This is a genomic window from Mastigocoleus testarum BC008 (genome assembly GCF_001456025.1).
GTDB lineage: Bacteria > Cyanobacteriota > Cyanobacteriia > Cyanobacteriales > Nostocaceae > Mastigocoleus > Mastigocoleus testarum.
Genome location: NZ_LMTZ01000126.1, coordinates 1 through 57671, shown reverse-complemented (window position 1 = coordinate 57671; position 57671 = coordinate 1). Strand labels below are relative to the sequence as shown.

36 protein-coding genes and 1 pseudogene (1 of these 37 running past the window's edge) are annotated in these 57671 nt (G+C 37.6%); 18 read left to right on the top strand and 19 right to left on the bottom strand.

The features are described from left to right. Window positions 1–47 carry the final stretch of a 16S rRNA (cytosine(967)-C(5))-methyltransferase gene (locus BC008_RS32815; RefSeq protein ID WP_027843266.1) on the top strand. It extends 1294 nt beyond the left edge of the window, so the window shows 47 of its 1341 coding nt (coding positions 1295–1341); its start codon lies beyond the left edge, outside the window; the stop codon is at window positions 45–47. 155 nt (window positions 48–202) lie between these two features. Continuing rightward, window positions 203–628: a tellurite resistance TerB family protein gene (locus BC008_RS32810; RefSeq protein WP_027843267.1), complete on the top strand. Its 426-nt coding sequence runs from the start codon at window positions 203–205 to the stop codon at window positions 626–628. Between the two features lie 346 nt (window positions 629–974). On the opposite strand, the gene psb35 is transcribed toward BC008_RS32810, so the two are convergent. Further along, window positions 975–1193 (bottom strand): photosystem II assembly protein Psb35, encoded by a 219-nt coding sequence (psb35, locus tag BC008_RS32805; protein WP_027843268.1) that lies wholly within the window; start codon window positions 1191–1193, stop codon window positions 975–977. A gap of 84 nt (window positions 1194–1277) precedes the next feature. Then, window positions 1278–2732: a BamA/TamA family outer membrane protein gene (locus BC008_RS32800; protein ID WP_058184237.1), complete on the bottom strand. Its 1455-nt coding sequence runs from the start codon at window positions 2730–2732 to the stop codon at window positions 1278–1280. Between the two features lie 176 nt (window positions 2733–2908). Here BC008_RS32800 and BC008_RS32795 point away from each other — a divergent pair, with 176 nt between their 5' ends. Continuing rightward, entirely contained in the window at window positions 2909–3562 is a 654-nt protein-coding gene (locus BC008_RS32795; RefSeq protein WP_027843269.1) for an HD domain-containing protein, read from the top strand. A 775-nt stretch (window positions 3563–4337) separates the two neighbouring features. After that, window positions 4338–7127, top strand: coding sequence for an expansin EXLX1 family cellulose-binding protein (locus tag BC008_RS52260; RefSeq protein ID WP_082650688.1), 2790 nt, complete (start codon window positions 4338–4340; stop codon window positions 7125–7127). 126 nt (window positions 7128–7253) lie between these two features. Here BC008_RS52260 and BC008_RS32785 read toward each other — a convergent pair whose 3' ends face one another. Further along, window positions 7254–8117, bottom strand: coding sequence for a DUF72 domain-containing protein (locus tag BC008_RS32785; RefSeq protein WP_027846965.1), 864 nt, complete (start codon window positions 8115–8117; stop codon window positions 7254–7256). A 305-nt stretch (window positions 8118–8422) separates the two neighbouring features. On the opposite strand from BC008_RS32785, the gene BC008_RS32780 reads away from it, so the two are divergent. Beyond that, complete coding sequence (locus BC008_RS32780) at window positions 8423–9187, top strand: M50 family metallopeptidase (RefSeq protein ID WP_058184234.1); 765 nt, start codon at window positions 8423–8425, stop codon at window positions 9185–9187. 114 nt (window positions 9188–9301) lie between these two features. Here BC008_RS32780 and msrA read toward each other — a convergent pair whose 3' ends face one another. Further along, window positions 9302–9775 (bottom strand): peptide-methionine (S)-S-oxide reductase MsrA, encoded by a 474-nt coding sequence (gene msrA, locus BC008_RS32775; protein ID WP_027844270.1) that lies wholly within the window; start codon window positions 9773–9775, stop codon window positions 9302–9304. A gap of 972 nt (window positions 9776–10747) precedes the next feature. On the opposite strand from msrA, the gene BC008_RS32770 reads away from it, so the two are divergent. After that, window positions 10748–12412, top strand: coding sequence for a response regulator (locus BC008_RS32770; protein WP_027844269.1), 1665 nt, complete (start codon window positions 10748–10750; stop codon window positions 12410–12412). A 501-nt stretch (window positions 12413–12913) separates the two neighbouring features. Next, a complete protein-coding gene (locus tag BC008_RS49860) occupies window positions 12914–13081 on the top strand; it encodes a hypothetical protein (RefSeq protein WP_161938194.1) in 168 nt (55 codons plus the stop codon). 103 nt (window positions 13082–13184) lie between these two features. Here BC008_RS49860 and BC008_RS32765 read toward each other — a convergent pair whose 3' ends face one another. Further along, window positions 13185–13754, bottom strand: a complete 570-nt coding sequence (locus BC008_RS32765) for a superoxide dismutase family protein (RefSeq protein ID WP_027844268.1) — start codon at window positions 13752–13754, stop codon at window positions 13185–13187. Between the two features lie 295 nt (window positions 13755–14049). Then, window positions 14050–15360, bottom strand: coding sequence for an aminopeptidase P N-terminal domain-containing protein (locus BC008_RS32760; RefSeq protein WP_027844267.1), 1311 nt, complete (start codon window positions 15358–15360; stop codon window positions 14050–14052). Window positions 15361–15986: 626 nt separating this feature from the next. On the opposite strand from BC008_RS32760, the gene BC008_RS32755 reads away from it, so the two are divergent. After that, window positions 15987–17174: an FG-GAP repeat domain-containing protein gene (locus tag BC008_RS32755; protein ID WP_036266185.1), complete on the top strand. Its 1188-nt coding sequence runs from the start codon at window positions 15987–15989 to the stop codon at window positions 17172–17174. Between the two features lie 504 nt (window positions 17175–17678). Next, entirely contained in the window at window positions 17679–18875 is a 1197-nt protein-coding gene (locus BC008_RS32750; RefSeq protein WP_027844265.1) for an FG-GAP repeat domain-containing protein, read from the top strand. A 312-nt stretch (window positions 18876–19187) separates the two neighbouring features. Here the strand turns inward: BC008_RS32750 and BC008_RS32745 are convergent, their stop codons facing one another. Together BC008_RS32745 and BC008_RS32740 are read right to left on the bottom strand one after the other, a co-directional pair. Then, entirely contained in the window at window positions 19188–20999 is a 1812-nt protein-coding gene (locus BC008_RS32745; RefSeq protein ID WP_058184231.1) for a TIR domain-containing protein, read from the bottom strand. A 616-nt stretch (window positions 21000–21615) separates the two neighbouring features. Next, a complete protein-coding gene (locus BC008_RS32740) occupies window positions 21616–26109 on the bottom strand; it encodes a WD40 domain-containing protein (RefSeq protein WP_058184229.1) in 4494 nt (1497 codons plus the stop codon). Window positions 26110–27537: 1428 nt separating this feature from the next. On the opposite strand from BC008_RS32740, the gene BC008_RS49855 reads away from it, so the two are divergent. From BC008_RS49855 to BC008_RS32730, 3 genes are all read left to right on the top strand, one after another. Then, window positions 27538–27705: a hypothetical protein gene (locus BC008_RS49855; RefSeq protein ID WP_161938193.1), complete on the top strand. Its 168-nt coding sequence runs from the start codon at window positions 27538–27540 to the stop codon at window positions 27703–27705. Window positions 27706–27831: 126 nt separating this feature from the next. Further along, window positions 27832–28467 (top strand): hypothetical protein, encoded by a 636-nt coding sequence (locus BC008_RS32735; protein WP_027845201.1) that lies wholly within the window; start codon window positions 27832–27834, stop codon window positions 28465–28467. 125 nt (window positions 28468–28592) lie between these two features. Then, entirely contained in the window at window positions 28593–29432 is an 840-nt protein-coding gene (locus BC008_RS32730; RefSeq protein ID WP_027845200.1) for a nucleotidyl transferase AbiEii/AbiGii toxin family protein, read from the top strand. A 64-nt stretch (window positions 29433–29496) separates the two neighbouring features. On the opposite strand, the gene BC008_RS32725 is transcribed toward BC008_RS32730, so the two are convergent. Then, on the bottom strand, window positions 29497–30075 hold the full coding sequence (locus BC008_RS32725) for a TetR/AcrR family transcriptional regulator (RefSeq protein ID WP_027845199.1): 579 nt from the start codon (window positions 30073–30075) through the stop codon (window positions 29497–29499). Between the two features lie 185 nt (window positions 30076–30260). Between BC008_RS32725 and BC008_RS32720 the strand changes: the two genes are divergently transcribed. Beyond that, complete coding sequence (locus BC008_RS32720; RefSeq protein WP_027845198.1) at window positions 30261–30731, top strand: GNAT family N-acetyltransferase; 471 nt, start codon at window positions 30261–30263, stop codon at window positions 30729–30731. Between the two features lie 142 nt (window positions 30732–30873). Beyond that, window positions 30874–31770 (top strand): alpha/beta fold hydrolase, encoded by an 897-nt coding sequence (locus tag BC008_RS32715; RefSeq protein ID WP_027845197.1) that lies wholly within the window; start codon window positions 30874–30876, stop codon window positions 31768–31770. On the opposite strand, the gene BC008_RS32710 is transcribed toward BC008_RS32715, so the two are convergent. From BC008_RS32710 to BC008_RS32700, 3 genes are all read right to left on the bottom strand, one after another. Then, on the bottom strand, window positions 31751–33991 hold the full coding sequence (locus BC008_RS32710) for a caspase family protein (RefSeq protein ID WP_027845196.1): 2241 nt from the start codon (window positions 33989–33991) through the stop codon (window positions 31751–31753). The two genes, BC008_RS32715 and BC008_RS32710, sit on opposite strands and share 20 nt — an antisense overlap. A gap of 359 nt (window positions 33992–34350) precedes the next feature. Beyond that, a complete protein-coding gene (locus tag BC008_RS32705) occupies window positions 34351–36585 on the bottom strand; it encodes a S8 family peptidase (protein WP_027845195.1) in 2235 nt (744 codons plus the stop codon). A 409-nt stretch (window positions 36586–36994) separates the two neighbouring features. Continuing rightward, on the bottom strand, window positions 36995–39886 hold the full coding sequence (locus BC008_RS32700) for a CHAT domain-containing tetratricopeptide repeat protein (RefSeq protein ID WP_058184227.1): 2892 nt from the start codon (window positions 39884–39886) through the stop codon (window positions 36995–36997). 298 nt (window positions 39887–40184) lie between these two features. Between BC008_RS32700 and BC008_RS32695 the strand changes: the two genes are divergently transcribed. The 4 genes and pseudogenes from BC008_RS32695 to BC008_RS32680 all read left to right on the top strand — a co-directional run bounded on the left by BC008_RS32695 (window position 40185) and on the right by BC008_RS32680 (window position 46838). Next, window positions 40185–42398, top strand: coding sequence for a caspase family protein (locus BC008_RS32695; RefSeq protein ID WP_235595973.1), 2214 nt, complete (start codon window positions 40185–40187; stop codon window positions 42396–42398). Window positions 42399–42518: 120 nt separating this feature from the next. Further along, complete coding sequence (locus tag BC008_RS32690; RefSeq protein WP_058184225.1) at window positions 42519–46262, top strand: CHAT domain-containing protein; 3744 nt, start codon at window positions 42519–42521, stop codon at window positions 46260–46262. Window positions 46263–46298: 36 nt separating this feature from the next. Beyond that, window positions 46299–46478 (top strand): annotated as a pseudogene (locus BC008_RS32685) (type II toxin-antitoxin system RelE/ParE family toxin); the annotation flags it as partial. A 9-nt stretch (window positions 46479–46487) separates the two neighbouring features. Continuing rightward, window positions 46488–46838: a helix-turn-helix domain-containing protein gene (locus BC008_RS32680; protein ID WP_027846998.1), complete on the top strand. Its 351-nt coding sequence runs from the start codon at window positions 46488–46490 to the stop codon at window positions 46836–46838. A 123-nt stretch (window positions 46839–46961) separates the two neighbouring features. Here the strand turns inward: BC008_RS32680 and BC008_RS32675 are convergent, their stop codons facing one another. From BC008_RS32675 to BC008_RS32650, 7 genes are all read right to left on the bottom strand, one after another. Next, complete coding sequence (locus tag BC008_RS32675) at window positions 46962–49895, bottom strand: CHAT domain-containing protein (protein WP_235595972.1); 2934 nt, start codon at window positions 49893–49895, stop codon at window positions 46962–46964. After that, entirely contained in the window at window positions 49862–51379 is a 1518-nt protein-coding gene (locus tag BC008_RS32670) for a CHAT domain-containing protein (RefSeq protein WP_082650685.1), read from the bottom strand. The genes BC008_RS32675 and BC008_RS32670 overlap by 34 nt, the downstream gene beginning before the upstream one ends. Window positions 51380–51509: 130 nt before the next feature. Then, window positions 51510–51659, bottom strand: a complete 150-nt coding sequence (locus BC008_RS49850) for a hypothetical protein (RefSeq protein ID WP_161938192.1) — start codon at window positions 51657–51659, stop codon at window positions 51510–51512. Window positions 51660–51716: 57 nt separating this feature from the next. After that, window positions 51717–52046, bottom strand: coding sequence for a tetratricopeptide repeat protein (locus BC008_RS32665; protein WP_027845841.1), 330 nt, complete (start codon window positions 52044–52046; stop codon window positions 51717–51719). Window positions 52047–52311: 265 nt separating this feature from the next. Next, window positions 52312–53157 (bottom strand): hypothetical protein, encoded by an 846-nt coding sequence (locus BC008_RS32660; protein WP_027845840.1) that lies wholly within the window; start codon window positions 53155–53157, stop codon window positions 52312–52314. Continuing rightward, window positions 53154–55682, bottom strand: a complete 2529-nt coding sequence (locus tag BC008_RS32655) for a CHASE2 domain-containing protein (RefSeq protein WP_027845839.1) — start codon at window positions 55680–55682, stop codon at window positions 53154–53156. The genes BC008_RS32660 and BC008_RS32655 overlap by 4 nt, the downstream gene beginning before the upstream one ends. Window positions 55683–55692: 10 nt before the next feature. After that, on the bottom strand, window positions 55693–57671 hold a 1979-nt coding region (locus BC008_RS32650), incomplete at its 5' end, for a CHAT domain-containing protein (RefSeq protein WP_058184223.1).

Sequence of the window (57671 nt, the reverse complement as noted above, 5' to 3'; positions counted from 1 at the left end):
ATATGGATGGGTTTTTTATGACACGCCTAAGAAAAAGTAATAGTTAGGTAATTGGTAATGGCTAATTGGTAATGGGTAATGAGTATTTTTTCTTGATTTCCAATTTCCAATCCCTAGTCGCCAATTTCTAATCCCTATAATCCCTAATCCCCATTGTGCCGTTCAATCTCAAATGGACACATTACTACCATAGGAGGTAGTTATGGCTGCTAATTCCACCAACGTCAAACAATTAGTTAAAATTCTGATGGGAGCTGCCTGGATTGATGGCATAATTCAGCCACAAGAGAGGCAATATATTCGCAAAATAGCTCAAGAACAAGGAATAGAATCTGACCCAGAAATCAAACCTTGGCTGTATGAATTAGTGACGGTCAAGCCAGCGGAATGTTACCAGTGGATCAAAGAGTATTTAGGTGACTCCCCCACTGCTGAAGATTATCAAAATCTACTTCAAGCGATCAGTGGTTTAATTTATAGTGACGGAGAAGTTGCGACCGAGGAAGCAAAGTTTTTGGCTAAACTGCAACAATTATCTGATACTAGTAGTTCAAGTGAAGCTGGTTTTAATGCGATTCTCAAACAAATTCAGAAACTATACCGTAGTTGGGTAGAAGTTAATCGCTGAATCTGATTTTTTTTATTTGGGGCTTAGTAAATCGTATTTACTTTGCCCCTACTGACCTATTTACAACATCTCCGATACCTTTTCCTTTTCTAAATCTGCATGCGATGTTGTATTTACAACAAAGCAGCAACAAGAACTTGGCAAATAAAGGAATCATTGGATGTTTTGAGATGAGTTTTGTTCTAATAAGCACAATCTTATAGCGACAAACTTATAGTGACAAAACACAAAATTTGTTCCCAATCAAAACTTTTTCTCAAAATTTGGTTTTAAAACTTGGTCTTAAAACTTGGTCTTAAAGTTCAGATCTTAAAGCTTAGGATCTCAAAACTTCATATCTTAGAATTTAAGATTTTGGTTCGCTGACGCTGCTTTTATCATCTGTTTCAACTTTAGGTACAAAGTCTGGACGGTCTTTACTTTCCCAACCTGCAGGACGTTTGGAATTGTACCAAGCAATTGACCCAATACCTACAGCAGCAATAAAACCAACTACATATACAGCAGTAAAAGCAAGGGGGAAGTTATGTCCAGTATTTGTTGCGACTTCCATTAGTAAATGCATTTGAGATTTTCTCCTCGAAAAACTTAACAGTACTTAATAATGCTATAAAAATAGCCTACCATTTACTGAGAGCACCTCCTAAAATCAAAACCTTTGACCTGTAGTCACCTCAAATCTCATATCCCCTTCATCATTGATCCCTAAATCTCCCCTCAGCAGTCCAAAAGGAGATAGTACGCGCAAACCAACACCATAACCAAAACCACTTCCAGGTTTACCCCGTTTAACTCCCGGTTCCCCTAAAACACTTCCACTGGAACCAAAATCGGTAGCAAAGTCTGTAAATACAACTCCTCCAACAGATCTGAAAATTGGAAAACGATATTCAACTGAAGCTAGACCATAACTGCGAGCACTTGCAACTTTTCCATTGTCATAACCCCTGACAGAGTTAAGACCACCAAGATTAAAGGAATCAGCAGGGGAAAACGTACCGATAATGGTACCAGTCTGCAAGTTTACTGCTAACATTTCAGTGTTTTTACTAGAACCACGACTGCCAATAAATTTTATCGGTAAATAACGGATATAATTCGCCCGCAAACGGTTACTTTTGATTTTACCCAAGCCAATGGGAATTGCTTGTTCGGTACTCAAAGATAATATAGACCCTTGGGTGGGATAATCCCGGCGATCGCGTTTATCTTGTGTTACTTGCAAAGATAAAGTAACTAAATCATCAATTCCCGTACCGCTCACAGATAGGGGACTATTGGTACTATCAACCCGCGCAACCTGATAATCACTATTACGCAAGCTGATTCTGCTGTAGTTCAAACCTAAAGCCCCATCCCAATCATTGAAAGAACGTAATAAAGCTACTGAAGCGCCAAATCTTCCTTCCCGTGCTGTACTACCATCCTGCAGTCTAATATCATCGCTAAAAGTCTCGGAAAAGTTTCGCTGACGAAAAGCTGCTATTCTGTAACCCAAATGGTTTGGTTTTCCTAAACTGTAACGCTTGGTAAATTCGCCGTTAAATTGAATATCTTTTCCACTGACTTGTAACTCGGTTTTCAGTTTATCATTAAGACCATTGATATTTACATCTCGATAACCAATTTGACCGTAAATTCCAATATCTCCACTATTTCCACCCCCAAACATCCAAGAAGGAGTACTGCTTTCTTTAAGAAAGAAAGTAATCTTTACTCCTGTCTCGTCTTCTTGAAGGGAAACTTTAACTTGATCGAACGACTCGAACTTACGCAGACGCCTTAAATCTGTTTTTAATAGCTTTTCACTGAAGCGATCGCCAGTCTTTAATATTAGATTATCAATAATAAAATCTTTTTGAGTACGCCCTGTTATTGGTTGACCTTTTTTATCCTTTGTTAAACCATCTGTATTTACAAATTTAATTTGAATATTTTTAATTATTTTGGAATCTTCTTCAAGTCTTTCAAAGTATTCTTGAGGTATATTTACTTCATTACCTTTTGCTTTGTTCGTTATGGATTCACATAACAAAAAACCAAAAATAAAAACGAGAATAATTTTAAATCGCATTTGTAAACTGTTATCTATATAATTTTTCATTTTTTATTTGTAAATTATTGTTTTCTTATTTTTCTATTATCACTTATCATCACTAGTTTGTCGTTAGTATAGAATTTATAACTATAAAATATAGTGATTTTAACTTCATTTTTATTTATTTCAGTATCCAAAGAAAGATTTGTAAAATATATCCGAAAACAGAAAAATTATAGATTATGCCAGCCTTAGAAGATTTATTTAGTAAATGGTGTAGTTTACTTTTACAACTTGAAATTAAATCCACAAAAATAACTGAAAATACTTTTGCTTTAATAGCCAAAGAATATTCTCAAACAGGGCGTTACTATCATGATTTGCAGCATATTTTTCACGTTCTAGAAACAATTAAAATTTTGGAAAATTTAACTAATCAATTAACCTCTGTCGAGCTTGCAGCGTGGTTTCATGATGTTGTTTACGATTCTAAAGCTCAAGATAATGAAGAAAAAAGTGCAATGTATGCTACTAATTTAATGAAGTCATTAGAAATTGATTCAAATACCATTGCTAATGTAAATAGCCTCATCTTAAGCACAAAACTTCACCAAGCCGATATAAATGATATTGACAGTCAAATTTTGTTAGATGCAGATTTAGCTATTTTAGGTTCTCCGGTTCAACAATACCTTACATACGCGAAAAATGTTCGTCAGGAATATGCTTGGGTTTCAGATCGGGATTATCAGAACGGTAGACGAAGATTTTTGGAACAATTTTTGCAACGGAAACGTATTTACTATACGGATGCAATGTTTGAAAAGCTAGAACAATCTGCGCGTAGTAATTTAACTGCAGAATTGAGGACTGACACGATAAATTTTTCTATTTAGGAAATTTCTAGTCACATGAGCACATTGGTTTGTGCTGTTACTTATTTTACTCATCAATTCAAATACAAATATTAAGTAGTTAATGATACTTAATTCTTTGATTGGTGAGTTTTATGTATAACTCTTTCACCGAAGCAATCTCAGGATAATAAAAATATTGAAATGATATCTTATTCAAGAAAATAACTGGTATTATTATTCAGTCATAAGAATTACTTTTTACAAATAAGTCTTACAGCCAAATGTAATATTCGATTACCCACTTCAAATTAATTGTCACCTTTTTATCACTTTTGGCACCCATTTTTGTCACTTTTCATCCGTACCATTGACGTAATTCTTATTTGTCTAGGGTTTATGCAAGCTCTTGTTTTATTTGGGATTAGAGTTCGCTGACACTAATCCCTTTTCTTAAGGTTTGAGAAAAATCTAGCATCTCATACCTATTACTTATCTAGAAGATCTAATGATTTTCACTTACTACTAACCAGTTGTTAAGGGTAGGTTTAGCTACATATAAACTTTTCCACTATCATTCTTGCTCCATTGTAGAGACGTTAATTTGAAATGTCTCTGTAGAACTTCTTTATTCATGCTTTTGTGTGACTGAAACCCTACGTTCCCAGTCAATGTCGCTGTTTTTAGTGTTTATGTACAACGATACGCTTCATCACGACTTTCAGAGTACCAAACTCAGTTATAGCCACTAAATTACAAGCTCCGAGCAATTTTGTTTGAAACTTTGAGAATTGAAAACCAGATAATTGGAAACTAAATGATGAATAAAACTCAGACCAAACCTAAATTCAACTATGGCGAAGCTCTACAAAAGTCTAATTTATTCTATGTAGCCCAGCGTTCCGGCGATCTACCTAATGATAATCCTATTCCTTGGCGTGATGATTCTGCTCTCAAAGACGGAGCAGATGTGGGTCGCGATCTAACGGGGGGATATTACGATGCGGGAGATCATGTGAAATTTGGGTTTCCCATGGCTGCTTCAATGACCATGCTCAGTTGGGGTGTCAATGAGTATCGTGATGGTTACAAAAAAGTTGGTCAACTCGATGAAACCCTCGATAACATCAAATGGGGAACAGATTATCTTCTCAAAGCCTACGACGATAAAGGAACTGCAACCACAAAAGATGATGTTTTTTGGGGTCAAGTAGGTAGTGGTCAAGCCGATCATGGTTACTGGGGAGCACCCGAGGACATGACAATGGCTCGTCCAGCATTTAAAGTGGATGCGCAAAATCCCGGTTCAGATTTAACAGGAGAAAGTGCTGCAGCGTTAGCTTCTGCATCTATAGCTTTTCGTGGTACTGATGATGCTTATGCTGACAAACTCTTAGATAAAGCTAAGCAGCTTTATGAGTTTGCTGATAAATATCAAGGTGCTTACACTAATTCAATCCAAGATGCTAGTGCTTTCTATAATTCTTGGAGCGGTTACAAAGATGAACTTGCTTGGGGAGCAGCTTGGTTACACAAAGCTGTTAAAGCTGCTGGTGATAGTGACAGTAAATACTTAGATAAAGCAGAAAGTTATTATAACGGTATAAATAGCGGTTGGACGCAAAACTGGGATGACAAAGCTTATGGTACCGGTATTCTGCTAGCCCAAGAAACGGGTAAAACTAAATATAAACAAGATGTAGAAGCCTGGTTAGACAATTGGTCAGATTCTAACGGTGGGATCAAAAAAACTGAAGGTGGTTTAGCCTGGTTAGACCAATGGGGTTCCCTACGCTATGCAGCAAATACAGCCTTTTTGGCAGGTGTATATGGGGACACAGTAAACGATAAAAGTGGAAAATATACCGACTTTGCTGAAAGTCAAGTTAATTATATTTTAGGAGATAATCCTAGAGATTCCAGCTACATGGTGGGTTTTGGTAAGAATTCTCCCCAGAATCCCCATCATCGAGCAGCATCTGGTACAACTAATATTGGTAATCCCGATCCCAACAAATACACCTTATACGGAGCACTAGTTGGTGGTCCTTCTTCAGCAGATGATAATGCTTACAAAGATGAGCGTACTGACTATGTAGCTAATGAAGTCGCCTTAGACTACAATGCAGGTTTGACTGGTGCTCTTGCAAGGATGACTAAGGAGTTTGGTGGAGAAGCATTAACCAAAATTCCTGGTGTCAACCTTGATGGAACTAGTAATCCAACCGATCCAGTCGGTGGTGGTGGAAATCCCGATGGGGGTGGAAATCCCGATGGGGGTGGAAATCCCGATGGGGGTGGGAACCCCGATGGTGGTGGAAATCCTGATGGTGGTGGGAACCCCGATGGTGGTGGGAACCCAACCGATCCAATAGGTGGAGATGTCAAATTTTCTGTAGCCAACGAATGGAATGATGGCTTCACAGGAAATATTAAGCTTACAAACAACAGCGATAAACCTATGAATGGTTGGGAGTTAGAATTTAAAGCTCCCTTCGAAATCAAAAATCTTTGGAATGGTAATATTGAAAGCCACGAAGGAAACAAATACGTAATAAAAAATGCCGACTGGAATGGCATGATCGCACCAGGTCAATCAATTGAGTTTGGTTTCAATGGCAGCAATTCTGATAATATGCAGTTGGAATTGGGTAATGTGGAACTCAATGGAGTAGCAACTGGCGGTAACCCAACTGACCCAGTAGGTGGTGGAACTGACAACCCAACTGACCCAGTAGGTGGTGGAACTGACAACCCAACTGACCCAGTAGGTGGTGGAACTGACAACCCAACTGACCCAGTAGGTGGCGGTACTGACAACCCAACTGACCCAGTAGGTGGCGGTACTGACAACCCAACAGACCCAGTAGGTGGTGGTACTGATAATCCAACTGACCCAGTAGGTGGCGGTACTGGTGGTGGAGTTGACCCAATTACGGGTGTTACAGATTCAAAAATCCAAGCCGGTACCGAATATGAAGGTGATGGAACTTTTTATGGTGCAACTGGAGGAGGACATTGTAGCTTTGATCCTGTAAAACCAGGGGAACCATTAATGGTTGCTGCAATGAACCATGAACAATACGATAATTCGGAAGCTTGTGGTGCTTATGTAGAGGTATCTGGACCTAAGCAAGCTGAAGGAGCCGACCCAATCGTTGTCAAAATTGTGGATGAATGTCCTGAATGTAAGCCTGGTGACCTGGATCTAAGTCCTGAAGCGTTTGAGTTGATTGGTAACCCAATTGATGGTCGTATTCCCATAAGTTGGCATTTGGTAAATCCTCAAAGTACAGACCCAATTACATACCATTCTAAGGAAGGAAGTACAAACGAGTATTGGACTGCAATACAAATTCGTGATTCTAATGCTCCGATTTCTAAAGTAGAAATGCAAGAAGCTAACGGTAACTGGTCTGAGCTTGAGCGCAAACCTTATAACTTTTTTGTTGATAGCGATGGTGTTGGTGTGGGAGAACATACCTTCCGAATAACTAACACATTAGGACAAAGCATCATGGACACATTTGAGCCTGCTGTCGGTGGACAGGATGTTGTTGGTCAGGTCCAGTTCCCTACAGACCCATTCCCAACACCCATGGTCTAGTTAGTTTTAACTCTTGGGTTGACCTTTGAAGCTTTCAAACATAAGTCATTAGTCATTTAAATATTGGTGGTGGATAGATGTAGAAAAATGTCTATCTTCCACCTTTTACTTTTGGTGCAGTCAATTTCACCACAAACTTAATTGTTTCGGAGATGTGTCTTGATCGTTCCAACTTGGTAAGGGCGGTATTTGAATTCCGGTCTTTCCTAAAATTTCGTGAAAATGACGGGCATTTCTGGGAGAATATTCTTCTTGAGGACAATGAATAAATAAATATATGCGTTTTTCTTCCTCTAACCATTTTTTAATATAGATTGCCCATTCCTCCATATAAGATTGATTTTCTGGTAAATTAGGGTGGGAAATAAATCGAATCAGGCTGAAAGGTGCGGTCACGCTGAAGTCGACCGGAAGTTGGGGTTTTTTACGTTCGGAATGCAACTGTGGATTATCTTCGCAATTATAAATTGGGCGGGTATCCAATAAAACTCTACCCACGCCAAATTTTTCTAGTAAGGTTGTTAATTCTGTAGTGTGGGGCTCTACAAACCAGTTTTGATTGCGAACTTCTATTGCTAACTCAACTCCAGTTTGCTGCCAAGCTTCGATAAAAGTTCTCAAATCGTCGATCGCAGTTGGTGGATAACTTGGTGGTAACTGAGCAAACACTGGTCCGAGACGCTTTCCATCTGCTAATGGTTTTACTCTATTAACAAAGTTAAGTGCATCGGGAATTTTAGGCGAAAGTAAATTATTGTGGGTGATATCTCTGGGTAATTTGAGACAAAATTCAAACTCTGGGGGAGTTTGTTGCACCCAACGAGTTACGGTATCCTGTTTGGGAACGGCATAAAAGGTAGTATTACCTTCAACGCTGCTAAAGCGACGACTGTAAATCTTGAGAAAATCAGCAGCACGAGTACCTTGGGGATAGAGTGTACCAACCCAATCTTTGTAAGCCCACACAGCACAGCCAATAAAAAAATCCACAATCCGATGCCCCTGTCAATAATTCTTTATTTATCGTAGCTTTCCATGGACAGATATGTGCGTTAACTAGGATTTAATCGGGGTAGTTTATGGAAAAGCTAACTCTTCATCAATTACCAATTACCATATGACGCTTACGCGTCACGCCTTGCTAACACTGCGTTAGCAGTGCGGGCGTATACCAATTACCAATTACCAACTCGTTACTCCAAATTTAGCCCCAAGTTATCAAACATTTCTCTTGACATGGGTTCATTTGCACGCTAAATCACATCTAATATAAAGCATAATATCTAAGCAACACGATGATTATAGGAAAATCATTTGTAGATTATTCATGGAATGATATTGTTCAATGGTTAAAAATTGATACCCTCAGTTCTGCCGATCGCCAAGAACTTTTATTGTTATCTATGATTGCTGTCGTAAGCCTAGCATTATGGCAGTTTAGATTAGGAAGAAGTATTGTTAGACCTTATTTTATTTTAGGTGTTTTCTTCCATGAAGTAGGACATGCCATCGCAATACTAATGTTAGGCGGAAGACCTGTAAAAATACAACTATTTCTTAACGGTGGTGGTGTTACACGGAGTTACTATCAATCTTTCGGTAGATTTCGTAGAGCAATAGTTTCAAGTGCAGGTTTTCTGGGAAGTGCTTTAGCTGGTGGTCTATTGATATTAGCTTCTCGCAATCCTAATATAACTAATAATATTTTGATTATTCTGGGAATATTTTCATTAGTCATAACCATTGTTTGGGTTCGGGAATGGCTTGGATATGGATTTATGACGATGATTTTTTGGGGAATAATCATACTTGTGATCGCATTTAGAACACCTCCAGAAGTTCAGAAGTTAATGATTCAATTTTTAGGTATTCAACTTAGTATGATTAATTTTCTTAATATTTGGTATTTATTTGATATGCGACCATCTTCTGATGTGGGAAAAATTGAAAGATATCTATGGTTACCCTATTGGTTTTGGGGAATAATGATAACTCTTTTGTGTGTAGAAATCCTAGTTCAAAGTATTCGTATTGCTTATTTCTCTAATTATTTTCAGTAGCTATTAAGGTCACTTGATATAAGTTAGTTCGATTTTTTGAGTGTGTTATGTGTGGAATTCATAACACACAAATCTTCAAAATTATGATGTTCCATATTTGATTTCACATATTTACTACTTTTGATTTGCTTCTAAATTAGCTTTCTTTTCCAAGTACTGTTGATGCTCTTCTGATGCTAACCAATAAGCTCCTTTGGGTTTAATTTCGGTGACAATTGGTCGCTCATATTTCCCAGATAATTGCATTTTCTGTTTTGACTGTCTTGCGATTGTTGCTTGCTTGGGAATGTGATAGAAAATTACTGACCTGTATTGTTCTCCTCGATCTGGACCTTGCCGATTTAAACTTGTAGGGTCATGAATATTCCAAAATATTTTTAACAATTCATCATAAGTAACTATATTGGGGTCGTACTCTAGTTGTGCAACTTCTGCATGTCCTGTAATCCTGGAAACCACATCTAGATAAGAAGGGTTTTCAAAATGTCCGCCCATATATCCCACAGAGGTGGAAATAACACCTTTTATTTTCTGAAAAGCTGCTTCTACTCCCCAAAAACATCCTGCTCCAAAAGTTGCTTTTTCCATGGTTGTATTATTTAGGACTCAATAAATATCATATCTTGGAGCTTGAACCATTCGTAGTTGCTAATTGCTAATTGCTGACTGGTAATTGCTAACTGATAAGTCAGTAAAGGTAGGAGATTTATCAAATCCTAATTTCTGAATATCTTCTATAAGCCACTTCCAGTGTTTTTGTTCTTCATATGTATGTATGTTTATTAATTAATTAATTCCTGGATTATGTTATTGGTTGGTTCTTACCGAAAACATATTTACATACTTCTGCAAAACCCATAATTAAAGGAGATAGACAGAGAGCAAAAGCCAATTTTTACTTTGTATCTATACTTTTAGGTTGGAGATATTCAAATAGTGGTAACTGGGCAAATTCTTGCCTTATCTTTTCAATTAATATGAATACTTATTTAATTTGAAAATTTCTTTATTATTTTTTCACCAGTACCAACTTTATAGAGTGAGTTGGGTACCAGTAAAATCAGTATCAAGAACGTATCCTAGTCGAGTTTTATTTTGCATCGGAACATCCAATGATTTTTATTTCGTCCGATAATGAAACATTGATTAAAATTAATATTTAATTACTTAAATATATTGAGTTCTATATAGTAAAGTTTAATATTAACCAAAATATATAAAACTTCTTGCTAAAAATTTGTTAATTTTGCAAGATTTTGAAATAATTCATGAAACTGTGTCAGGTAAGTTGATACACAAAACTTTTAAGTTTTGCTTATTTTTTCTTAATAGTGAATAATTAATATGATCTTTATTTGTCAATAAGTTAAAATACTCAATTAATTGCAATTCAAAGTAACAATTATGTAGGATAAATTTTCTATTTGCTCATCTGTTCTACGTTAGGTGAGACAATCTGTAAATAGAGTTTTGGTATAGCGTTTCTGTGTTGTCGTTGTTCCTATTTAAGGAGATGCTGCACAAAGATAATGAATCGCGATCGCAAAAGGTATATTAATCATGGCGAAGCCAGTCATTTTAACAGTTGATGATGACCCAGTAGTTTTACAAGCTATCGCGCGAGACTTGCGCCAAAAATATGGCGATCGCTTTCGAATTGTCCGTGCTGACTCGGGTGCAAATGCTTTAGATGCACTTTCCAAAGTCAAACTGCGTAATGAAACTGTGGCATTATTATTAGCCGATCAAAGAATGCCACAAATGTCAGGAGTAGAGTTTTTAGAAAATGCGGTAGAAATGTATCCCGACGCGAAACGGGCTTTACTTACTGCTTATGCTGATACTGACGCTGCAATCCGTGCGATTAACAAAACCCGCATTGATTACTATTTAATGAAACCTTGGGATCCTCCTGAGGAAAGATTATATCCAGTACTTAATGATCTACTGGATGATTGGTTAGCAGGATTTATCCCTCCATTTGAAGGTGTTCGGGTTATTGGTAATCGTTGGTCTCCTGATTCTCACAAGGCGAAGGATTTTTTAGCACGAAATCAAGTACCCTACGAATGGTTGAATATTGAAGTCTCCGAAGAAGCCCAAAAGTTAGTGAAGTATGCTGAATGTGAAGAACTCAAACTACCTTTGGTACTTTTCCCTGATGGTTCTTCTTTACAACAACCAAGAAATATTCAAATTGCGGAAAAAATTGGCTTACAAACCCAAGCTGAAAAACCATTTTATGATTTGATTATTATTGGTGGAGGTCCTGCTGGTTTAGCTGCTGCAGTATATGGAGCATCCGAAGGTCTACGAACGGTAATGATTGAGAGGGAAGCACCAGGAGGACAAGCAGGAACTAGTTCCCGAATTGAAAATTACCTTGGGTTCCCTGTAGGTTTGAGTGGTGCTGATTTAGCAAGACGCGCTTTAACTCAAGCACGACGTTTTGGCGTAGAGGTTCTTACACCCCAAGAAGCAAAAGGTATTTCTATTCAAGACCAATATCGCATTATTAAATTAGCTGATGGTAGTGAGATAAGCTCCCATGCTGTGATTCTAGCTTTGGGTGTAGCATGGCGACGTTTGAATGTTCCAGGAATTGACCGTTTAACTGGGGCTGGTATTTATTACGGTGCTGCTCAGACTGAAGCTTTATCTTGTAAAGGTGAGGATGTTTATGTTGTTGGTGGAGCAAATTCAGCCGGACAAGCAGCGATGTATTTTTCCAAATATGCTCGTAAAGTAATTATGTTAGTACGGGGCGAGTCTTTAACTAAAAGTATGTCGCAATATTTGATCGATCAAATTGAAAGTACCCCTAATATTGAAGTTCAAGTAAAAAGTAGCGTTGTAGAGGTCAAAGGTGAAAATAGTTTAGAAGCGATTACTATTCTGAATAGTTTGACTCAAGAACAGCAAACAGTTAATGCGAATTCTTTATTTATATTCATTGGCGCTCAACCCAGCACTGAATGGCTTCAGGATGTAGTTAAAAGAGATGAACGCGGGTTTATTTTAACTGGTCCCGATCTAATGCCTAACGGACGTTGTCCCAAAAATTGGAAACTCGAACGCGATCCGTACTTACTGGAAACTAATATTCCCGGAGTATTTGCTGTGGGGGATGTGCGTCATGGTTCCATCAAGCGAGTTGCTTCTGGTGTGGGTGAAGGCTCAATTTGCGTTCAGTTTATCCATCGACATTTAAGTAACTTTTTGTAAAGATACCTTCATCTTTTCTTAAGGAAATGTAGTAAATTCGAAATAAGAATGTAGAGACATTCCAGAGCTTGCGGTATTGGCTTAGATTCTGGTCGTCTCTACAGGGATTTCCGTTTGTATATGGATAAGATGCAGGAGTAATTCGAAATGGATTTTCGATTTTTGGCATTTTGGCAACTATTTTAGTCACCAACTAAATATCCTATATATATCCATGCGTTCTTGTGCAAGTAATGAATTCTCTTTTCCCCGGCAATTTTGTCGGGGGTTTTTATTATAAACTATTTTCAATATTTTGAGTGCGATTCTAGATGATTTTTGTTAAGGATTTCTTATAGGAGATTGGCGGCTGGGGATTGGCGTTAGCGCAAGCGCGTAAGCGTACCGGGTTGGACGCGGTTTGCGCCGTAAAAGCTCTAGGTATTGCGTGACGCGACAGCGCCATATGGGAATACTTCTATTCCGGAGAAGGTGATTGAGTGATAAGGGAGTGTGGGAAGTGTGGGAAGAGTGGGGAGTGTGGGGAGTGTGGGGAGTGTGGGAAGTGTGAGGAGTGTGGGAAGTGTGGGAAGAGTGGGGAGTGTGGGAAGTGTGGGAAGTGTGGGAAGAGTGGGAAGTGTGGGAAGTGTGAGGAGTGTGGCAAGAGTGGGGAGTGTGGAAAGATCTTAAATACCCAATTACCAATTACCAATTACCAATTACCGATCACCCAGCAATATCTACTGAATAACCCGTAATCGGCATTAATCGGCATATTTTAAAATATCAAATCTCAAGTCTGTATCTCAATTACACCGCAAGCAAGACGTTTACCTGCTTTACCCGTAGGCTGGGATTTGAAATCATCTTCCTGTTGATGAACTATAACTGCTTTACCAACAATTGAGTTCTCACCACTGAGTTTTACTACTTTGTCAACGCGGTTATATTTAGCATTTCCTGAGTTATCAGCGGTTATATTACCCAAATCGCCAACATGTCGTTTATCTGCTGGATTATCTGGCGCACCGTGGGGATTACCGTTTGGTGCGAAATGACCACCTGCAGATTTACCATCGGGTGCACTACAATCACCTTTTTCGTGAATGTGGAAGCCATGTTTACCTGGAGATAAACCTGCTACTTGAGCGGCGATCAGCACGCCGTTACTATCAGGTTTGAAATTAACATAACCGCTAACCTTACTGTCTTCGGTTGGTTCAAGGTTTGCAAATACAATCTTATTAGATGTCTTAGTTGTTTCTACTTTTTCAGGATTTTTTGTTTCTGTTCCAGTCTCACAACCAGCTGCAAAAGAAATACAAAATAAGCAAATAATTAATTTAGTCCAAGAAGTCTTCATTTCTGACAACTTAAAATCATTTTTTAAGGTAGGTAATATATATAGCAGGATTTGGGAGCAATAAGATAGGATATGACCTACCGTCACGCTATGCTAATAGCAGTAGATAATGCCTTAAAGCTGATTTCTAGCTGCTCCAACCTCACTGACCCGAAATTTCCTGTACCTAGCTTTTATGCATTCACTGATAAAATAAACTTTTCAATCTCTTCTCCGCAAATCGGAATTTAGGTTTTTCTGTGGAATATTTTACTTGCATTATGCAAAAAATTAGGAATACTACCCACTTTGATGCTTATTTTTCCATGTCTGCAATTTCTTTGGGAACACCAGCAGTCAAAACTTCATGTCCGTTTGGTGTTACCAATACATCATCTTCAATGCGAATCCCGATTCCAACCCAACGGGGATCGATTTCTGGTTGCTCTTCATCTGGTTCGGTGTCTGGTACGATGTAAAGTCCGGGTTCTACTGTGAGTACTTGACCTGGTTGTAAAATTTGCGGGTTGTCCTCACCATATTTATAAACTCCCACATCATGGACGTCTAAGCCCAACCAATGACCGGTGCTATGCATATAAAATGATTTGTACTTTTGTTCCTCAATTAATTGCTCAACTTCACCCACAAGTAAACCTAATTCCACTAAGCCTTCTGTTAACACCTGTACGGCTGTATCGTGAATTAAATTATATGGATTTCCAGGTTTGACTTGAGCGATCGCTTGTTTTTGTGCTTCTAAAACTAGTTCATATAATGCTTTTTGTTCTGCTGTGAATTTACCACCCACGGGAAATGTCCGAGTAATATCAGAATTGTAGTAGCCGTAGGAACAACCAGCATCAATTAATAATAATTCTCCATCCTGCATTTGCCGATTATTTTCAATATAGTGCAGTATACAGGCATTATCAGCAGAGGCGACAATGGAAGGATAAGCCGGTCCCATCCCACCCCGCAGACGAAATATATGTTCCATTTCTGCTTGAACTTCATATTCATATCGTCCGGGTTGAGTAAATTCCATTGCACGATTATGTGCTTCCACTGAAATATCTGCAGCTTTGCGCATTAATTCCAATTCAGCTTCACTTTTGATTAGTCTCATCCCGTGGAGAATTGGACCAGTATCTTCAATTGCAATTGGTCCGGTACCATGTTTCGGGTATATTCGCATTAAGCGTTGCCAATGGTTAAGGATTTTATCATTGAAATTGCGATCGCGTCCCAAATGACAGTAGATGCGATCAGCTTTTTTCAAATATTCGGGTAATTTTTCATCTAATTCTTCAATGGAATATGCTTCATCTGCACCGTAAATTTCCTTTGCTGTATCCACCCCACAGCGATAACCGGTCCAAATTTCAATCTTTTTATCTTTAGGTTGGACGAATAAAACGTATTTATGTTCTGGATGATGGGGTGCTAAGACTGCAACTGCTGCTGGTTCGTTAAATCCTGTGAGATAAAAGAAATCGCTATCTTGACGAAATACATATTCAACATCATTATGCATCACCGCCATCGGTGCGCTACAAAAAATAGCTGTACCATTACCAATTTTTGACATTAATTGCTGGCGACGTTGCTGATATTCTGTATAGATACTCACGTTAATAACTCAAATTATGATGATACTTATTTTGATATTTTAACTTTGTATTATGAACTTTGTATTGACTGTAAATCTACAAGTCATAACTTGTTTCTTTTCTCTAGCAAGGAGCATCTTATTGAAGGCTCTGTCTAGGCTGTTGACTTTGTTATAATTTCCATATTTTATTCATATAACTTTTCTCTTATCTTTTATCTCGTTCCCAGGCTCAGCCTGGGAACCCATAGGAAGAGGCTCCGTTTCTTATCCAGACTGGAGGCTCCGCCTCCAATGAGGTATTCCTTGCCAGAGACAAGGAACAAATTATATCAAAATTCAATAATCTAGGCTTTACCTCATAATTAATATCACCGAGTTAATATGTCAGCTTGAACTAACTTATCTAGGTATTTTGCTTCATTATTTGTATCTATATATATCAAATTTATTCACTATTTTTGATGATAAATTATGCTGAATTTAAGATGATTTTCAGCAATTAAAACTACAGAATAATATGTAAAATATCAACAGTTATTGGGTTAACTTTAAAGTATTTTTTAGATGTTCCGGTATAACAAAAAAAAATCCAAAATGATTATTAATAGATTTATAGCCAATACTTGTGAAAAAAAATTATGCTGGCATTTGGAAACAACTCTGCGAAAACAAACCAAAAATTGTCAACTTCGATATCAACAAATGGTTTTAATTCTCAGAAAAACGATTTAGTAGACACTACTTTAAATCTAAACGGTTCTTCTCAAGCACTTGTAGGAGGAGAAAATGCAAACTCTTTGCAAAATCCTAATCCTGTTTTAAATAATCCTACTGTTAATCCTGATTTTGATGGTGATGGTAATACTGACCTCGTTGGTCGCAATTCACAGACTGGTGAGGTTGCAATTATATTAGCCGATACAACAACTACAACCGTTGGTACTCTCGGTTCCGAATGGGAATATGAGTTTGCAGATTTTAACGGTGATAGTAAAACTGACCTTTTTTGGTATAACAGTCAAACTGGAGAAAGTACTATTTGGGTCATGGATGGTGCAAATATTACTGAACAGCAAGCTTTGGAGCCTGTGAGTGCAGGTTCTAGAGGTAGAATTGGTGATTTTAATGGCGATGGAATATCTGATATTTTGTGGAATAATCAGCAAGATGGTCAGAATTCTGCTTGGATCATGAATGGAACTACGGTAGTCGAGGCTGCTGCTTTACCGGAAACTGGTGCTTCTTGGACTCCCACTGTGGTTGTTTCTGACTTGAACACTAGTACTGATATTTTTTGGCACAACGAATCTACTGGTGAGAATCAGGTTTGGTTGATGAACGGTACCCAAGCAACTCCTGAGGCTTTACCAACCTATGGTGCTGGATGGACTTATGAAGTAGGGGATTTTAACGGCGATTTGCTTACCGATATCCACTGGCATAATGAAGCTACGGGAGAAAATACTCTTTGGATATTGAATGGTACTAATGTCAGCGAAACACCTTTAACAGCATTGGGTTCGGAATGGGAATCAAGTGTTGCTGACTTTGATGGTGATGGTAAAACTGATATCCTCTGGCATAATACCCAAACAGGTGAAAATACTGTTTGGTTATTCAATGGTTCGGAATTTTCTGAATCTCCTCTAAAAACCCTGGGTACAGGTTGGGAATCAAGTGTTGGTGATTACAACGGTGATGGTAGTTTCGATATTTTGTGGCGTAATAGCGAAACAGGTGAAGATGTCGCTTGGTTGATGAGTGGTGGTCAAATTGCTCAAGAGGTTCCATTACAAACTGCTCCTCCAGAATGGTCTCTTAGCTAGTACCGCTGCGCGGAAGTAAAGTTAATTTGGTCGATTTGTTTTGTTCCAAGGCTCAGCCTTGGAACCCATAGTAAGAGGCTCTCTCTGCCTTGTAATTATACGCGAGGTGGGCGATATATCCCATTAATTTGTTTCCCAGAGAATTCTGGAGAGATGTAACATGTTACGTCTCTACAAGTAATCGCAGATTTATTTATCAACCAATATTCAGTCGCGATATCGCAAAACCTAGAATATAAATTCTGCAAACATTTTGATACTTTCAGGACTTACGCAATTGTCACAATATACTGGTGGTGCGTGACACTAAGAACCTTATTAATACGTTCAAGTTTACTCTAAGTGTCACACACCCTACAAAAAAATGTGCTGGTTGCGTAAATCCTAACTTTTTCTAAGTGACCGAGATAAACATTTTTGTCAAATGGATATATGTTATCAATTTACAGAAATATAAATTCAAAACCTTTAAAAATTTATAACTATCGTCCCTAAAAATACCTGATGTCTTCTCTTATTAAATCCCCTTCTACAAATACTGTTTTATCAACGTCAACAAATTTAAATGATGTTGTTTCCAATAAATCTGCTTTAAATACGGATCTGCATTTGACCGGTGCTTCTCAATCTGGACTGCAGGAAAACAATGTTTCTGCAACTGCAAATCAAAACCCCAATCCAACTTTTAGCGACGTTAGCAACTTTATAGATTTTAATGGTGATGGGAAAAATGATAAGTTTTGGCGCAATACCCAAACCGGTGAAAATACTATTTGGTTAGTTGATAATACTAATATTGATGCTGGTTCCATTTCCGCAATTGGCTTGGAATGGGATTTACAGTTTGCTGATTTTAACGCCGATAATAAAACAGATATTCTCTGGCGTAATACTCAAACTGGTGAGAATTTAATTTGGTTGATTGATGGTAAAAGTATTACTTCAGAAATTGCTTTAGATCGTATCGATCCTACTTGGTCTGCTAGCATTGTTGATTTTAATGGCGATAATAGCAGCGATATATTTTGGCGCAATAATCAAACAGGTGAAAATGCTGTTTGGATTATCGAAAATAGTAATGTAACAACAGCGGCTTTTTTGGAAACAACTGATATTTCCTGGTCTTTTAGCATTGTCGATTTTAACGGTGACGGTAAATCAGATATTTTTTGGCGCAACCAAACTGCTGGTGAGAATGAAATTTGGTTTGTTGATGGTACTGATACTTCGGAATTTTCATTGTCTGATGTAGATTCGCAATGGAATTATACTTTGGGAGACTTCAATGGTGATTCCCGTACTGACCTTTTATGGCGTAATGAAACTACTGGGGAAAATACTATTTGGTTGATGAACGGAATTTTATTCTTGAGTGGTTCTCTAGATAATCTTGATGCTTCTTGGAAACCCAGTGTGGGCGATTTCAATGGCGATGGTCAGACTGATATTTTCTGGCGTAATGAAGTAACCGGGGAAAATACAGCTTGGTTGATGAATGGTACGGAAAAAACTACCTCTGCTTTCTTCCCCAGTAACGATCCTGGGTGGAGTCCTTCCCTTGGGGATTACAACGGTGATGGGAAAACAGATGTTTTTTGGCGTAATTCCCAAACACAACAGAACGATATTTGGTTTGTCGATGGTACAACGATTACGGAAGCACAGATTTCTGAAGTTTCGACTGAGTGGGTGGTTTATTAATAGGACTTAGAAATTAGTGAAGATAAGCAATAAGCATTTAGATGTATGCACTCTGCGCTTATTATTACTGCAAATATTCTGAACTTTTAAAATCGGGACTTAGACATTTTTTTGGAGTAATACAACCTCAAAGCTTAACATGTGAAGATTGTACTTAAATCAATCATATATTTTCCTGGTATATCCAGGTTATGACTAACACCACGCTTTGCTAAGAGCTATTTTTTAGGGTTTGAAGCTAATATCTTGTCATGAGTGGATTTGAGGCTTTTACCTCCTTGTTTTTGTCTGAGTCCGACTAAAAGACACACTTTAATTACTGAGTTGTTGTAAATCTCTACCAATGGTATATTTAGCTTTTTCGGAATTTTCTTCGTTTTGTTCAAAGTCAGTATTAACAATTTTTTGGAGGGGTTCTTTATCAGGTTCTGGCATATTTAATTGGAGGGGTTCTTTATCAGGTTCTGGCATATTTAAGCAGATACAGCGATTTAAAAAAGTTAGAGGTAAATCGCACTCATCGTTACTCGTCAAAATTACAATAGGAAATTCTTCACAAATAATTTCTCCTCCTTCGATATCTACTTCTTCATTCTCATAAGTAAACACTTTTACCTTTGGTTGCTGCTTTTTTATCTGGGCTAACTCAGGAATATAAAATTGTCCTTCTGCAAAAATCTTCAAAAGATTGTTCTGTAAATCAATACTACTATTATCAATTTCATCTATTAGCAAAACTCTGGGTTTATTCCTTTTACTTTGGAAAAAAGCTGTTCCTAATGTCCCTAATCGTACATATTTACCAATATCATCAAACTGTTCATTTTCTTGTTGGTTACATTCTAAATTTTGAAAATACCAACCTATTTCTAATTGCCGCCTTACTGCATCATAACTGTAGAGACCTTCTGTTAAAGTAGAATGAGTTGTAATATTCCATCGCAAGACTTTTCCTAAATTCAAATTATGTGCAATCGCGTAAGCAAAATAACTTTTGCCTACTCCTGGTCTTCCTTTTACTATTAAAGGACGGCGCAGGTAAATGGCTGTATTGATAGAGTCTAATTGCTCATCCTGGAGCCGAAAAGTTTCTCCTCCTTTTTCCTCTTGTGTAGCTTTTGTTTGTTGGTCTTTAATTGTGTTAAAAAAATCAATTTTAAATTGTTTGCTATGACTTGATTCTTCGATATCAGTTGTCAATAAATGCCTACGAGCCTCTTGGTATTCTTTTTGATATTTTTGGATTTCTTCTTCACAATTATAATAAGGATTTTGAGTGATTTCAAATATTTCTTTTATTTCTTCTAATATCTGCTTTGTTTTTATATTTTTTGTTTTTCCTAACTCGAATAAACATCTTAAATAAGCATATAAGCGAAAAATAAATTTATTGACTACAACGTTCTTATCAGGCCAAAGATAAGATAGTTTCATCGTCATACAGAAAGCCTTGAAAAAGTTGTAATCAAAAGCTTTTTTATCAGAGCTATTATGATCTAGAATTTTCCTAGTCTCTATATCCTCCTTTACATCCTTTAAAAAATATTTATATGCATAGTCGGCACATTGCCAAAACAAGGGAGCATCTAATTTAGCTAATATTTTTATTAGTTTTTCAGCAAATTCACCACAATTTGTTGTTTTTGCTTTAGTAAAATGAATACTATTATTTGATGAATCATAGATTTCTGAGATATATTTATCGAGTTTAGTAATACTATCATCCCGCTTATAAATATATTTCACCCAGTCAATAGAAGAAATAGCAGGGTGGAATTCGTTAGGTTTATATTCTTCATCGCCAATATCAAATGGAATAATATTATATATTTTGCTTAAACCACACATCAAATGCCATGCATCAATTTCAGCCCGTACCCATTTGGAATTGTTAGATTTTCCTGAAATTGCAAGGAAAAAGTAATCAGATTTTTGCAGTCCCTTAACAAGTTTGACTACCCATTCTGTATTAATTCTCCCCTCCTCTTTTGATAACCACGGTTTAAAGCCTTTTTTTTTAAACCAACTACACAATTTTTTACGATAGATTCTTTCAAATGCATAATCTTCATTTGAGTGGCTAATAAATAATTGTGGTCTGTGATTTTGACGATAGTTGCCCATAATTTGAAGATTCACGACGATATAAATGTTTAATTGACATTCGTGAGAACTTAAGATACGATGATTACTCGTAAAAGCGAGGTGCATGGCGGCTTAGTCCAGTAGGGCTAAGACAAAGTTGGGATAACTATTTTTTGTTTTCCCTTAAGCACGCATAAGCAATGCTATTAAATCTGACGTGACAGAAAACTGAAAAATCGTGTTTTTCACCTCTATCTCGTCCAAACTTTTAAGCATTATTGCTTATTGACAAATACTTTGTCATCTTAACTTGTCACCACTGAGATCAATCTGATTTGAAGCGTAATCATAGCACGATTCTAAACGAAACGCCCCCCCCGCTAACCCTACTTATCTGTTATGTTTATTTCGTGCTTTTTTGTATCTATTTTTCAACACTGTTTGTGCTGCACGCATTTAAAGTTTCGCCGCTGTCTTCGGTCAAAATTATAATTTTTTTAGAGTCCGCAATCATCAAAAATTATGATTTTGGTCATCTAATACAATAAAAACTTATATTCAAATACTCCTCAAATAATTAACCAATCCTTATCTTCTTTTTCATTACTTTTTCAGCAGACCCTAAGTATCAAATCGGAATTACTGGAATACGAGTTTAATCACCCACTATCGCGCCCAATGCTTTGAGTGTAACAATCTCTGCAGTCGTTAAACCTTTCACACCACTAATATTCATGCCTTCATAGGGTTTCTCACCTTTGAGAATTTTTACACATTTACCTGTGTTCGCATCCCAAAATCTCACTGTACCATCTTCACTACCACTAGCGACAATAGAGCTATTTGGGCCAAAGTCTACGGAGCGCACCCAGTTAGTGTGCCCTTCCAAGGTGTAAAGACATTTGCCAGTGCTAATTTTCCACAGCCGCACTGTTTTATCTTCACTACCACTAGCAAGGATATCACCTTGGGAACTCCATGCCAAAGAACGTACTTTGTTTGTGTGTCCTTCCAAGGTGGAAAGACATTTGCCAGTGCTAATTTCCCACAGTTTTACTGTTTGGTCATCACTACAACTGGCAAGAATTTTTGCGTCTGGGCTAAAATTGACGGAACGTACTATACTGGCATGTCCCTTTAAAATCTGGATGGATTCACCACTATTGAGTTCCCACAGTTGAACTGTTTGGTCATCACTACCACTAGCAAGAATATCACCTCGAGGGCTCCATGCTACAGAACGTATCTTATCAGTGTGTCCTTGCAAAGTGTGGATAGATTCACCACTATTGAGTTTCCAGAGGCGAATAGTTAGATCGTCACTACCACTGGCAAAAGTATCACCTTGAGGACTCCATGCTACAGAACGTACCTTATTGGTGTGTCCCCTCAATATCTGGAGGCATTCACCACTGCTGAGTTCCCATAACCTTACAGTTCGGTCTATGCTACCAACAGCGAGGATATCACCATAAGGACTCCATGCTAGGCAGTATATGGAACTGTTATGCCCCTGCAAGGCTTGGAGACATCTATCACTTTTGAGATCCCACAATTGCACTGTTTGGTTTCCACTGCTACTGGCAAGGGTATCACCTTGAGGACTCCATGCTACAGAATATATCGAACTGGTGTGTCCCTGCAAGGTGTAGAAGCATTTGTAGTTGCTTGGTTCCCACAACCGAATAGTTTGATCCCCACTACTACTGGTAAGGGTATCACCTTGAGGACTCCATGCCACAGAATATATCCAATCAGTATGTCCCTCCAAGGTGTAGAGACATTCCCTACTACTGAGATCCCATAGTCGCAACGTTTCATCCTCACTACCGCTGGCAAGGATACCGCCTTGAGGATTCCATGCTACGGAATATATGGAATTTGCGTGTCCTTTTAATATATGAAGACATTCGCCGTTACTGGGATTCCATAACCGCACCGTTTGATCCCCACTGCCACTGGCGAGGGTATCACCTTGAGGACTCCATCCCACAGAATATATTGAATTGGTGTGCCCCTGTAAGATGTGAAGGCATTCGCCACTGCTGAGATCCCATAATCGTATCGTCCGGTCTCTACTACCACTGGCAAAGGTATTACCTTGAGGACTCCATGCCACAGAGTATACCCAATTGGTGTGCCCTTTCAAGGTGTGAAGGCATTCCCTGCTGCTGAGATTCCACAGTCGCACTGTTTGGTCTCTACTACTACTAGCAAGAATTTTCCCGTCTGGACTAAAAGCGACAGAATATACCCAATCGGTATGTCCCTCAAAGGTGTGGAGGCATTCGCCACTGCTAAGATCCCACAGTCGCACCGTTTGGTCTCTACTTCCACTAGCAAGAATCATCCCGTCCGGACTAAAAGCAATGGAAAATACTGAACTGCTGTGCCCAAAACAGGTGAAAATTTCTCTGCCACTAGTAGCTTCCCATAAACTAATCAGACCATTAATATCAGCAGTCGCAAAAACTGTGCCTATTCCCTGTGGAGACTTTGTGTTAACAGGGCTAAATGCTACAGACAAAACAATACCGAAGATTTTAGTAAAAATACAATCTTTTAGACTTGTCTTGACAAAATTAACATTTCTCAAACTTGCGCCACTAAAATCTGCCCCTTTAATCACTAAGCCGCTTAAGTCTCTGCCCTCCAAGGCTCTCTTATCAACCTTGAGCGCCAATGTCGTCGCATTTCCTCCAACATAACCCACCTCATCTTCACTTTTCTCTCTCTTTCCTTCAAGGACCTTAACCAAGGCTTGATAATCCCCTACCATCGGTACCAACAAATCCATCACTGCTTTTGTCAATGGTCTTCTCCCAACTGTCTCGAGCAATTTTTCCAAGGACTCCCTGACAAATGCTTGTAATGGCGCTATCGAGACAATATTCTCCTTTGCATCAACATGACGGCGAAAATAGGACGACCAAGTATAATAAGTCGGTGGGTTATTGTTTAAATATCTTTGTGCCTGAGCCAATTCAGTAAAATCATCAGCCAAAACTCCGAATTCGGCTGCAAATTTATACGCTACAAAAAACTCTAACAAAGATCGATGTGCCGGAGTATAATCACCATCAGCATTACGAATTAGCATGGTTTGCCCCATCATATCGTAATGCCAATGGTCTAAATCCTTCTGTTCCTGAACGGTCGCACCAAATAACCGGCGAATACGATCAGGAAATTGGCGGTAGTTTAGGCTCATTTGGTCAGTAGAGAGCATTTCCCAGGATAATTCACACAGAAAATACAGTTTATCTGCAAGGGAAGTAAAGGTACGTTCGACTTTGATATCCCTCTGCATTTTTTGCTTTACTGCATATAAATACACCCGGGACATATCTACAGGTTTACCAGCTTCGATATCTGGTAATGCTTCCAAAATTAATTCGGTCATTACCGGACGACGAGCTAAATCTAATAATTCCGAGTTTCCCATCACCTTCTCTACCGTTACATCTTGCGCTTGATGGGATAATAGTTGACGAATTTGCTCCTTGTTGAATTTCTCCAGTTCTAATACTTCAAATTGCGGTGTTTCTCCGCTTAAATGTGCAACAGAAGCTTGTAATTCTGCATTTAACAAAGCCCGTCCTTCCCGTGCTTCTGGGAAATGCTCCGTGCGACAAGTTAGAATCACCTTCGCTCCGGGAACCACAACTTTCGCTAATTCCCAAAAATTATTAATCATCTCCTGACGGTCGATCCGCGAAGCCATTTCGTCAAAACCATCGAAGATCAGCAACAGTTTCCCCATTTGATTGAGTTGCTCAAAAGCTGAATATCCGGGTATAGGTATTTCATGCTGACGAAAGAAAAACCTAGAAAATAAAGATTCCACATCTACCGCTTTTGCGTAATCTCTTAAAGAAATCACTAAAGGTAAGCGGGGAAGTTGAACACCTCTGTGTTTTGCATCTCGATATCGTTGTAATGCGACCCAAGCGTAATGTAAGACAAACCAGGTTTTACCAGTGCCAAACTCACCTAATATTGAAATATGCTCCTTGGCTGGATCATCTAACCAACGATCAATATAACCATCAATCCAACCATCTTCTTCTGTATAATAACTAACTCCAAGGCGAGCCTTAGTAACTGGATCTAATTCTTCTTTCCTACAAGCCAAAGGTACATAGCATTTATCGATTCCCCTTTTTTTGACTTCTGCTTCTAACCAATTGAGATAACAACTAAAATCTGCATCTATTGCTACAAGTTCATCAAAGGTAAAACACTCTAAATTGTGATTTTTTTCTTTTCTAATTTCAGAATGCGCCGCTTTACTAATACGTCTGTCGGTTACCAACCAACCTTCATCAGTACGTTTTTCTTTAACTTTTGAGCTTAAAACCCTTACATCTTTAAGACCTAATTCCCCCGTAATTCCACTTATAAAAACACGGTCATATCGGTTACGTCTGACCGGAATATTAATAATCCACTCAAAATAACTATCTTGCCAAACTTCATGTTTCTCAAAATGATAACCCAAGGTGTCAAACCAACCCCTCATCTGTTGAGCTAAGGTGTTTAAGTTAGAACATAGAATAATCTCCCCGGACATTTTCCCAGAATTGCGAGGTGAAAGTGGAGAATTTTGTTCAGTCCTTGTATTAATTAAATTGCGATCAAGTAAGTAACTTTGTGATGGGGGAATTTCTAGTTTTTTTCTTACCTTTTCCAAATTTTCTTCTAGGGTTCCATTATCCTTGAGATTAATCAACTTAAATGTCCAGTAGGGTGTACCTGCTACTTTACCTTCACGATTTCTTGGACGTTGGTCTTTTAATAATTTTAATTCTTCTAAATATCTAATAGAATTTCGTATGTGTTCAATAATATATCTTTCAATATCTTTCTCACTTTTAGCTTTAATTTTAGCTCTAGTACTAGTTATTAATTGCGGATTATTATTTTGAATTAGGTCTTGTAAAACTTTTAATGTCGTACCTTCACATTTCTTACCTTTTTTATCTATGCTTACTCCAGTCACAAGCAATTGGTTCTTACCAATCCATTCAACTTTAATTTCCTGCATTACAGAATACGATTGGTTTTGCTTTGACGCAAATTGTAGTAAAGCTTCAACGAGATTCTCGGCATATTTTTTAGCTAATAATCCTTTACTAACATTAGTCATATTCTTAATTTTTACCCCCAATAATGTTATTTCGCTGTGCGCAAGTCAAAATTCATTAGCGCAGCGCGTCCGTAGGACATAAGTCAAAATTCAAAAATTTGTTAATCATCGGTGTAAAAGTCTTAAAGTCACAGTACGAGTCGGTGGATGCAAAGTTTTGTTCACCCCCAAAATTTCGGGCTAAGTGTGCTTGCTGTTAACTCTGTGGGTTTTTGGTAGCACCTTCGGTAAAAGGAGATTAAATTTCATACAAAATCTGTGACACAACTTGTTCCTTGTCTCTGCCAAGGAATACAGTATTGGAGGCTCCGCCTCCTATATGATAAAGAGGCAGAGCCTCTTGCTATGGGTCCCCAGGCTGAGCCTTGGAACCAGGTAATACACAAAAATTGTATGAAATAAAAACAAAGATTAACGCGCAGCGTATCGTATCAGTTAGGGGTAGACAATAGCAAAGATTGTAGCTATCTTAAATAATCTCACATAGCTCTTTTTATTCTTACTAACCTACTTAGAATTTAATTTAAGTTTGTATAAGAAAAATTTATATTTTGTCATAGATTAAGTTTTGGAAGTTTTTCCTAAGGGCCCAAAACCTTATTGTAAATCATTTTAGGTAATTGCTTTGCAAATCCTCGGCGTTTTTCCTAGGCAAATTATTCTGTACTCAGCATATCAATCAACTTTCTTTCAAGCTTATATCATCAGGTTTTTGTAAGTTTCTTTAGGGAATAGGTGATGACCCTATTTAAAGATTTGCTTATGAATTTCCGAAGCATGATATTGGAAAACAAAGAGCAAAGATTATAGTCTGATGAGTTCAAGTAATTGCAATCATAAGTGTAATCAAGGTTATTGTCCGTTTACTAGCGATCCTTTAGATCCTTACAGACACGTCTGTGTAAAGTGCGGAAAGGATTATTCCTTTCGCAGACATCGATTTAGTAGTTTTTTAATTTTATGTGCGTTGATTGGTTGCATCTTTCTATTAACTAACAATAATTTCCAAGAAACTGAGTTGCAACCAAACACTCAACCCATTTCCCAAGACTCAAAATCGAAGTCTTGAATTGAGAAATCTTGAACTGAGAAATCCCGGACTTGGAAGTTTTGAATTAAAAGTCCCAGTTTCAACTTGTGCTACTAGACACATTTATTGCAAATAGGGACTGAAAACTCAGAATCAATCAAAATTCATTTACCAACATAGCCCCATGAAAACCACAACTAACGAACACAGTTTATTTTTCAGATGGAGTTATAAATCTCTTAAATACTTCTTTCTAGCAAGCATTGCTTTTATCTTTACTTGCATCATTTCCACAAGTTTTAGTATATCGATCATTTCGATTCCAGTATTCTGGTTTACAATCAATCTGCTATGGCGATTGGGAATCGTAGTCCTATTGATGCTGGGGGTCGCAATTTTTGTTGAGTCTTGGTCTTGGCGGTAAAATGTACGTTTTATCTTCCCTTGAAGCAGCGATCGCTGTACTAAATAGCAGAAGTCAGGAGTCAGAAGTCAGAAGTGTAATCCTTTTGGTAAAAGACTTTCAGCTTTTCAACTTTACCTCACTTACTCACAATCCGTTATAAAAAGCATAATTGGAGATGCTTGCAATTCCATTCTCTACGTAGTATTGTTGTAGTACAAAGATTTTCAGGTAAGTAAAAATGTCATTACCAAACTACAAACTTTGGATACTACCCTTTTACTAGCTAATGCAGCCCAGTTATGCAGGTACATTTGAAGCACATATTACTACCAAAGCAGATGATTTAGCCTCACTGGAAAAATTCAATTCGCTGTGCGAAGCTCTCAAAGTTAAGTGCGTCTCGATTGAGTTACCTCAAGGTGTAACTTGTTCTCAGCCCATGACTGCATCCTATCATCATGGCAGTTTAAAAAACGTACTACAAGAAGTTAATGCGATCGCACAAAAATTAGCAAATAGGAATTTTGAAGTTAATCGCATTAAAATTGAGGCGATGGTGAATAACCGAGATGTTCCAGTTTCGGATATTGAAGCGCAGAGATTACCTAAAAGTAATTATTTTGAGTTTCACGTCAAAGTGATTTTGTCCGCAGATAAGAATTTAGAAGTTCTTAGAAGGTATTGTTTGCAGCACGATGCTCATTTATCTAGAAATACTTTTAAGCGATTGGTTGACGGACAACAAGAACGATTTATTACCATGCGAATATATGGTGTGGGATACAGATCTGCTCAAAAACACTTTGATAATTTACTTAGATTACTCAAATCAAAAGGATTCCAACTTTCTCAACAACAAAGAGAATATACTGTGTATGACAGCAACTTAAGTTTAGATGCTGGTTGGATGCAAGTATCTTAAATCAGCAAAATTCCTGTAGGGGTAAATATCTGCAGTTAATTTTTTCAATTAAATTCAAATAGATACTGGTAATACCCAGCCTTACAGGATTCTAAGAAGTTGAACTGAGTCAAGCAGTATGAACGATGAAAGAAATTAAAGACAAATTATTAAAAATTGCTGATATTACAAGTCGTCCCTCCAGTGAGGTGTTGAATTACCACCTACTTGAAAGTATTTTGCGCCGAGTTTCTGATTCAATTTATGTTGATGAATTAGTTTTACGTGGTGGAATGCTTACCCGACTTTGGGTTGAACCAGGACGACGAATTGCTGAAGATGTTGATTTTCTTGCTTTGTACCCTTTCAGTATTGAAGTTACAGGGGAAAAATTCCGACATGTTTTCCAAAATAACAATTTTGGAGATGGAGTAACATTGGATATTTCTTCCTTGGAGGTTACAGGAATTTGGTTAGAAACTGAATTTCCAGGGGTACGAATTAATATCAACGCAGCGTTCGAAGAATATCAGAAAAACATCCAAATAGATGTTGGTTTTGGAGATCCATTAGTACCAGCAGCACAATGGATCGAGTATCCAATGTTGACTACTGAAAAGGTCAAACTACAGACTGCAAGTCCAGAGATAATGTTTGGCTGGAAACTACATGGTCTGGTGGAACAAGGAATCAAGCGGTGGAGACCTAAAGACTTATACGATCTAATGCTATTTACTAAAAAGATCGAGCTAGATGAAACCATAGTTAAATCAGCAATTGCTACAGCTTTCAGCAGTCGTAATACTACTTTAGAAGAAGTTTATTATCTTTTATCTACGCCGCAGTGGTGGGACAAAAGCAAAAATCGCAGTAAATGGAAATGGTATACTCGTCGCCAGAAAGAACAAATAATGCCAGAAGATTTTCTGTCAATTGTGGCTGTAGTGACGCAAAAATGGGAAAGTATTGTGAAATCAATGATTTAGGGCTGACAAATACCTTATTTGTTAGTCTTAAAAGCCTTTCGAAATTTACTGCCAGCACTCAAATTTATTTCAGTAAAGTATTGATATGTCGCCGTACTAGGTACTCTTGTTGCTCTGCAGAAAACTGCTCGGGGTTGATAACGACTCCGGTACCAATTCCATCCACTAAGGCGATGAGTGCATTGGCTTCCAGGGTTAGATCGAGATCGGCTCGAATAAGTTTGGCTGTTTGTAAGTCGGCTAACTCTTTACAAAGAATTTCCTGTAAAAATTGATAACGTTTTTGGTGTTCCTTAATTAGGCGTTCGCGCCCGGTTGAATAGCCCAAAAATGCGGTCCAAACCTTCCAGTCATCTCTATCATTAGCTTTCAAAGGTAGAGCCGAAAAAATAATTTGCTCTAGCCTTTCAACTCCTTTCCGCCCCTCACCACAAACTTTAATATCCTCTAGAACGCTTGCAAATACTAGTTCTAGGGCAAACAAGGTAAGTTCTTCCTTATCTCGAAAGTAGTGGGTGACAACTCCAGTGGAGGAGCCAAGTTCTTGAGCGATCGCCCGCATGCTGGCGCGATCTAACCCTTCGCGGACAATCACCCGCCATGCGGCTTTAGCAACCTCAATACGGCGATCATCATAACTCATAGTTCTCCTTGGTTTGCAACAATATCAAATAATCATGTTGACGTATTATAGCAACAGTTGTTATGTTTTTATGGCTACATAACAACTGTTGTAATTTTTATTTTTACCTAATTCCTGCTGAAGTTTTTTGCTGACAAGACTTGGATATTCTTTGTTATTAATTTTACACTTATGGGGATTTTGTTATGATTCGACCGACCGTACCCAATGACACGAATGCACTACTCGCTTTAGCTAATGCGGCGATCGGTTTTGAGCCGAACGAACTTGAGGAATTGAGCAAAATGCTAACTGATTACTTCAATAGCGAAAATGAGAGCGGTGATTTCTGGTTGACTGATGATGATAATGGAGTAGTTGCAGCCGCCTACTGTGCGCCGGAAAAGATGACAAATGGAACTTGGAACCTACTCTTTCTCGCTGTCCGACCTGATCGCCAAGGACAAGGATGTGGTACGGCGATGATACGGTATGTCGAGCAAATCTTAAGGGAGCGTGGAGGGCGTTTGCTCTTGATAGAAACATTGGCGAGTTTTGAACGCACACGAGAATTCTATTGTAAGTGCGGTTATGAGGAGGAAGCGCGGATTCGCGACTTTTATGAAGCGGGTTATGACAAGATTGTTTATCGCAAGGTTTTGGGCGACGGGGGGTAATTAGATAGCTTTTTTTAATTACCTTTTACACAAAAAATTATCAAGCAAACTGTAGGGGATCCAAAACATTCCAATATTTTGGAGTGGCATTAATTATACAGCTTAGCTAAATTAGGTAAGTTGTTCAACGCATTTTAAATTAATGCATTTTCAATCCAAGCTTATCCTGTTTTCTCAACATGGGATGACGGATAACAACGAACTTATGGAAGCCTTGGCTTATAGAGTAGCTTCACCTCAATCTCTTATTATTGCTCCAAATCTGGGATATATTAAAACTCTTTTTGAGATTGAACCTCTTATTCGTAAAGTTGAAAAAATTACAGAACAAGCACTTAAGGAATATCCTGATAGGGTTGCTCGAATGGTTGCTACATCACTCGGAGGTGTGATTTGGGTAGAAGTATTATCTAGACATCCAGATTGGTGGAATCGATTTGAGTCTCTAATCTTATTGGGTGTTCCTATAGGTGGTGCAGATTTAGCTCGAATTATTAACCCCTTGGGTTGGGATATTGGTATGGCTAAACACCTTGGAAAAAATCGTCGAATTCTAGCAGAGCAAATTACAGCTGTAATTCCTACATTAGTAGTAGCTAGAAATATAACAGGTGGTGGAGATGGTCTTATTCCTATTGAGTCTACCAAGCTTAAACACGCTTATTTTGTGTGTTTGGATGGTATAAATCACTCTGCACTTAAGACACATTCTGCTGTTGTTAAAGAAATTGAAGAATTTTGGTCCCAACCCAGGGAAGCATTACCCGCGTCAGATAATCTCATTTCAGAACTGGTAGAGTATTTCCGTTCGGTACCAGGTATTACTGATGCTAGCGAGCGTGATTTTCCTAAAGCAAAGACTATATTTTCTTTCGCTGATGGAAGTAGTATCAGGATTTGGAACAATCTAGTTGGGGTTAAACATATATTCATTGCTAACAAAGATGGTAAGTGCAAATACGCAGCTTTTGTTGGTTGGATACATTCTGCAGCCCTCGTAGAGGCGATAGATGTAGCAATCAAGTCATTTTTTGTTTAACAACATCAAATGCAATCGCCATCGCTGCAAGTCTATCGGTATCAACACCACGCACYCCTGCTGGTAACTGTATTCCTTCCACATTTAACCCACCACGGGTAGCAGCATCTAAATCTGTAAGTAATTTATCTGTTATATCTAAAACCTCATCATCATTTGGAGCAACTGGTCCACGTGTTGTACCTCCTCTTTTAGCAATATCCTTAAGCACTTTGAGGGAGTTTCGCAATGGGTCAGTACTAGCAATAATTAATGCTTCTGTCATCCCAAATGGTTTCCCAACAGTTAACTTAAAGCCATCATTTTGGGTCGGGATTATCCGCTTTTCACCAGCTGCTAATAACGCTGCACCTTCGGAAACACTCCAATCATTGGGAAATATTACCGCCATTTCACCTGCTGCATCAATAACTAGAATACTAATGTAAAGGGGCGTAGATTCTTTATTTTCCAGTTCAAATGCTACTTGCGTACCAATAGGTAGTTTAGGAATACCGTTCTCTGTAGTTACTGATAATTTTACAGGTATGCTTTGATTCTTATCTTTGCTTACACCCCTGACTGGAAAAGTTTCGCTGATTACTTTTTGGGTATCTGCAATGTTCATTGAAGCGGTAACTTTTATTTTTGAAGTATTGGTATTACCCAACATTTGTTTAACAATTCGCGCAGCTAAAAGCGATTTAAATTTAGGTGTTAAGCGTTCTATTGCTTTTGTAACTGTTTCTCCTGTGTTTCCGAAAGATTTGGGGACAATTTCATCTAATGTTGCTAAAAATAACCCAAAACTACCGATGGGTGGAAGATTTGGTATGGGACGTTTTTCTAATTCCTGATATCTAGCTTGAGTCATCACACCAAAAATATATTGCACCTCTTGTTGTCGCAGGGGTGAAGCTAGTACGCGGTTAATTCTTTGAAAGGCTTGTTTTGCTTGAGCAAGGGTATAACTGTCAAAAGCATCATCAAGTCCGATATTTAACTTTATATTGGCTGGAATACCCCGTATTTTTTCCTGCAATAAGGTTCCTGTTTGTAATTGTGAGGTGTCAATTAAGGTACCTTTCCCAACCAAACCTTGGCGGGATTCTAATTTTACCAATCCTCTTCCTGTACCGTCCGCAACTGTGAAGATTGCATCTTTCTCAAATGCTGTCAGAGATTGGGAATCTACTCCACCTAGCCATAATTCTACTTGGTTGCCATTGACTTTAGTAACTACAGCTTCGGCATAGTTAGTTTTAAAAGAAGTAAAGTAAAGTGATGGGTTGGGTTGTTTTACATTTAATTCCAACTCTGGAATTTGACTATAACCTTTACGATCGGAATATATATTAGTACTACGACTAACATCAACCAATATTCTTTTAACGGATTGATTTTCTGGTTGTTGCCACAGATACTGAGTAAATAGATAAGTAAATGCACCTGCGGAAAAGTCATCGAAGGAAGCATCAAGCGCCAATTGTTCCCGTTTTGCGGAAGCTATAACAACCCCTTTCGCGATATTTTGACGACGTAATTTAATAAATTCTTGGGGAGAAAGATTCAAGCGTTTTAACCATTGACGCTGATATTCCAATTCGTTGGAACTAACTTGTAATTGTTTCCCACCATCACGGGAGCGAACAGCAAAATTACCACGTTTTGCACCTCCAGAATGGCAGCTATCCAACACAAAAGTAACATTTTCTGTTTTCAATGCATACATGAGTAAAAACAGCGTATGTCCCATTATGTCTTGCACCTTACCACCTTGAGAAGGATATCCTGCAGGGAATCCAGCATCAATAGGAACTAAAGTACTGTTAAGTCCATCGGGAGTATCTTTATCTGGATCTGCAACTTGCGAACCATGTCCGGAAAAGTGAAATACTACTATATCCCCAGGTTTTGCTTGTTTAATTAGATGTTCTTCAAATGCAGTCAGGATACCTTGACGTGTAGCTTGTGTGTCAGTGAGGGTAAGTATATCTTTGGGATTAAATCCAAAACGGTAGGTTAATAATTGTTCCTGTAATCTTACATCATTGACACAACCCTCAAGTGGACTTAATCCATTGTTGTATTGATTAATTCCTACAAGTAGAGCTAATTTGCGTCTGAAATTTTTTGCTAGGGTTTTTGCATATTTATCCCCCTGTTGCATAATATCCAACTGACTGATACCAACTGTGGCTAATGCAGAACTAGCAAATTGGATAAAATTACGGCGTTTCATAGGATTTAGATTATAGATTTTCGATTATTTGATTATTTATATTTCTGGGGATTGTGGGGGATATGCAGTTTTGTAAAGGTAAATGTGATAAATTGCTTAAGTTATATCTTGCACCTGTATAATTTGGCGTAATAATTACTACCATCCAACGCGACTAGCATTCACACCCGCCAGAGAATAAATTCCCTGTCAAATAGCATAAGTCCATTAAAATTGACTAAAGATTTAACACTACCAAACAGTATTTTAGAAACTTTCAAAGAAAAAATATACCACTTGTAAGGGCGCACGGTGCGCCCCTACACTAGGGTGTTAACTCTGTGGGTTTTTGGAAGATGAAATTTCATTCAAAATCTTAATTATTTCTTCACAGCCCTAACTGCTGCATCAGCGTTAACAAGTCCGCTACCAAAGAAAAATTGTTTCTCTGTGACCGAAGAAGGTATCAAACCTTTGTTAACCACAGTACGATATGATTTCTTGTCTGGTTCGGAAATCTTCAAATTATCGTAACTTGCAGTAGATTTCAAAATATTAACTAATTGCTCGCGGTTCAATTTTCCATCGGTGTCTTCACCCTTCATTAAAGCTACAACCCCCGCAACTGCTGGAGAAGAGAAAGAAGTACCTTGCATCCACCAATATTTTCCTTTGAAATCAATTGTAGGAGACCAACGCGAGTTAGGAAAAGCTAAACCGTTCCAGAATTTATCCATCCAAGTTCCTCCGGTGGTGGGTATTCCCCCCAACCATCCAGCTGATGTACTCAAATCTCCACCTGGTGCAACTACATCTAATCCTTTACCATAATTACTGTAATAGGCGCGATCGCCAAATAAATTACTCGCACCAACTGATAAAATTCCACTGTATCCGGAAGGATAAGCAACTTGGGTATAGTTTGAATTACCGGATGATGCAACTATGACTAATTTGGGATTTTGCTGTAGTACTTGTGATAATGCAAATTCTTCCACATCGGTTGGTAGGGTTTTACCTAAACTCAAATTAATTACATCAGCACCACGATTCGCTGCATAACCCACAGCTTCAATATATGAAGAAGGAGAAATACTTCCATTTAATCCAAATACTCGCACGGGTAAAATTTTGGCGTTGGGTGCTACTCCCCATATACCTTGGGAATCTTGACCTTGAGAATTATCAGGTTTTGCAGCAATAACTCCACTAACTAAAGTACCGTGAAATTCACCACCGACTTCAGAACGAATTTTCCGACGCAAATACTCTGCTAACTGTTTCTCAGAGGGTCGAAATCTTATTTGCTGTCGTATTTTTGGTGTTAAATATCGTCTGATTAATTTACGGTCAGATAGCTTGAAAGTATCATGTAATTTCCTTTTTAAAGCATTAAGTTCTAAAGGACTGACACTGGTATCAGAATCACCAATTTCACAAGGCTTCTTACTGCTGCTTGGTTGGGAAAAATCCCATCCATAAACTTCTCCAGGACATTTATCTGCAGCCTCTACTTTATATAAACTATTTCGTAAGTCGGGGTGATCCCATTGGATCAGACTATCAATGACTGCAACGACTACACCTTTTCCACCATTACTATTTTTCCAAGCTTCTGTGACATGTAAATCAGTACGAGATGATTTTGATTTTGAACTTGATTTTGAGCTTGAATTTTCTGTAGTTCGTTGTTTCAGACAGTTTTGCAGAGCATTAAAGCCATTAATTTTTTGCGGTAAACATTCTTTGAGGGGAGTACTATTTAAATGCCACTGTAAGCCTAAATAATCTATTTCAGCCTTCCCAGAATTTGTAACATTGGTAGTTGTTTTGTTAATTGACTGGGTACTCAAATCATCATTGAAACCCTCGGAGTTTTGTTCTTCGATATTTTCGATATTAATGAAGCTAGAAACAGACTGGAGAAAATTAGGTACAGCAGAGGTAATACCTTTTACTCCATCAAGTTTACTAGAAACATTTAATATATCTGTACCGGAAGCAACTGTTGATTTAACAATATAAATATTGGGGAAAAAACGTAGAGGACGAATAATTTCTAGATTCTTTTGTTTAAGAATGGATTCTTTATCGCGATCGGAAATGTTTGCTTCAAAGTTAACGATGATTTCGTTAGGTAAAACAATAGTATCTTGACTGTCAGCACGACTTAATATTGGTAAAGAAGCCTTGACGTAATTTTGATTTTGAATTTTCTTCTTAATATCAAAATTTTGACTACTAGTTAAAGTAACAAGGGCGTAATTTTTACCTAAAGGTTTAACTTGTATCTGGGGATTACCTCCACCGCGAGTACGAGTACCTGTTTGTAAATCTTTTTCCAATTGGAGGTAAAGAGGATCGGGACTGCTACCGCGAGTACGAGTTTTCGGTAAAGGTTTAAATTCAACAGCAATCGCATCTTTTTGTTGAGTTAAAGGAATGCGCTGTCCTTTATAAATGTAAAATAATTGGTTATTGTTTGATTCTACAATTTGAGCAGAGGCAGTTTTATTAGAACCTATATAATAGTTGATTGCAAATGGAAATATATTTGTTGAAGCCAAAATACTAATGGCTAAGAAAATTCTAGATACAGTACCTTTGGGATTCATAAGCGATCGGTTTGTGTTGAATAAGAAATATGAGATATTGATTTACACTTTATTGAACGGAAGAACAAAAGGTTTTAAGGTTTTTGCTCTTCTCAAAAAGTAGAGCTTGAGTAAGTCCTGGGTATATTGGTAGCGAGTGAGTGAATGTTCTTTCCCCGCTGATTTATCTATACTTCTCAGTGATGAAGGGGGTATGCAGTTTTTTGGTGCGAGAAATAAACTTGATACCTCTAAAATTTCTCATATGATTGGTGATTGGTTTGAATCTATATAGACGTACCGTAACGCCATATATGCAGCAGATAACAATCGCCAAAATTCACGATAGACTCATAAAATATTCAGTATATAATTCAACCTAACGCATCACTATCAATAAATTACAAAGTAGCAAATGCTAATTAAAAAATCACTCCGCTTCCCCAATCAAAGTAAAAGCAGCCCATTTCCTGGGAGCTTTGGGATATTGTTCCTTCATCTTCAACATCGCTTGACGTAAAGCCTGTGCTTTATCCAGATTCTTTTGATACAAATTTTGGTAAAATTCCGTCATTAATTCTGCGGTGGGTGCGTCGGGAACTGACCACAATGAAACCACTACGCTGGGAGTACCAGCCAGAAATAACGAACGGGATAAACCAATTACCCCATCACCAGTAATTCGACCTCTACCCGTATTACAAGCGCTCAGCACTACCAAATCTGCATTAAGTTTGATGTCGAGCATTTCGGAAGCAGTCAAAAGACCGTTATCTTGAGAGGAAGGTGCAAGTGCGATGGAACTTTGTAATCCTTGGAAACCATCAAATAAGCCGTGGGTAGCGAAATGAATCACCCCAGCTTCAGGAAGTTTTGTTTTGATAGTGGTTTCTGTGGCTTCGTCACCAGTTAAGACTTTGGTATTGAATAGGGGTGCAATAGCTTCTGCTTCTCGTTTGGCTCCTGGTAGAGATGATAACTGTTTTCCTGGTTCACCATATTCGGTATTAAATTTAGGCATGGTAGGATTGCCTACTATCAGAGCATTTTGGCGAGATTTACCTGGTATCCGTTGCTGACTTTTTATTCGTTGTCGTTGCGAGCGGGTTAGTTCTAATACTTGAATTGCGGGTGCAGTGAGAATAGTGTGTTTTTCAATCAGGTATTTATCTTTAGAGTCCATTAATGCAGGGAAGGGAACCAAGAATAAATCACCTTGGGGTACGAAAGTAACCCGTTGATTGGGGTCAGTTGGTAAGAGGTCAGCAATGGGTTTAACTAACAGTTGATGGAGTTTTTGTAAGCTTTCTCGTTGTATTTTTTCATTCACAGGATTTTTGACTTTGACATCAAAAATGCTGCGTTCATCATCGCTAACACCCAAGGATGTACGGGTGGTGGAAACTAATTCACTTAATGTTGTATTTTCTTTTTGCCACAATGGTTTTAAATCAGCTTTGCGGAAGGTGACTTCACCCGTGGGTTTGATTACCCAGATGTAGAGTTGAGATTCTTTAGTTTTGGGTTTACCTGCGATTTTGAATTCATCGTAGATAATTGAATATTGGACTAAAGTGGAATTTTGCTGTTTGGCAATTTGTTTAATTTCAGTAATATTTGGTGGTTTGGGGGATTGTTCTTGAGGGTTGGTAGATAAGCGGGAAGCTAGTAATTCTACAAAAGCCCGTCCCCGTCCCCGTTCGGATATTTCTAAAGCTGCCGTACTTTTGTTTTGAGCGACTAGGACTTGTTGTAAAAATTTATAGGTATTACTTTGGGTTTCAAAAATCGAGACTTTCTCACTATCCTTTAATTCTCGACCCCGGAGAGATTCGTAAACTTTTATGCCTTCAAATAGGTTACTTTCAGCTAAAGTTAGTTTTCTTTGTTTGTAGTAAGTAAATCCTAGATTACTTAGTGCAAAACCCTTACCATTACGGTTTTTAATTTTCCGTGCAATTTTTAAGCTTTGTTGTTGGTTGTCGATAGCTTTGGAGTAGTCTCCCAAGTTACGGTACGCAACTCCGAGATTTCCCAATAATTGAGCCTCACTTAAAGGGTCTTTAATTTTCCGTGCGATTTTTAAGCTTTGTTGATAGTAATTGATGGCTTTAGAATAATCTCCCAATGAATTATAGCTACTACCGAGATTTCCCAGTGATTGACTCTCACCTAAAGGGTATTTAATTTTTTGTGCGATCGCTAACCTTTGTTCATGATAGTAAATGGCTTTGGGGTAGTTTCCTAACTCATCGTAGGCACTGCCAATATTTCCTAGTGCTGCACTTTCACCTAAAGGGTTTTCAATATCTTTTGCGATTTCTGAGCTTTGTTTATGGTACTTAATGGCTTTTGGGTATTCTCCCAAGGAATGATAGATAATACCAAGATTTCCCAACGATTGACCTTCACCTCTACGGTCTTTTATATCCCGTGCAATCGCCAATCTTTGTTGATGGTAGTCAATGGCTTTGGGATAGTTTCCTAAGTTACGGTAGGCAAGTCCAAGATTTTCTAATGCTGCACCCTCACCATTACGGTTGTTAAGTTCTTGTGCGATTTTTAAGCTTTGTTCATGGTATTCAATGGCTTTTGGGTAGTTTCCCAAAGCATGGTATGCAAGACCGAGATTTCCCGATGATTGACCTTCAACTAAACGATTGTTAAGTTCTTGTGCGATTTTTAGGCTTTGTTGATGGTACTCAATGGCTTTGAGATATTCTCCCGAAATATCGTAAGCAATGCCGAGATTTCCTAGTACTTTACCTTCACCTTCACGGTTTTCTATTTCGCGGTAGATTTTTAACGCTTCTTCCCAAGATTGCAATGCTGCTCTAAATTGATTACTTTGATACTGCTCAATACCTTGCTCAAATAACCTATCAGCTTTTGCTTTCTTGGAATTACTTCTAAGTTGCGCCTTTGCAAGCATTGGCTGTACTATTGCTTCTAATTTTGAGTTTTTAATTTCTCGTGCAATGGCTAAAGATTGTTGGTAGTTATCAATTGCTTTGGGATAATCTTGCAATTCAAAGTAAATCAATCCTAAACTAGCTAATGCCCAGCCTTCACCTTTAGGGTTTTTGATTTCCCGGTAAATAATTAATGCTTTTTGAAAAGATTGTAATGCTGCTTCCAGTTGATTTGCTCCAACCTGTTGTATACCTTGATTAAATAATCTATCTGCTTCTGCTTCCCGTGCTTCTGTTGTCTGCGCTAATACTTTATGCACTGGTAATATCGCTGATAAAACCACAGCAGATTGTAAACTTATGGTGACGATAGTTGTGACAGCGACGAGCAAAAGCTTTTTGTAATTCATGATACTGAATAATCTCAACTTACTGTTTTTACATATCTCTCATGGCTGATGAACCTATGCAGAAATGGGTGTTCTTTACCCAGGATTTAAGACCTAAAATCAATGCTTTAAAATGTTTTGTACCAGAATAAACTTAATTTCTGGCATTTAATCTACCAAATCGTTACAATTCACTATATCTTTACAAAAAAATCAGCATAATTACTGAATTTAGGAATCATAATTGAAGCACAACAACTGCATAACCTCCGTTTAGCCAGAGATAAAAATAATTACCAATACGCTGAAGGAGTAACCAATGGCTGACAGTTTAAATTCCCCAACCATGTCTACTATCAAACGTCGTCATTTCTTACAATTCGCTGGCTCCACTTTCGCCACCCTAGCTCTGAGCCAATTTGATATCATCAGTAAAAGCAACCGCTATGCTCAAGTATTAGCAAAGGATACTCCGTGTAAGTTAGCGCTGCTGGTGGGGGTGAATAATTATCCCAATAGCGAAAGATTTACTAATCTCGAAGGGTGTACCACTGATGTAGATTTGCAGGAACAACTGTTAATTCACCGTTTTGGTTTTAATCCCAACGATATTATTAAACTCACTAGCGATGAATCTACCGATAAACAACCTACTCGCAAAAATATTTTAACTACATTTGAAGAACATTTAATTAAACAAGCTAAACCAGGGGATGTAGTGGTTTTCCATTTTTCCGGACATGGTTCTCGTTTCTCTGAGACTAGCGAAACAGTTCGTAATTGCCGAAATAATGAACTAAATAGTACTTTAGTTCCCGGTGATGATGGAGAAGGAAGAGTGACCGATATCATGGGACGTACTTTGTTTTTACTTATGTCTGCGTTGAAGACAGAAAATGTTACCGCTGTGTTGGATAGTTGTTTCTCTGGTGGTGGAACTAGGGGGAATTTTCGCATCCGTTCTGTGTCCGGTGATGGTTTTAGTCCCAGTACGGAGGAAATCGAATTTCAAAAACGTTTAATGAAGGATTTGGGTTTGTCGGAACAGGAACTAGCTCAAAAACGCTGTCAAGGAGTTGCAAAAGGGGTAGTTATCGCTTCTGCTCAAAAGGATGAACTAGCAGCAGATGCTCCCTTCTCCGGTTTTTCTGCGGGTGCTTTTACTTACCTGATGACTCAATATCTCTGGCATAATTCCGGTAATGTTGAAAGTGCGATCGCTAAAATTTCTCCGACTCTGAAATCATATAATCAATATCCTTTGGGAGATGGTAATCAAAGCCAGGGATTTTACTTTATCAATCAAAAAGCACTACCTACTGATGCTGTGATTACAGAGAGTAATGGGAATCAAGTTACTTTATGGTTGGGAGGATGGGAAGGAGGAAGTTTAGACAGCTTTGAAAAAGGTGCTGTTTTGAATATTTTAGATAGTCAAGGAAAACCAGCAGGAAAAGTTAAAGGGGTATCCCGTGAGGGATTGGTTGGGAAAGCAATTGTAGAGAAAGAACAATTAAAAGTAGCTCCCCAAGTAGGAATGTTATTACAAGAATTTAGCCGCGCTATTCCCACAGATTTAAAATTACATATTGGAATTGATTCTTCCTTGGCTGGAGAAGTAGCAGATATCACCAAAGCCTTAACAAAAATCAAACGCATCAAAGCTGTTAATTCAGGTTCGGGAAATATTCCTTATACCGATGAAGTGCATTATATTTTAGGTAAAATGACAGCGGAACATCACCGACAATTTCAGCAAGAAGGATTAAAAGATATTCCCAAAGTAGGTAGTATCGGATTATTTACCCAAGGATTCCAACCATTAGATAAATCTTTATTTAGCCAACCAGGAGAAACGGTTACAAAGGTAATTGATAACTGGGAAGCAAAACTCAAATCATTAGTAGCAATACATATTCTCAAGAAAACCTTAAATGCTAATTCTTCTCTGTTAGATGTGGAAATGGGGATGAATTTAGTAGAACAAAAATCACAACCAATTGCTAGAGTTACGACGGTGAGAGGTGCAAATAATCAGCGACAGCTAAGGCAAAGTAAAACAGGTAATTTACCACTAAATAAACTTTTTGAATTTCAGGTAACTAACCGCACCAATCATGGTCTATATATTACAATGTTACTCATTGATTCCACAGGAGATATTATATTAATATTTCCCTACCAATGGCCAGCTAACGAACAATCAATGCGCTTAGTAGCAGGTCAAACAATGGTAATTGGTAATCCCAAAGAACTGGAATTAAAAGCATTAAAAAAAGGTTCTGGAGAAGCTTTATTAATTGCAAGTCGTTTACCTTTGAAAAATGCTGTAAAAACATTGTCAGCACTAGCAAAAGAAAGAGGTTTGAGAAGCCAACCCATAGATTTAAAAGGAGAAGTGGGAGCAATTGACGATTTGTTGAGTGATTTGAGTAGTGAACGTGCTGGTGGTCTTATTCCTAGCAAAGATAAATCAAAATCTATGGAAGTTAAGCAAATGGTGACTCTTTCCTTATCTTTTGAGGTGGGTTAGTTGTCAATCGCTTCGCGGAAGTCATTAGCGTGGCATGTCCATAGGACATAAGTCAAAATTGCATAGTTTCATCATGACTGAGAAATAAGAATAATTATACAGATGGTTAAGGAGTGATAAATGCGGGATAAGCTCAAATACGATAAAAACAAGAAAGACAATTTATCAATGTTTCGCGATCGCATTGCAGTGATGACAATAATGCTTTCGTTGATATTTACTCCGAATGTGGCGTTTTCGCGGGTGGGGGAAGTAGAGGAAAGGGTTACATTAACAGCACAAGCACAGGGGAGGGAAGAACAGCGAAAAGAATTAATTAGGTTGATTCTACAGGGAATGAAGTTATCGAATCAAGGTAAATATCAACAAGCTTTGGATTTATTTGAGAAAGGATTAATCATTACCAGAGAAATTGATGATAAAGCTTTTGAAGCTATGATCATTAATGGTATTGGCTTAGCCTACTGGAATTTGGGAGAACATGAAAAGGCATTAGATAATTATCAAAAAGCTTTAACTATTGCTCAAAAAATTAGTCATGAAGCTCTTGAAGCTACAACTATAAATAACATTGGGTTAGTCCACGTCAATATAGGACAGCATCAAAAGGCATTAGATTATTTTCAACAAGCTTTAACCATTGTTCAAAAAAATAATCTAACACCTTTTGAAGGTAAAATTAGAAATAACATTGGGGAAGTTTATCGGAATCAGAGAAACAATCAAAAGGCATTAGATTATTTTCAACAAGCTTTAACTATTGTTCAAGCAATTGGTGATAAACATGGAGAAGCTACAACTATTAATAATATTGGGTCAGTCTACGGAAATATAGGAAACTATCAAAAGGCATTAGATTATCATCAAAAAGCTTTAACTATTACTCAAAATAATGATTATGTAGCTCTTAAAAGTACTAATCTCAATAATATTGGAGAAATTTACTGGAATCTGAGAGACAATCAAAAGGCATTAGATTATTTTCAACAAGCTTTAACCATTGTTCAGACAATTGGTAATAAATATGGTGAAGCTACAACTCTCAATAATATTGGGGGAGTTTACAAAAGTCAGGGAGAGTATCAAAAAGCATTAAATCATTATCAAAAAGCTTTAACTATTGCTCAAAATAATGGCTATGAAGTTATTGAAGCTGTAACTATCAACCACATTGGGGAAAATTTATGGATTCTGGGAGAGTATCAAAAAGCATTATATTATTATCAACAAGCTTTAACTATTGCTCAACAAATTGATGATAAAGCTGTTAAAGGCACAACTCTCAACAATATTGGAATAGTTTACCACAAGCAGGGAGAATATAAAAAGGCTTTAGATAATTATCAACAAGCTTTAACTATTCGCCGAAAAATTGATGACAAAGTAGGTGAAGCTAAAACTCTCAATAGTATTGGGGGAGTTTACAACAATCGGGGAGAGTACAAAAAAGGATTAAATTATTATCAAAAAGCTTTAACTATTGCTCAACAAATTGATGATAAAGAAAGTGAAGGTACAACTCTCAATAATATTGGAACAGTTTACAACAAGCAAGGAGAGTACCAAAAAGGATTAGATAATTTTCAAAAAGCTTTAACTATTGCTCAAAAAATTGGCGATAAAGCAAGTGAAACTACAACTCTCAATAATATTGGAACACTTTACGACAATTGGGGAGAGTACCAAAAAGGATTAAATTATTATCAACAAGCTTTAACCATTGCTCAAAAAATTGGTTATAAAGCTGTTGAAGGTGTAACTATCAACAACATTGGGGGAGTTTACCGAAGTCTGGGAGAGTACCAAAAAGGATTAAATTATTATCAACAAGCTTTAACCATTGCTCAAAAAATTGGCGATAAAGCAAATGAAGCTCGAGTTCTCAATGGTTTTGGACTAATTTACGACACTCAGGGAGAATACCAAAACGCATTAGAGTATTTACAACAAGCTTTAACTATTGCTCAAAAAATTGATGATAAATTTGGTGAAGGTAGAACTCTCAACAATATTGGAAAAATTTATGGGAGACTGGGAGAATATCAAAAGGCATTAGATAATTATCAACAAGCTTTAACTATTGCTCAAAAAATTGATGATAAAGCAGGTAAAGGTACAACTCTTACCAATATTGGACAAGTTAACCGGAGTAAAGGAGAATACCAAAAGGCATTAGATAATTATCAACAAGCTTTAAATATCACTCAACAAATTGGCAATAAATTTGGTGAAGGTATAATTCTCAGTAATATTGGAGTCATTTACACGTTTTTAGAGCAGTACCAAAAGGCATTAAATAATTATCAACAAGCATTTACAATTGCTCATAAAATCGGCGATAAAGCTGGTAAAGCTACAAGTCTCCATAATATTGGAGAAGTTTACAACCTGAAGGGAGAGTACCAAAAGGCATTAAATAATTATCGACAAGCTTTCGCTATTAGCGAACAAATAGGCGATAAAGTGATGATAGGTAGAACTCTCAACGGTATTGGAGCAAATTATGTTTTTCAAGGTAAATATTTAGATGCACAAACAAAATTATTCACCGCTATAAAACTTTGGGAATCATTAAGAGAAAAGTTACCATATGAGCAGCAGGTAACAATTTTTGAAGAACAGAATGATACTTATAAATTGTTACAATACGCTTTAGTATCTCAAAATAAAATTGACCAAGCACTAGAAATATCTGAACGCGGTAGAGCCAGAGCATTAGTCTTTTTACTAACACGAAACCTCAACCCCGACAGTCAAATAGATATTAAATCTCCCAACATTTCAGATATTAAGAAAATAGCCAAACAGCAACAATCAACACTAGTTGAATATTCTGTAGTTAACGAATCAATACTCTACATTTGGGTAATCAAACCCACGGGTGAAGTTGCATTCAAAAAAGTTGACCTGAAATCCTTAAAAATTCCTCTCAACGAGTTAGTAAGTACCACTCGTGCATCTATGGGAGTAAGAAGTAAATTTTCAGCAATTGTCAAACAACCTTTAGCCAATCCCCAAGAACAAACCGAAAAATTACAAAAACTCCACCAACTACTAATTAAACCCATCGCTCAACTCTTACCTAAATATGACGATTCCCGCGTTATTTTCATTCCCCACCAAGACTTATTTCTTGCACCTTTCCCAGCTTTAATGGATGCTGATGGAAAATACCTGATTGAAAAACATACTATTCTCACCGCACCTTCAATTCAAGTACTAGCATTAACCAACGAACAACGACAAAAATTAGCTAATAAAAGCGGAGAATATCTAATTGTAGGTAATCCTAGCCCAATGCCACCAGGATTTGAACCCCTGAGTGGTGCAGAAAAAGAAGCAAAGGCGATCGCCAAACTTTTGAATGTTAAACCGTTAATTGGTTCCCAAGCTACTGAATATAAAATTACTCAAAAATTACCATCAGCTAAGTTAATTCATTTAGCTACTCACGGAACCTTTAACGAAGTACAACCTAGAGAAAGTGGGATTGCGCTTGCACCTGGAGGTGGTAGCGATGGAATGTTAACTGCGGGTGAAGTTTTTGATTATAAAATGAAATTAAAGGCGGAATTAGTCGTTCTTAGTGCTTGTGATACTGGAAGAGGAAGGATTACTGGTGATGGAGTAATTGGGTTATCTCGTTCCTTAATTTCTGCTGGAGTTCCCAGTGTCCTGATTTCATTATGGCAAGTTCCCGATGCTGCCACTGCTGAATTGATGACAGAATTTTATACCAATGTCTATGAAAGGAAACTTGATAAAGCCCAAGGTTTACGACAAGCAATGTTAAAGGTAATGAAGAAACACCCTAATTATCCCAAAGCTTGGGCTGCTTTTACCCTGGTTGGAGAAGCGGAGTAATCAATATACAAGGGTGCTGTGAGACTTTGCTTGATAGCTAATGGTGTTTGGCGTGTTGCATTTGCATTTGAATCCAGACGCGATGCAATATTGTTAGTGGCAGGAGATAAATCCGGTGGTAGTGAAAGTCGTTTTTATAAGCAACTAATCAAAACGGCTGATAAAAGATTTGAAACACATTTAACCCAACTGAAAAATCAACAAGACGAAAAGTGAGAATAAGCTATGGGTAAAACTTTAAAAGAAAAATTAGAAGAATTGTCACCAGAACGACGAAAAAAAATTGAGGAAGAGTCACAAAGGCTGATTGCAGAAGAAATGACTCGACAGCAGTTGCGACAAGCTAGAAAGCTAACTCAAAAACAAATGGCTGAACTGTTAGAAGTTGATCAAGGGAATATTTCTCGTTTGGAACAGCGTACTGATTTGATGCTTTCAACTTTGCAGAAGTATATTGCAGCGATGGGAGGTAATTTAAAGCTTGTTGTTGAATTTCCCAACCTTCCACCTGTTACGTTAGTAGGTATTTCGGAAATCGAGGAATCAGAATTAGATGACGTTGAATTTGGTTCTTAATAAGGGCTTAAGTAGTTCATAGGTTAGTTTAAGGAAGCGCAACCCAACACCTGACGGTATATAGTAAAAAATATTTTCTACCCCCTCTCTTCCTAACGACAAATATAAATGCTAATTAAAAAATCACTCCGCTTCCCCAATCAAAGTAAAAGCAGCCCAATCACGAGGATTTGGATGCTGTTTCATTCTCGTCAACATCGCTTGTCGCAGTGCAGTAGCTTTATCAGGATTTTTGCTGAGGTTTTGATAAAAATCCGTCATTAATGATGCTGTAGGTGAATCTGGTACCGACCACAATGAAACTAAAACGCTGGGAACTCCGGAACTAATTAACGAACGAGATAAACCAATTACCCCATCACCAGTAATTCGACCCCTACCTGTATTACAAGCACTCAATACCACTAAATCAGCATTAAGTTTGATATCTAGGATTTCGGATGCAGTCAAAAGACCATTATCTTGAGAAGAGGGTGCAAGAGCAATGGAACTTTGTAATCCTTGGAAACCATCAAATAAACCGTGGGTAGCTAAATGAATTAATCCTGCTTGGGGAAGTTTGGCTTTAATAGCGGTTTCCGTGGCTTCGTCACCAGTCAAGGCTATGGTATAAAATAGGGGTGCAATAGCTTCCGCTTCTCGTTTGGCTCCTGGTAGAGATGGTAACTGTTTTCCTGGCTCTCCATACTTGGTATTAAATGACGGCATAGTAGGATTGCCTACTATCAGAGCATTTTTTCGAGATGATTTTGGTAAAGTTTTGATGCGCTTTTGTTGTTGGCGAGTTAATTCTAATACTTGAATCGCGGGTGCGGTGAGAATGGTGTGTTTTTCAATCAGGTATTTACCTTTAGAGTCCATTAATGCAGGGAAGGGAACCAGGAATAAATCACCTTGAGGAACGAAAGTAACGCGTTGATTGGGGTCAGTTGGTAAGAGGTCAGCGATGGGTTTAACTAATAGTTGATGGAGTTTTTGTAAGCTTTCCTTTTGTATTTTTTCATTCACGGGATTTTTGACTTTGACATCAAAAATATTGCGCTCATCATCACTAACACCCAAGGATTTACGGGTGGTGGAAACTAATTTACCTAATGTTGTGTTTTCTTTTTGCCACAATGGTTTTAAGTCAGCTTTACGGAAGGTGACTTCACCTGTGGGTTTGATTACCCAAATGTAGAGTTTGGATTCTTTGGTTTGTCCTTTACCCGCAACTTTGAATTCTTCACCAATAATTGAATATTGGACTAAAGTAGAATTTTGTGCGTTAGCAATTTGTTTTATTTGGTTAATAGTTGGTTCCGTAGCGGAATAAATATCACTATTAGGGGAGAGACGACTAGTCATTAAATCCACAAAAGCTCTAGCGCGTCCACTTTCGGCAACTTCTAAGGCTGCATTGGTTTTATTTTGGGCGATTAGTACTTGTTGTAAGGTACTATAAATGTTTGCTTGTTTCTCAAAAATGGAAATTTTTAAGTTATTCTGGTTTCCTAGTCTACTCCGCTGAGACTTCCGAACCTCAACTCCATATTTTAAGACTTTTTCGGCTTCTACAAAATTCTTAGATTTGAACAAAGCAAGTCCCAGATTATTCAGGGTACTACCTTCAGCATCGCGATCGCCGATTTTTTTGAAAAGTACTAAACTTTGTTTGTGTAATTCAATAGCTTTTTTATAGTCTTCTAGGGAATTGTAAACAAGTCCCATATTAGTCAGCAAAGCACCTTCACCGGGGTGGTTGCCGATTTCTCTAGCGATTACTAAACTTTGTTGATAGAAGTCAATGGCGTTTTGATATTCTCCTAGAGAGTTGTAAACATTTCCTAAATGACCAAAACCACTACCAAGACCTGCGCGATCACCTATTTCTTTATCAATTGCTAAGCTTTCATGATAAAAACCAATAGCTTTCCGATAGTCTCTCAGGAAATAGTAAGCAGTTCCTAGACCACTCAGCGCACTACTCTCACGAACGCGATCGCCTATTTCTCTAGCGATTACTAAACTTTGTTGCTCGAAGCCAATAGCTTTTCTATAGTCTCCTAGGGAATTGTAAGCACCTCCGAGGTTATCTAATGTAGCAGCTTCACCAGCGCGATCGCTAAGTTCTTTTACGATTACTAAACTTTTTTGGAAAAACTCAATTGCTCTTTTATTGTCTCCTAGAGAACCGTAAGCAATTCCCAGATTCGTCAGGACCCGACTTTCACCTTTATGAGAACCAATATCTTTGAAAATTCCCAAGCTTTGTTGGTAATACTCAATAGCTTTTTTATGCTTCCCTAGTTTATCGTAAGCAATTCCCAGATTCGTCAGCGTACTACCAACACCTGCGCGATTACCAAGTTCTTTTACGATTACTAAACTTTCTTGGAAAAACTCAATTGATATTTTATACTCCCCTATAGAATTGTAAGCAAGTCCCAGATTATTCAGTGCACTACCTTCACCTGCACGATCCTTAATTTTTCGGTATATTTGCAATGCTTGCTTCCAAGATAATAAAGCAGCTTTCAATTGACCTTTTCGGTACTGTCGCTTGCCTTGGTTGTGTAGTCTATCAGCTTTTCGTTTCTGGGGATTACTTCTAAGTTGCGCCTTTGCAAGCATTGGCTGTACTATTGCTTCTAATTCTGAGTTTTTAATTTCCAGTGCAATTGTTAAAGATTTTTTGTAGTAATCAATCGCTTTTGGATAATCTTGCCACACAGAGTAAACCGAACCCAAATTAGCTAACACCATAGCTTCACCTTTGCGGTTTTTGATATCCCGAAAAATAATTAGTGCTTTTTGAAAACATTGTAATGCTGCTTCAAGTTGATTGGCTTTAAAGTGCTGATTACCTTGTTGAAACAACCTATCCGCTTCCGCTGTCCGTGCATCCATCGTCTGCGCTAAAACCCCCGATGTCATCAAAACCATCGGCAACTTAGGAACAAAAGAAGCAGACAAAACCACCAACGAACTAACTAAAACACTCCGCCCAATTTTGTAATAACCCATTCCTATAACTCCCCACATCACAACAAACCAACCAACGTAAAACCAGCCCAATCCCTCGGATTAGGATGCTTTTTCATCGTTTCCAATATCGCTTGACGTAATGCACCTGCTTTACCAGTGTTTTTACTTAAGTTAGCATGAAAAACCGTCATCAATATCGCTGTTGGTATATCGGGAATATCCCACAGGGAACCAATAACACTATCTGCACCAGCAGCGAAGAAAGAACGAGACAAGCCGATTACACCATCACCTGTAATGTGTCCCAAAGCTGTTTCGCAACCTGACAAAACAACTAAATCGGCTTTGAGGTCTAAATTCTGGATTTCTGATGTTCTCAACCAACCATCATCTTGATTGGAAGAATCAAGAGCAATTACATCGGGAGGGTTATTCGTTTTACAGTCATTAGGATAAGTCATTGTTGCTAAGTGAATAATTCTCGCTTGTGACATTTTATTTACAATTGCAGTTTCTGTAGCAGCGTCACCTATTAATGCTTGAGTGTTGAATATCCTTGCAATGTTTTTTGCTTCTTTTTCTGCTCCTGGTAAGTTTAGTACTTTACAAGAATCTCCTTTTGTGAGTGGTTTTTTGGGTGCTGTGGGGTTTCCGACTATCAATAATTCATCATTTGTCATGGTTGTAGGGACAAATGATTTTTCTCCATTACGTGCATTTTTTCGCTGATGAAGTAAATCTAATACTTGAATTGAGGGAGCGGTAGAAATTGTATATTTTTCAATTAAATATTTACCTTTTTTATCTCGTAATGCAGCAAAAGAAACCAGGAATAAATCACTTTGAGGTATAAAAATAACTCCTTTTCCCTGTTGTTTGGGTAATAAATCAGCAATAGGTTGAATTAATACTTGATGAAGTTTTTCCCAATTTTTTATATGATATTTTTCTTTTGATTTTTCCGCTGCGACTCGAATACCTTTATTGTACTCTCTTCTCAGATTGATTTGATTGCGATGTCTAGTAATTAAATCTCCAAGTGAAGTTTTTTCTCTCTGTCGCCAAGCTTTTAAATCAACGCGACGCATGGTAATTTCACCTGTAGGTTTGATGACCCAAATTAATAATTCTGATTCTTGTGTTTTTCTTTTTCCATCAACATTTACTTCTTCAGTCAAAAGTGAATATTCAACCAATGTCACATTTTGAGCTTTTGCAACTTCTTTAATTTGCTCGATTGAAATTGGATCAACATTGATTGTGGGTAATTTTTTTGTGAATAAATCTCTAAATGCACGTTGGCGACTATTTTCGGAAATTTCTAAGGCTGCTTCAGGTTTATTTTGGAGAATTAGAGTTTTAATTAAATTTTGAGATGCTTGTATATTCTGTGAGTGTGAAATCTCAGATAAAATATAATTATTTTGCAAATTTGAACCTATATTTAAATATGTAGGGGATTTGATTATTGGTGATTTGACTATAGCAATTGCACTGGTTAAAGGTAATGAAGGATATATGGTAATACCAACCAAAGTTAATACTATTTTAGTTATTAGTTGCGATAAGCTCATTTTTTGAATTTTTCTCCCATTTAAGAAATCATAAAAATAATGCTTAATTTTTTGGAAATTAGTTATGCTTCGACCCCACAAATATTAAAAGTAATTTGCAGGGTAGTTCAACTAGATTCAACTTCAAAAATTAAGTATTACGTATACGCTCAATTGCATTGCGAGATTTTTGAGCCATTTCTTTATCTCCATCATTCTCAAAGAGACTAGTTGCTATTTGTAAATCTGTAATTGCATTTTCTTTTTTACCTAATTGATAGTTAGTAAATCCTCTGAACAAGTATGCATAAGATATGGAAGAATCCAGTTCTATTGATTTATCTAAATTAGCTTTTGCTTATTGGTATTGTTTTAATTGAAAATAGCTTAATCCACTAAATAAGTAAGCATATTGATTGTTGGGTTGAATTTTTATGACTTCACCGAAAGCCTGAATTGCTTCATTAAATTTTTCTGCTTTAAATAGTTCAAGTCCTTTTTTTAAATAGATTTGTGCTGTCTGTTTATCCTCTCTCGAGTCAGGAGTTTGTATTGGGTCAACTTGCAATTTCTCAATTTGTGGTTTCAATTTCAATTCGATTTTAGGTAAAGTCTGAGAATTTGCTTTTTGACTAACTACCATAAAGCCGAGTAAAACGATTGCAGGTATTACTTTTAAAACTTTCATTTGTGTCTCTCCAGTTAAGTTATTGATAAAGTTAATGAGTAATCGAAATGTATAGTAGATACACTTTTGTGTGCGTTCTAATGATTTATATTTCTCGGTATTTCAGAGGGTATGCAGTTCTGTAAAATTATTTAATTATCTCTCTTGCTTACCCAATTTTTTATATATCTGGGTATTTTGGGGGTATGCAAAAATAGTATTGAATTAGTAAAAAAGACGTAGCAATGCTACGTCTCTACATCAAGTTCTCAAGATAGACAAAATTCTAACGACTTCTGGAACGTCCAATGTTTACAGAAGATTGTTTAGGTTGACATAAGTGATTTGGTAGTTGTTTAATCATTTGTGACAATTTGGGTGATGGATTTGGAACTGAATAAACTTGCTGTAGTGCATCAGACCATAATCCTTTTTGTGCAAAGTACTTAGCTTTACTTAGGGCTATTTTTTCTGCATCTGCACCCTTGTTTTTTTGCAATCTTTCCAAAACCCTCAATTCTACTGCAATTTGATTTCGCTGGGGTGCTTCCATCACTTTAAAGGGAACGAACATGGTTGGATAAGCACTTTCATGTTCGCTTAAAAATACTGACAACCTATAAGTTTTACCAGGTTCCAAGGCTTGACCTGTATAATTTACACTTTTATAGTTTGCACTTGTATAGTTTGCACTTTTACCACTTGAATTTGTGTTGTCCGCACTTTCATTAGTTATACTTTGAGTCCCGGTTACAATTTGAGTCTCTAGATATTCCTTATTACCTGGGATTCCTATTGCTATTTTCTTAATGTCACCTTTCCAGAGAAAGAATGGTTTAGTATTCCAGACAATTCTGGTTTGGGATGGTGCATCCGGGGAAATTAAGCACAGGGGTTTTCCTGGACGAGAACCAGTTCTACGTGGTTTTATCGGTGGTTCTGGGTCTTTAGGTTTGGGTTTGGATTTTGGCTTGGGTTTAGACTTGGACTTAGGTTTGAATATCTGATTCCACAAGCTTTGTATAAGTGAAGTGTTTTGTGCGTGGACAGTTTGAGGATTTAACGAAAATAAATAGATTAAAACTGTAACAGATAAAATTGAACTACGTCGTATCGATGTAATTTTATTCATAAATCAGCCTTTTTCTGATAAAAAGCATGTAGAACGTAAAACCAAAAAGTTATTGTTGGTAATAACCAAGGCAAAATAATCGCGGCTGGTGAAATATAAAGCTGTAAACTAATTAATGCATAGATTGTGGAAGCTATACTTATTAGAATCAAGTTTTGTTGGCGTTGTTCCAGATTTTTTATCAAATAATCAGATGTAAATTTACCCAGTATTATTGCTAAACCGATTGTCCATAAATCAGGAATAGGTACAACTATTCTATTTTTTAGGTAGTGATGGGTCATATATCCGTGAATTTCACCACCTGTAAGGACTCCACGGGTATTGTTTTGATCGATTTGATTTCGCCAGTAACCTAAAGCAGCAGGTAAATCAAAATTATCCTCATTGTTTTGTGCGATTCCAGCTTCGCCATATGCACCTGGTGCAATAATTACAATCTGCTGGGAAAGTTGTTTTTGGAATTTAGTAAAACTTGAATTCTCTAATAGTTCCCAAGCGGAAATAGTTTGATATATCTGGTTTGGAGGTATAGAAAAATCTATAATTGGATGCAACCACATTTGACCCAGATGATAACTATTGGCTGTTAATGGTTGTAAACGAATTTTTGCAGATATCAAATTTGATATCTTCAAATTTGAATATTTGCGATTATTGCCATTAGTTTTAATATGAACGGTACGTGCAGTTTTACTGCGAACGCTTATCTGTTCCCAAAAATCTTGTTTGCTTTCTAATCGCGGTTGTGGTGAATTGGGAGATTTCTGTAATTGATGGGAAAGAGCTAAAACAAATCCTAAAGGTCTGGGTTTAGGGTTATCATCTGAACTGGGTAGTAGTTGCATATAACCAGGTAAAACCTCGATTTCTCCTGGTAAGCTCCAGTTGTAACTCGCAATTTCTTCATGTACGCTCAGCCATGTACCATTAGGATCGCGAGTTTTAGGAAACACAAACCATGTGGGTTGAGATCTAGTGAGTTGAGATTTAGTGGTTTGAGATCTAGAATTCAACCCAGCTTTAATAGAATTTGCCAAAATGCGATCGCTATTTCGATTTGGTCTATCTAATAAATAGTCAATACCAATAACTGGCGCTTTTAATTCTACTAATTTATCTATTAAACTCGCCAAATACTTGCGGTCCATCGGTCGAGGATTAAAAATTCTGGCTTTTTTAATTGATTCATTATCTATTTGCACCAATAAAACAGGAGGAGTTGTTACCGAATTAATTTGACCTGTTAAATTGCGATATATGGCTTGTGCTAATACCCGTCTTTCTAACAACCAACCCTGTACGGGAAGCTGTAAACTAATTAATACTAAAGCAGAAATTGTTACAGCTTCTAAAGGGGTTGGAATTAAACTTTTCAGACGTTGCTTAAATTGAAAAGGCTCGATACGAAATAAAGGTGCTGCGGGATGACGAAATAAAGAGGGAACCAGATAAGAACTTGGATAAGTCAGGTTTTTTTCTACTTTTAAATACTGACTTGCTGCTAACAAGCACTCATGCACATCTTTATATTCAGCTAAGGCTTGGGAAAATTTAACTAAAAAGTCAGTTGCAACCTGATTATGAATCGGTTCTCGCATAATTGCAACTTGACTAATACCTAAATCGATTAATTTATTTGCAATACTCAAACCACTACAGGAATTAAATATTGCAACTTGTAACCCCTTCTCTTTAGCTGTTGTTAAATGTTTTTCTAATTCGCTCAAATATAAAGAAGTATTAGGTGCTATGGCAATTTCTCCGCCAGTGAGATAAGTTTCGTTACTATGTCCGGCAAAAAATAAAATATCCCAACCTTTATCTGAGTTTAGGGCTGAGATTATTTCCTGTTTTAGTTCATCAATATCTGTTCCGACTTTCCAACCAACAAACTCAACATCAACAATTTTATTTAGAGATTTTAAAGCTTTTTTCTCTTCCTGAAAATTCAAGTTGGTATCATCACCTAAAATTGTTAATACTCTAGCTTTACGTCTAACAATTCGCTCCGATGTAGCTTGAATAATATTAATTGGTTGACGAATAACACGGATTTTATCGGCAGCAAATTCTGTACCAATTTCCCATGCTTCCCAGGGTAAATGTGCTAATTCTAGGTCGTTACAACTAATAAAAATATTTGTAATTAAGCCACAAACTGAGTTGATATCTTTACTTTTTTGTTCTTCTAATTCTTTACTTAATGTACTAATCTTAGAACGGATATCATATAAATTACTACTACGTAACCATTGATGAAATTCATATAATAGTTTAGCTTCTGCTTGTACTAATTTTGCTTGCCAATCAGTTGATGGAGGAGCTACAACCCCCTGATTTATAACTTTTCCCCGGAGTTTATTGCTATAAAATTTGCGGTAAAATCGCTGCCATTCTTGATATGATGATGCGATTGATTCAGGATAAGTAATTTGAGCATTAAGTTGTTGACCTTTGCCCCAAGAAAGCTCAAATAAACAGGTTCGATCTACTTTCTGAATTTTCAGATATACATTAATCATCGGTTTTTTGCTACTCGTGATATGTATTTTTCTTCATATCAAGCGCTCTCCAATTACCTGATGGTACAAAACTAGCCCAATAGTAAGGATGCTCGTAACCTGCTGTTGATAATAACTCAAGTTGTGCTTCCCGTAACGCCTCATGTCTACCTTTACCGGCTTTCAAACCTTGATAATACTTCACCATCAAGTCTTTGGTTCCAGCATCGTCCACCAACCACAAGCTCAAAACCTGACTTTGAGAACCAGCCATTACTAAAGCGCGACGCAACCCATACAACCCCTCACCTACTTTCACATCACCCAAGCCGGTTTCACAAGCAGATAGCACTACTAATTCGGTTCCTTTCAAATCCAATCCCACAACTTCAAGAGCGGTGAGTACACCATCATTGCTACTAGCTGAAGCTTGGTTACGATTGTTGAAACCCGCTAAAGCCAATCCCGAACGTAACAGGGGATTTTCCAGTTGGATTTTTTGTGTTGGTTTGGCAATTTTATTTGTAATTAACCCCGCATCAAACGTGGGTAAATCTACTTCAACATCAGGAAGAAAGAAACCATGGGTAGCTAAATGCAGGATACTGGGAGACTGAAGTTGTTTGAGAGCAGTTTCCGTAGCTTGTTTTTTGGAGATAATTTTGGTGTTGGTAAAAATTGATTTAATTTGTTGTGCTTCTTTGGATGTGGCTTCAAGCGCTCCATATTTTAAGCTTGCTAAGTCAGTTGAACGACGATTTCGGGAATCACCGCGAGTACTTGTTGCAACTGTAGTTTCTTTTTGATCGTAGTCGATATCTGCAAACACTACAGGGGTAGAATTATTACTAGCAGACGAATCAAACCGCAACAAATCCCGTCCGCTAGTAAGATATGAAAATGCATATCTCTCTATCAAGTACTTACCTTTTTCATCTCGTAGTGCTTCAAAAGGAATCAGGTTTAATTGTCCGTCGGGGGATAGTAGTAAATGACGCGCATTTCCCAAGTGGGGACGTATAAGCTTCATGACTTGCTCGTCCAAATTGCGAGCAAGCTCATTAAGATACTTCCCGTCAGCAGGTCCAGGTATAACACCGCCACGTTTTTCTGGTGAAGCAGAATCGTTTTTTGATAGTTTACTCTTGCTTAATAAAGCTTTACGTAACTCGAAAACTGACTTGTTAATCGCCGTAGCTTCACCCAAATCAACCCATTTCGGCTGTCCCTGGTTTCGCAATATAGCCGCCGCATATCGGGGCTTACCAAAATATTTATCCTGCTTTTTAGCTTTGGGATTAAATGGCTCATACTGCACAATCTCCACTAATCCTGCATTTTTGGGTATTTTAGCTTGGACTGCTGCTAACTCTACTGGTTCAAATTCGTTGCGGAATTCCGCACTTTTAACATTTATAGCTTCTTCTAACTCTTCTCTTCTGGCTTCTAATTTTTGATATCTAGCTTTATATTGTGCAGGCGTTTGTTTTCCTAACTCTTTGTACACCAGTGCTGATAGCTGCTGCTGTACCTCCAGCCACTCATCAAATAGTTGTTTTGCTTGGGGATTGTTTTTTAGTTGACTGCGTAATATTTGGGTGCTGTTGGTAACTGTGTCGAGTACTCGTCCTTTGCGACGCAGTACGTTAGTTAATGCTAGTCGTATTACTTTCGGATTGTTGCGGGCTTCCCCAAGGGATAGAGAAATAATACGACTAGTTGTGCCTGAAAAAGTTCTGATATAGTATTGCTTTCGTTGTTCTGAAATTCGAGTAAAGATAAGTTTTAGATTTTGTTCTTGAATTTCTGAAGCACGAGTGAAAAAATTAGTTGCATGGGTAATATCACCTTTTAACCAGTACAGTTCTGCCAGATTGTTGAGGATTTGTGCAACGTCGGGATGTTGTTTACCCAGTGTTGTCTCCATAATTGCTAGTGATATAGCAATCGCCAGCTTAGTTAGGACGTAAGGTAAGATAGATCGAGAAGTGATTAGTCTGGACAATTCCA

What these genes read in the sequence shown, in the direction of transcription:
- BC008_RS32800 (WP_058184237.1), bottom strand. Translation starts at nt 2,732, where the DNA reads ATGAAAAATTATATAGATAACAGTTTACAAATGCGATTTAAAATTATT.
- BC008_RS32780 (WP_058184234.1), top strand. Translation starts at nt 8,423, where the DNA reads ATGATTATAGGAAAATCATTTGTAGATTATTCATGGAATGATATTGTT.
- BC008_RS52260 (WP_082650688.1), top strand. Translation starts at nt 4,338, where the DNA reads ATGATGAATAAAACTCAGACCAAACCTAAATTCAACTATGGCGAAGCT.
- msrA (WP_027844270.1), bottom strand. Translation starts at nt 9,775, where the DNA reads ATGGAAAAAGCAACTTTTGGAGCAGGATGTTTTTGGGGAGTAGAAGCA.
- BC008_RS32735 (WP_027845201.1), top strand. Translation starts at nt 27,832, where the DNA reads ATGCAGCCCAGTTATGCAGGTACATTTGAAGCACATATTACTACCAAA.
- BC008_RS32705 (WP_027845195.1), bottom strand. Translation starts at nt 36,585, where the DNA reads ATGAATCCCAAAGGTACTGTATCTAGAATTTTCTTAGCCATTAGTATT.
- BC008_RS32725 (WP_027845199.1), bottom strand. Translation starts at nt 30,075, where the DNA reads ATGAGTTATGATGATCGCCGTATTGAGGTTGCTAAAGCCGCATGGCGG.
- BC008_RS32750 (WP_027844265.1), top strand. Translation starts at nt 17,679, where the DNA reads ATGTCTTCTCTTATTAAATCCCCTTCTACAAATACTGTTTTATCAACG.
- BC008_RS32765 (WP_027844268.1), bottom strand. Translation starts at nt 13,754, where the DNA reads ATGAAGACTTCTTGGACTAAATTAATTATTTGCTTATTTTGTATTTCT.
- BC008_RS32715 (WP_027845197.1), top strand. Translation starts at nt 30,874, where the DNA reads ATGCATTTTCAATCCAAGCTTATCCTGTTTTCTCAACATGGGATGACG.
- BC008_RS32695 (WP_235595973.1), top strand. Translation starts at nt 40,185, where the DNA reads ATGGCTGACAGTTTAAATTCCCCAACCATGTCTACTATCAAACGTCGT.
- BC008_RS32655 (WP_027845839.1), bottom strand. Translation starts at nt 55,682, where the DNA reads ATGATTAATGTATATCTGAAAATTCAGAAAGTAGATCGAACCTGTTTA.
- BC008_RS32700 (WP_058184227.1), bottom strand. Translation starts at nt 39,886, where the DNA reads ATGAATTACAAAAAGCTTTTGCTCGTCGCTGTCACAACTATCGTCACC.
- BC008_RS32665 (WP_027845841.1), bottom strand. Translation starts at nt 52,046, where the DNA reads ATGAAAGTTTTAAAAGTAATACCTGCAATCGTTTTACTCGGCTTTATG.
- BC008_RS32670 (WP_082650685.1), bottom strand. Translation starts at nt 51,379, where the DNA reads ATGAGCTTATCGCAACTAATAACTAAAATAGTATTAACTTTGGTTGGT.
- BC008_RS32795 (WP_027843269.1), top strand. Translation starts at nt 2,909, where the DNA reads ATGCCAGCCTTAGAAGATTTATTTAGTAAATGGTGTAGTTTACTTTTA.
- BC008_RS32730 (WP_027845200.1), top strand. Translation starts at nt 28,593, where the DNA reads ATGAAAGAAATTAAAGACAAATTATTAAAAATTGCTGATATTACAAGT.
- BC008_RS32690 (WP_058184225.1), top strand. Translation starts at nt 42,519, where the DNA reads ATGCGGGATAAGCTCAAATACGATAAAAACAAGAAAGACAATTTATCA.
- BC008_RS32740 (WP_058184229.1), bottom strand. Translation starts at nt 26,109, where the DNA reads ATGACTAATGTTAGTAAAGGATTATTAGCTAAAAAATATGCCGAGAAT.
- psb35 (WP_027843268.1), bottom strand. Translation starts at nt 1,193, where the DNA reads ATGCATTTACTAATGGAAGTCGCAACAAATACTGGACATAACTTCCCC.
- BC008_RS32720 (WP_027845198.1), top strand. Translation starts at nt 30,261, where the DNA reads ATGATTCGACCGACCGTACCCAATGACACGAATGCACTACTCGCTTTA.
- BC008_RS32770 (WP_027844269.1), top strand. Translation starts at nt 10,748, where the DNA reads ATGGCGAAGCCAGTCATTTTAACAGTTGATGATGACCCAGTAGTTTTA.
- BC008_RS32755 (WP_036266185.1), top strand. Translation starts at nt 15,987, where the DNA reads ATGCTGGCATTTGGAAACAACTCTGCGAAAACAAACCAAAAATTGTCA.
- BC008_RS32810 (WP_027843267.1), top strand. Translation starts at nt 203, where the DNA reads ATGGCTGCTAATTCCACCAACGTCAAACAATTAGTTAAAATTCTGATG.
- BC008_RS32660 (WP_027845840.1), bottom strand. Translation starts at nt 53,157, where the DNA reads ATGAATAAAATTACATCGATACGACGTAGTTCAATTTTATCTGTTACA.
- BC008_RS32745 (WP_058184231.1), bottom strand. Translation starts at nt 20,999, where the DNA reads ATGGGCAACTATCGTCAAAATCACAGACCACAATTATTTATTAGCCAC.
- BC008_RS32680 (WP_027846998.1), top strand. Translation starts at nt 46,488, where the DNA reads ATGGGTAAAACTTTAAAAGAAAAATTAGAAGAATTGTCACCAGAACGA.